Below are 44788 nucleotides of genomic sequence, written 5' to 3'. Positions count from 1 at the left end.
TGGCCCCGGCCCCGGCCCCCGCGAGGAGCCGCCGCAGCCGCGCACCCGCCGCCGGCGCCGGCGGCTGCGGTAGTCCGGCTACGCGGTGCCAGTCGGCTACGCGGTGCCAGGGAGCGGCGGCAGCTTGCCGGTCTTCTCGTAGTCCGCGATCATCGTCAGCCGCCTGATGTGCCGCGGCTCCTGGCTGAACGGGGTCTCGACGAAGATCTTGGCCCAGCCGACCGCGTCGGCGGTGCTGTACATCCGCGCGCCGAGGCTGAGCACGTTGGCGTCGTTGTGCAGCCTGGCCAGCTGGGCGGTCTCGTCGCTCCAGGCCACCGCCGCCCGGATCCCGGGGATCTTGTTCGACGCGATCTGCTCGCCGTTGCCGGAGCCGCCGACCACGATGCCCAGGCTGCCCGGGTCGTCGATGACGCTTCGCGCCGCGCGCATCACGTACACGGGATAGTCGTCGTCCGGCACGTAGGAGGCCGGACCGCAGTCCACGGGCTCGTGCCCGGCTTCGTTCAGCCAGGCGACCAGGGCCGCCTTGAGCTCGAAGCCCGCGTGGTCAGATCCGAGATATACGCGCACGCGTGTCATCGTATCGGGGGCACAGGAGGTATGGGTGGGGCGGGTAGCGGCGACCCGGCGGCTGGCCGCCGGCCGGCTCTCCGATGGGGTGATGGGGGTGCCGACGGAGCCCGGTAATAACAGAAGATGACGGAACGGGCACTCGGTGTAATATGTTGTGAAACTCGCTAGGCGGACGAGGCGCAGATCATGCCGTCAGTCGAAGATCGGGTCGCGGGTTCTGGACCGCTTCAACTCGAAGAAGCCGTCCGTGCCCGCGAGCAGCAGTACGCCGTCCCACAGCCGGGCCGCCGCCTCGCCGCGCGGGATCGGCGACACCACGGGACCGAAGACCGACAGCCCGTTCACCGAGATGACCGGCGTGCCCACGTCGTAGCCGACCCGCTCGATTCCCTCCTTGTGCGACGCGCGCACGGCCTCGTCGTATTCGGCCGAGTCAGCCGCGTCGGCCAGGTCCGCGGGCAGTCCGGCCTCGGCGAGGGCCGCCTCGTAGGTCGCGCGCTCCCGCGGCGCCTTCTCGAGGTGGAACTTGGTGCCCAGGGCGGTGTAGAGCCGGTCGAGCACCTGCGGCCCGTACTCCTGCTCGGCCGCGATGCAGATCCGCACGGGACCCCAGCCGGTCCGGATGAACTCCCGGTAGCGCTCGGAAACGTCGTCCCGGCCCTCGTTCAGCACGGACAGGCTCATCACGTGCCAGTTCGTCGTGACCGGACGCACCTTTTCCACTTCGTGCATCCAGCGGGACGCGATCCACGCCCACGGACAGACCGGGTCGAACCAGAAGTCGACCACGGTAGGCTCCTGCTCGGTCATGCGCTCTCCTGTTACTCGGCGTCAACGGTGTTCCAACGACCGACAACTCGGCGCGGCACGGCGGCATTCCGGTCCCCCTCCCCCGGGTCAACGGAGCACGTGCAAAGATCACAAGAACATGACGCACACGAAGGGATCGCGTGGTGGCAGACAACCTCACTCGTGACGAAGCACGGCTGCGCGCAGAGCTCATCACTGTCGGCTCCTACCGGGTTGAGCTGGACTTGACCGGGGGAGATGCCACGTTCCGTTCGGTGTCGAGAATTGATTTTGACTGCGCGCGGCCGGGAGCGGGCACCTTCCTCGACCTCGCGGCGCCCCGGGTTCGCCAGATCACGCTCAACGGCGCCCCGGTCGGCCCTGACGCGTTCGACGGCGAGCGGATCACGCTCGACGGGCTGGCCGCGCGGAACGAACTGGTCGTCGAGGCCGAGTGCGCCTATTCGCGCAGCGGCGAGGGGCTGCACCGCTTCACCGATCCGGCCGACGGCAACGTCTACCTGTACTCCGACCTGGAGACGTTCGACGCGCACCGCATCTACGCCTGCTTCGACCAGCCCGACCTCAAGGCGCACTACGAGCTCACCGTGCTCGCCCCGGAAGGCTGGCTGGTCGTGTCCAACATGGCGGCGGACATCGCGGGCGGCGTCCCGGCACCCGGCGGCGCGCGGCGGTGGCATTTCCCGCCCACGCCGGTGCTGGCGACGTACATCACCCACGTGTCAGCCGGCCCCTACCACGTGGTCCGCGACGAGCACGACGGAATCCCGCTCGGCATTTTCTGCCGCCAGTCACTGGCGCGCTACCTCGATGCTGACGAACTGTTCGAGGTCACCAGGCAGGGCTTCGACTTTTACCACGCGGCGTTCGGCATCAAGTACCCGTTCGGCAAGTACGACCAGCTGTTCGTGCCCGAATTCAAGGAAGGCGCGATGGAGAACGCCGGCGCGGTCACGTTCCTCGAGGACTACATATTCCGGTCGCGGGTCACCGATTTCTCCCGTGAGGCGCGCGGGGAGACGATCCTGCACGAGATGGCGCACATGTGGTTCGGCGACCTGGTGACCATGCGGTGGTGGGACGACCTGTGGCTGAACGAGTCGTTCGCCACCTGGGCGGGGACGCTCGCGCAGGCCGAGGCAACCCGGTGGCGGCATTCGTGGACCACGTTCGCCCAGGCCTACAAGGCGTGGGCGTACCGGCAGGACCAGCTGCCCTCCAGCCACCCGATCGCCGCCGACATCCCGGACATCCACGCGGTCGAGGTGAACTTCGACGGCATCACCTACGCCAAGGGCGCCTCGGTCCTGAAGCAGCTCGTCGCGTATGTCGGGCGCGAGGGTTTCCTGGCGGGCGTGCGGGAGTATTTCGCGGAGCACTCGTGGGGAAACGCGGCTTTGGGCGACCTGCTGTCGGCGCTTCAGGAGGTTTCCGGGCGGGACCTGGCGGCCTGGTCGCGGGAATGGCTCGAGACGGCCGGAGTGAACACCCTGCGCCCGTCGTTCGCCGTCGATTCCGAAGGCCGGTTCACCTCGTTCTCGGTCCTGCAGGAGGCGCCGGACTCGCACCCGGTGCTGCGCTCGCACCGCATCGGGATCGGGCTGTACGACCTGTCCGCGAATGGCCTGACCCGCCGGTCCAGCGTCGAGACCGACGTGCGGGGCGCCAGTACGCCCGTGCCCGCCCTGGTGGGGCGGGCGCAGCCCGACCTGGTGCTGATCAACGACGACGACCTGACCTACGCCAAGATCCGGCTCGACGACCACTCGCTGCGGACGCTGATCGCCTCGATCGGGTCATTCACCGACTCGCTGCCCGCCGCGCTGTGCTGGGCGGCCGCGTGGGACATGTGCCGGGACGGAGAGATGGCGGCGCGGGACTACCTCCGGCTCGTCCTCGGCGGCGTGTCGTCGGTCCGGGACATCAGCGTCGTGCAGACGCTGCTGCGCCAGGCCGCGCAGGCGGCGCGGCGGTTCACCGACCCGGCCTGGCGGGACGCCGGGCTTGAGCTGATGGCTTCGGCCCTGCGGTCGCTGCTGCTCGCGGCTCCGGCGGGGTCCGATCACCAGCTCGCGTACGCGCGCGCGTTCGCGGGGGTGGCCACGTCCGCCACTGACCTGGAGCTGCTGTCGGGGCTGCTGTCCGGCTCGACGGAGGTTGCGGGCCTCGCCGTGGACACCGAACTGCGGTGGGCCCTGCTGCGCCGGCTCGTCAGCCGCGGCGCCGCCGACGAGGCCGAAATCGACGCGGAGCTTTCGTCGGACGCCACCGACGCCGGCGAGCGGCACGCCGCCACCTGCCGGGCCGCTATCCCGTCCGTCGAGGTCAAGCAGGAGACGTGGGAGACACTCGTTGGCGGCAAGCTGACGATCGCGATGTTCCGCGCCACGCTGGGCGGCTTCATCGACCCGGACCAGCCGGAGCTCGTCGAGCCGTACCGGCCGTCGTACTTCGCGGCCATCGGGGACGTGTGGCGGGAGTGGAGCTCGGCGCTGGCGATGGACTTCGTGGCGGGCGGCTACCAGCTGTGTGCCGTGGACGCCTCGACGGTGGCGGCGACCGACGAGTACCTGGCGGCGCTCGAGCCGCCGGCCGCGCTGCGCCGGCTGCTCATCGAGGGCCGGGACGAGGTCATACGGTCGCTGCGCTGCCAGGAGCGCGACCGGGCGGCCGGGTAGGTTTCCCGCACCCGGCGCAGGCCGGGTATGCCAGGATGGACCGCGTGCCTCCCGTCCCGCAAGACCGGCCAGGCGTGGCGACCCGCCTGGCCGCCGAAGGCGCGCTGCCCGCGGATTCGCCCAGCGTCAACGACTATGACAGCTTCGCCGGGGCGTACACGGCCGGAAGCGACGCAGGCATCCAGAACGCCTACTACGAGCGGCCCGCGATCCTGGCCCTCGCCGGGGACGTGACCGGCCGGCGGATCCTCGACGCTGGCTGCGGTTCCGGCCCGCTGTTCGCGGCGCTGCGCGACCGGGGCGCGATCGTGACCGGCTTCGACACCAGCACAGGGATGCTCGAGCTGGCCAGGCAGCGGCTCGGTGACGGCGCCGACCTGCGGGTGGCCGACCTGGGCAGCCCGCTGCCGTTCCCCGACGGTGCGTTCGACGACGTCATCGCGTCCCTGGTGCTGCACTACCTGGAAGACTGGGGGCCGGCGCTAGCCGAGCTGCGGCGCGTGCTGACGCCCGGCGGCCGGCTCATCGTGGCCGTCGACCATCCCTTTGCCATCCAGGCCATCCACGTCCTGGCCGGGCGCAGGACCAGCTATTTCGCGACCTACAGCTGGACCGAGGAGTGGACGATGGGCGGGCAGACCGCCCTGATGAGCTTCTGGCACCGGCCGCTGCACGCGATGACCGACGCCTTCACCGCGGCCGGCTTCCTGATCTCCGTGATCAGCGAACCGCAGCCCGTGCCGGACGCGCGCGAGCGGGACCCCGATGGCTTCCGCATGCTCTCGACCAACCCGAGCTTCCTGTTCTTCGTCCTGCACGCCGGCTAACTGCCGCGGCGACTTGGGCAGCGCCTGACCCGCCGGGCGGTCTCAGGTAGCGTCTGAGGTAGTGGGACGGTATCGGGCACTCAGCATACGGACCGCACGGGTTCCTGCCCGTTTTGCCGCGGTTATGGAGGCAAAATGTATCCGGTCGCGCTCGCGCCTGCCTGGCGCTGCGCGGTCACCTCGGCCACGGTGCGGATGACCGCGAAACGTCCCGCGAGCGCGTACTCGGTCCGCTCGATGACCGCGCTGGCGGGCAGCGTCCGGGGATCGGCCAGCAGCTCGTCGACCGTCTGATCGGCGGGGGCGTCCCGGTGCGCGATCGGATTCGTCGCGGTCGCGTCGGTGACGAACGTGACCTCATAGCCGAGGTCGGCAGCGAGCCGCGCGGTGGTCTCGCAGCACTGCTCGGTCCGGATCCCGGCGATCAGCAGCTCCCCGATGCCGCGGGTGGTCAGGATCTGCTGCAGGCTCGTCGTGGTGAAGGCGTTGTGCGAGGTCTTGGTCAGCACCGGCTCGCCCGCGGCCGGCGCCAGCGGCTCGATGAACCGCACGAAACCGCGCGCCGGGTCGAACTCCGATCCTGTCTCCGGCTCGGCGTGCAAGACCCACACGACAAGGTCGCCGACGGACCGCGCGTAGTCGACAAGCGAGCCGACCGCGCCGGCGATTGCCGGGTTGGAGATGGTCCGCCAGCTACTGCGCTGGCGGAAGGATTCCTGGACGTCGATAACAACAAGCGCTCGTGCCATGACCCGATCATGCACCATTCGCCCGGTAACGGGCATGCTGGGATGGCAGGCGATCGCGGGTCAGGGTCAGGGAGCATGAAGATGGCGTCAGCGGCGGCTTACGACGAGATCGCGGACTGGTACGAGCAGGAATTCCTGGCCAGGGACACGGCGGGCGCTGACCCGCTCGGCATCGATGCCGCGCTCGACGGCCTGCTTGGCCGCGGCAGCGGCGCCTGCCTGGAGATCGGGTGCGGCACCGGCGTGCGGGCTGCCCGGGTCCGCGAGCTTGGCTGGCTGCCCTGGGGCGTCGACATCTCCGCCGCGATGCTGCGATACGCCCGCGGCCGCCTGCCCGCCGTACAGGCCGAGGCCGCGCGGCTGCCCGTCCGTGACGGCAGCCTGCCCGCGGTCATCACGGTGCTGGCGCACACCGACATGCCCGGCTACCCGGCGGTGGTCGCCGAGGCCGCCAGGGTCCTGCGGCCAGGCGGGATATTCGTGCACATCGGCGTCCACCCGTGCTTTTGCGGGGGGTTCGCCGACCGCGCCGACCCCGCCGCCGTGGTGATCCGCCCCGGCTACCTCGACAGTCACTGGACCAAGGAGTCGTGGACCAGCCAGGGCGTCCGTGACAAGGTAGGCGCCACGCACCTGCCGCTGCCCGCCCTGATGCACGCGTTCCTTGACGCCGGCCTGGCCCCCGAGCGGCTCGCCGAAGGTGGCCAGCCCACGCCGGCCATGCTCGCCGTCAGGGCGCGCAAGCACGGGGTAAGTCAGCACGGGTAAGCAAGCACGGGTAAGCGACGGGTAAGCAGGCACCTGCCGTACCCGAGCCCCCGGCTCAGGGGATAGTCACCCCGCCGAGCTTGAGCGGCACCTCCGCGTACGGGTCGAGCGCGTAGGCCAGGGAGAGCCGGTGGTAGCCGTCCGCGATGTCCGCCTCCGCGACCAGAATCGGGGACAGCTTCGCCCCGCCCAGCACCTTCTGCAGGTCTTTCAGCACACCCGGGTCGGACAGCGGCAGCGGCATGCGCCCGGTGGCGCGCATGATGTCGTTAGCGCGGCGCGTGATCACCGGCAGCTTGACCAGTTCCTTGACCACCTCCTGCGCCCGGCGCTCCCCGAAGCGGATGCTCAGATAGAGCGAGGCGGCGGCATAGTCGTGCTGGTCCACGTCCTTCTTCCACCGCAGGTACGTGGCGGGTTCGGCGGTGCTCATGTGTTCTTGCCCTCCTTCTGGCCGCGTGCCCCCGTCAGGACTGGCCCGAGATGGCGTGCGCGACCGTCTTGCGGACCCGCTCGGGGACGTCGTCCAGCGGGACGGCGACCGTCTCGCCGGTGGCGCGGTCGGTGAGTTCGGCGGTGCCGGCCGCGAGGCCGCGCTTGCCGATCGTGACACGGAACGGGATGCCGACGAGTTCGGCGTCGCTGAACTTGACGCCCGCCCTGACCGGGCGGTCGTCGATGATCGTGTCCACGCCCGCGTCGAGCAGCCGGCGGTACACCTGCTCGCCCGCCTCGGCGACGCCCGCGTCGTCCTGCTGGGCGACCACCACGACCGCCTCGAACGGCGCGACCGCGGCGGGCCAGACGATGCCGCGGTCGTCGTGGTGCACCTCGATGATCGCGGCCATCGCGCGTTCCACGCCGATGCCGTAGGAGCCCATGATCGGCTTGACCGGCTTGCCGTCAGGTCCGGACACCGACAGGTCCATCGCGTCGGCGAATTTGTAGCCGAGCTTGAAGATGTGCCCGACCTCGATGCCCTTGACGACCTCGAGCGGCTGGCCGCACCGGATGCACGGCTCCCCGGCTTCCGCGGTGCGCAGGTCCGCCCACTGCCCGACGGTGATGTCCCGCGCCACGTCGACTCCGCGCACGTGGACGTCGTCGGTGTTGGCGCCGGTCACCATCCCTGACCTGCCGCGCACGGCCGGGTCGGCGATCACGGGCAGGGCCGTCACGCCGACCGCGCCGAGCGATCCGGGCGCGGCGCCGAGCGCCGCGACGATCTCATCGGCGGCGGCGGGGCGCACCGTGGCCGCGCCGGTCGCGTCGATGAGCTTCTGCTCTTGCAGGGCATGGTCGCCGCGCACGAGCACCAGCGTGAGCTGGCCGTCAAGCACGTAGACAAGCGTCTTGAGCTGGCGGTCCGCGGGCGCGTCGTGACCGGACGCGAGGTCGTCGATCGTCCGCACGCCTGGCGTGTCGAACCGCTGCGGCGCCGGCCGGGCAGCGGCCGCGTCGAGGGCGGGGTCCACCGGCGTGAGCGCGGACGTCGCCTTCTCCCTGTTGGCGGCGTACCCGCAGTCCGGGCAGCGGATGATGTCGTCCTCGCCGGTCTCCGACGGGCAGACGAACTCGGTGGAGTCCGACCCGCCCATCGTGCCGTTGGACGCCTCCACCGGGATCGCGGGGATGCCGAGCCGCTCGAACGAGCGCGTGTAGGCCTTGTGGTGCAGGTCGAACGACGTGTCGAGCCCGGCCGCGTCCAGGTCGAAGCTGTAGGAGTCCTTCATGGTGAACTCGCGGGTGCGCATCAGGCCGGCCTTCGGCCGCGCCTCGTCGCGCAGCTTGGTCTGGAACTGGTACCACATCTGCGGCAGCTCGCGGTAGGAGGTGAGCTCGGTGGCCAGCGTCGCGACGATCTCCTCGTGGGTCATGCCCAGCGCCAGGTCGGCCCCCTTGCGGTCGCGGAGCCGGAACATCGCCTCGCCCATCAGCTCCCAGCGCCCGCTGCGCAGCCACGGGTCGGCGGGGTGCATGACCGGCATCAGGATCTCCTGGGCGCCGATCGCGTTCATCTCCTCGCGGATGATGCCGATCACCTTCAGCCGCACCCGGACCGCGAGCGGCAGCAGGGAGTAGTGGCCCGCCATCAGCTGGCGGATGTACCCGGCGCGCAGCAGCAGCCGGTGGCTGGGCGCGCCCGCCTCCGCGGGGTCCTCGCGCAGCGTCGGGATGTGCATGGTTGACCAGCGCACGCTTCCCCTCCAGTTCTTGTCCTGCGCGCAGTGTAGTGGTGAGGCCCGCCGGCTGCTTACTCGCTGGCGCGCCGGCGCGGCAGCAGCGCCCGGGCCAGCCACGCCCCGGCGAGCACCTGCAGCGCGGCGAGCAGCAGCGTCACCGCGACGGTGACCGCCGCGTGCGGCGGCAGGCCCGCCAGGCCCGCGATGACTCGCGCGGTCGCGCCCGCGGGCAGCCCGCGCAGCGCCAGCACCCACAGCGGCACCGCCCAGCCGACGACGCAGGCAAGGACCGCGAACGGCACCGACGGGAACCCCAGCCGCGAGGCGGCGGCGCCGACGGCCAGCCCGGCGAGGAACGGCACGAACCACGCTCCCGCGTACGCGCCCGCCGCGACGACCGCCGCGACCGCGATCAGCCACGCCAGCCGCCTAGCCATCGAGCCGCCATCCGACCGGGCCGGCCACCGCGCCCGGGACGGGGACCGGCAGGTACTGGCCGTCCCACCACAGCGGCACGAGGTTGTCGTACCACGGCGACGCCGGGTTCTCCGACTGCCCGCCCGGGTACACGCCCTCGGCGGACACCGCGCCGGACGTGAGCGACACGACCATCCGCCAGCTCGGGCCGGTCGAGGCGTCCAGGCCGCCGTCGGCGGCGTCCTCGGTGAACGGGTCGCCGCCCGCCGGGCGCGGCCCGTAGCCGAGCCCGGCGGCCCCGGTGACCGAGGGGAACGACCGTGAGTGCAGCCGGCCCCACGTCCACGACGAGGGCGCTCCGCCGAGCTGCGCGGACAGGTGCGAGACCGCGCGGGAGAACGCCGCCACCATCGCCGCGGGGGCGGTCGCCGGGCCGTGCCCGGACGGCCCGGCGAACGCGGCGTTGCCCGGGTCGCCGAGCGTCCACGCCTCCAGGTCCTCATCGAGCGAGGCGAGCCCGGGGCCCACCGCGAGGTCCGGCGGGTCCTTCCCCACCGGCACCCTGGCCGCCTTCCACCACGGCTCGAACACGCCGGACAGGTAGTCGCCCCAGAACGTCCACCACAGGCTCGCCGCGGCCGAGTTCGCGTCCATCACGTCATTCCACGACCCGAGCAGGGCCGCCGCGGACCGCTGCGTGGCGGTCAGCGAGGCGGACCGCAGGGCGGCCAGCACGGACGGCAGCACGCGCTCGGCCAGGCTGTCGGTCAGGTCGTTCTGCAGCGCCGCGATCGACGCCGTCGACAGGGGCTCGCCCGCCCGCAGCTCGCCGTAGGCGTGCGCGGCGCGGTAGCCGGGGTCGTAGAAGTCGGCGGTCGTGCCGATGTAATAGGGATAGGCGGCGGTGACCGGCCGCTGGTTGGCGGTCACGATCAGGTGCGAGGGCGGGTCGTAGACCTGTGGCACCGCGTCGAATGCGATCACGCCGGTGATGTCGCAGGCGCCGGTGCCCGGCATCGGCAGCCAGGGCTGGCAGCCGGGCGCCACCTGCGGGTAGTACCCGGCCGATATCGCGCCGATGTTCCCCGCGGCGTCGGCGTAGACGAAGTTCTGCGTGGGCGCGCGCCATCCCGCCAGCGCCGCCCGGAACTGCGCGAACGACGACGCCTTGTTGATGGCCAGCAGCGCCGCCAGATCGCCGGACGGCACGTTGCCCATCCAGTCCACGGCCATCGTCTGCCCGACCTGGGTCATGATCGGGCCGTGCACGGTGATGTCCACCGTCAGGTGCACGGTCGCGGCGCCGCGGACCGGGATCGTGTAGCGCACCACGGTCATCGGGCGCCACGCGCCGCGCCAGTAGTAAAAGTCGCCGCGGACGCGTTCGGCGTAGTAGAAGGTCGCCGAGTTCTGCGTGTCGGTCAGCGACCAGGCGATGTGCGCGTTGTGCCCGAGCAGCACCCCGGGCAGGCCGGGCACGCTCACCCCGGCGACCTCGTACCCGGGAGCCGACAGCGCCACCTCGTACCAGACCGATGGCAGCGTCTGCGGCAGGTGCGGGTCCCCGCCGAGCAGCGCTCCCCCGCCGGCGACGGCCGGCCCGTTCGCGGCCCACGCGTTGCTGTCGGGGTAGCTGTGGAGCTGGCCGGCGGGGAGCTGGCTGAGCTGGGCGAGCAGGTTCGCCGCGGCAGCCGCCACCGACGCCGATTCGCCCGAACGAGCCGGGGCGACTCCCGGCGTCCCCTGCTTGGCGGTGAGCACGGCCGACCCCGCGGGCGCGCTGCTCGCCGCGTCCGGCGCTATCGGGGTCAGGGGCGCCTTGACATAGGGGCCGGTGTCGTAGGGGGTCTGCGCGTTCTTCGCCAGGATCGGGAACCAGTCCATCGTGCGCGCCGCGCCCAGCGTCCGCTCGAGTACGGCGTAGTCGAGCGCGCCGGTCGTGTAGTCCAGCTCCTGGGTGAGCACGCCCTGGATGACCAGGCTGTCCACCGGCGTCCACGGTGCGGGGTACGCCCCGGTGAGGGTGAACACGGCCGGCCAGTCGCCGTCCGCGCGGACCTGGGCGATGTCGTCGTTCACCCCCTGGGCGTAGGCGAGGAGCGCCATGCGGGCCAGGCCGCTGGTCTGCGCCCACTCGGCCTGCGCGGTGCGCAGCAGGCCGAGGCGCAGCTCGAGCTCATCGCTGGCCAGGTCGCCCGGCCCGCCGAGCTGCGCCAGGCGGCCCTCGCCGAGGCGGCGCTCCAGGTCCATCTCGGACAGCCGGAACTTCGCCTCCACGTACCCGAGCGCGAGGAACAGGTCGTGGTCGCCGCGCGCGCTGATCGAGGCGAGGCCCTGCTTGGTGAACGACACCGTGACGGGCGCGGCGAGCCCTGGCACGCGCAGCTCCCGCGAGCTGACCGGCTCCCCGCCCGACGCCGACGTCCACGCGCCCCGCGCAGGGTCGAGCGCCGGCCCGAGCGCCGGGATCGTCCCGAAGCCGAAGCCGAGCACGCCGAGCAGCGCGGCCGAGAAGACGACCGCGGCGACGGCGTTGACCACACGGCGCACCCGCCGGGTTCTCGTCACTGGCCTCTCACGCGTCGACATTATGTCCGTTTTATCACGCCTGCCCGATCGCAGCTGCCTGTTACCTACGGAATTGGTGCCCATTGTCCCCTTTAAATGCGGCACAATCCGGGGACAATTTGATTACTGAGCGCTGCATCCCGCCGCGCTGAAATCGGTACGCTGAGGTGGTGAGATGGATGGCTTGGCCCCGGATCAAGAACCCCAGGTCATCAGCGCCGCCCGGGACACACGAGCACGGTGGCGTGACCGTTACCGTGATGCCGGCGCCTGAGGCAGACGCCGCTCCCAGGACCGGGCAGAACACGGGCATCAGCGGTACCCGGCACGCGGTGGTCGACGGCCCATCGACCAGTGCACGGAACACGTATACGCAGTACGCGGACAGCGGCGCCGACGGCTACGCGCCGACCGCCGAATTCGGCGCTGTCAGCGATCCGGCCTCCGACGAGCCCCCCGATAGCGGGATCGCGATCCTCGAGGGTGTCGTGACGACGGATATCCCTGTCGAGGAGCCGCCGGGTCCGCAGCCGCAGCTGAACGAGCCGATCACGCTGCCGCCCGTCCCGGTGGGGTGGGTCCCGGACAGCAAGCAGGGATCGCTGCGCGCGGTGAACGGGGGAAGCGGCGCGGCAGCGGGCAACGGCGGCGCGCCGGTGGCCTCGGGCGGCGCGCCCGTGGGCTCGACCGGCCTGCCCGCGACCGCCGGCGGGCCGAGCGGGGGCGGCAGGGCGATAGGCGGCAACGGTCCCCCGCCGCAGCGGATCCGCGACCTTGCCCTGGACCAGCGGATGCGGCTCTGGCGGTGGCGCGCGCTGATCATGGTGATCGCCGGCGTGGTGTTCTGGATCATCAGCAGAAACTGGGCGATCGGCCTGTCGCTCGCCGTCCTGGCCGGCATCATCGACACGATCTACCGGTCGCGCACGGTCGCCGACATCCCCACCGGCGGCAGCCCGGACCGCGCGCAGCGCCGGACCAGGCGCCAGCTGCGCAGGATGCGCCGCGCCGGGTACCTCACGCTGCACGCGCGGCCGATCCCTGACAGCCTTGAGGTCATCGACCACCTGGTCGTCGGCCCCACCGGGGTCTACGCGATCGACTCGGAGAAGTGGCACCGCGCGCTGCCCATCCGCACCCGCAACGGCAAGCAGCTGTGGCACGGGCCGGACAGCAAGAAGGAGCGCCTCGAGCATGCCCGGTGGGAGGCGCAGCAGGCCAGCGAGCGGCTGTCCGCGGCGCTCGGCACCGAGATACCGGTGCGCCCGGCGATGGCGGTGTACGGACCGCGGGTGCCGTGGGACATCGCCACGATCAGGGACGTCGACGTGTTCAGCGGTCCCCGGCTGCACGTGTACCTGCGCCGCCGCGCGCGGAGCAAGACGGTGCCACGGCTGACACGGGAGCAGGTGCAGACGATCTATGCGGCGGCAAGCACGGTCCTGCCGGGTGTGGCCCCGGCGAGGACGGCCACACCGGTAGGCTGAGCTTCCTGGCTACTGAGGGGAGTTCGGCATGCCTCCGTTGAGGTCCCGCACGGTTACGCACGGCAGGAACATGGCCGGCGCGCGCGCGCTGCTGCGCGCGACCGGGGTAGCAGGGAAGGACATCGGCAAGCCGATCATCGCGGTCGCCAACAGCTTCACCGAATTCGTCCCCGGCCACGTGCACCTGCGGGAGGTCGGCGTCGTCATCGCCGACGCGATCCGCACGGCCGGCGCGGTGCCGCGCGAGTTCAACACGATCGCGATCGACGACGGCATCGCGATGGGGCATGGCGGCATGCTGTACTCGCTGCCCAGCAGGGAGCTGATCGCGGATTCTGTCGAGTACATGGTCAACGCGCACTGCGCGGACGCGATGATCTGCGTCTCCAACTGCGACAAGATCACGCCGGGCATGCTGATCGCCGCGATGCGGCTGAACATCCCGACGGTGTTCGTCTCCGGCGGGCCGATGGAAGCTGGCAAGGTGACGGCCGGGGAGCTGGCCGACGGCGCCAGGAAGCTGGACCTGATCGACTCGATGGTGGCGGCTGCCGACCCGTCGGTGTCCGACGCCGAGCTGCTCGCGCTCGAGGAAGCCGCCTGCCCGACCTGCGGGTCGTGCTCGGGGATGTTCACCGCGAACTCGATGAACTGCCTGACCGAGGCGATCGGGCTCGCGCTGCCGGGCAACGGGACCACGCTGGCCACGCACGTGGCGCGGCGGTCCCTGTTCGAGCGGGCAGGCGCGCTGATCGTGGAGATCACCAAGCGGTACTACGAGGACGAGGACGAGACCGTGCTGCCCCGTTCGGTGGCGAGCAGGGACGCGTTCGAGAACGCGATGGCGCTCGACGTGGCGATGGGCGGGTCGACCAACACCGTGCTGCACCTGCTGGCGGCCGCGCACGAGGCGGGCGCGGACTTCGGGCTCAAGGAGATCGACGAGCTGTCCCGGCGGGTTCCGTGCCTGTGCAAGGTCGCGCCGAGCAGCGCCTACCACGTCGAGGACGTGCACAGGGCCGGCGGCATCCACACGATCCTCGGCGAACTCGACCGGGCCGGCCTGCTCAACCGCACCGTGCACACGGTGCACGGACTGCCGCTCGCGGACTGGGACCTGCGGTCCGGGTCGACGTCGGATGAGGCGGTCGAGCTGTACCACGCCGCGCCCGGCGGGGTGCGGACCACCAGGGCGTACTCGCAGGACGCCCGCTGGTCCTCGCTCGACCTGGACACGGTGGCCGGGTGCATCAGGGACGTGGCGCACGCCTACAGCCCCGACGGCGGGCTCGCCGTGCTCAACGGCAACCTGGCCCCGGACGGGGCGATCGTGAAGACGGCCGGGGTGCCGGAGGAGCTGTTCACGTTCACCGGGCCGGCCCGGGTCTTCGAATCGCAGGAGGATGCCGTCGAGGGCATCCTCGGCGGCCGCGTCGTCCCCGGCGACGTGGTGGTCATCCGGTACGAGGGCCCGCGCGGCGGGCCCGGGATGCAGGAGATGCTGTACCCGACAAGCTTCCTCAAGGGGAAGGGGCTCGGCCGGGCGTGCGCGCTGATCACCGACGGCCGGTTCTCCGGCGGCACCACGGGGCTGTCCGTCTGCCACGTCGCCCCCGAGGCGGCCGGCGGCGGCGCGCTCGCGCTCGTGGCGGACGGGGACACGATCGTGATCGACATCCCGCGCCGTGACCTGCGGCTGGACCTGCCGGACTCCGTACTGGCGGCGCGGCGCGCCGCCTTGCTCGCCGCGCTCGGCTCCTTCCGCCCGGCCGGCAGGCAGCGGCCGGTCAGCGCCGCGCTGCAGGTGTACGCGGCGATGGCGACCTCGGCGGCGACGGGCGCGGCCCGGGATATCTCGGCGATCACGGGCACCAACGGGCAGTGACCGCGGGGTTCGTGCGGGCGGCGCGCGCCGCGGACGCGGCCGGTCTCGCGCGCGTCCAGGTGGCGAGCTGGCGCGCCTCGCTCGCCTGGCTGGTGCCTGACCCGGTCATCAGCGAGCTGACCAGCGCGGACGCGGAACTGCAGTGGGCTGAGCGCTGGCTGGAAGCGATCACGAAGCCGCCGACGAGCAGGCACCGGGTGCACGTCGCGGTCGCGCCCGACGGGGGCGGCTGCGCCGGGTTCGCGTCGGCCGGGCCGGCCACCGACCCGGACCTGTGGCCGGGGACCGACGGCGAGCTGTACGAGCTGCACGTGCTGCCGGAACAGGCCGGGCTCGGGCACGACGAGCGGCTGCTGCACGCGGTCGCCGACACCCTTGCCGAGGACGGCTTCCGCACCGCGTGCACCTGGGCGCTGGCGGACGACAACGCCCGGCTTTCGTTTCTGCAGGCCGCGGGGTGGGCACCGGATGGCAGCCAGGCCAACCTGGACATGGGCGTGAAAGTGCCCGTGGTCCGCCTGCACACCGCGCTCTGCTAGCCCCGTGGCCCGGTAACTTAGGACCCGGGCCGCATATTTTTTGTCCGTTTTATGCCGATTTTCGGCTGCCGTTCGGGTCCTATCTATGAGCCTGCCCGGCAATAGCCCGCCAGGTCGGGTCCGGGGACCGCTCCAGGCTGGCACGGTCCCGGCGGATATTGGCGGGGTCCCCGCCGCCAATAGGCTTGGCGCTGGGGGCCACGCCGCCAGCACGCGCGGCGACGTCAAGCGGGACTAACTGTCTCAATCTGGGCAGATCATCCGGATGGGTGCCACCAGCGGCACGCCAGAGACGGCCGGCCGGCTCGCCCGGTATGGGGTGGTTTGTCCGTCGGCAGGCCTTCCTGGACCCCTGGGGGGCGGGGCTTGGGCTGGTGAGTCAGCACTGTTCGTTCGGGATAACTGTTTTAAAATCTGCCGGTGGCAACAGCGCGTGACTGGCTGGCAGGTACCCGCCCCAGGACCCTGCCGGCCGCCGTCGTCCCTGTCCTGATCGGCTCGGGTGTCGCGGCGGGATACGGGAAGTTCTCGCCGTGGCGGGCCGCACTGGCACTGGTCGTCGCGCTCGCGCTGCAGGTCGGGGTGAACTTCGCCAACGACTACAGCGATGGCGTCCGCGGCTCGGATTCGGCGGAGCGCCGGGTCGGGCCGGTGCGCCTGGTCGGCTCCCGGCTGGCGGAGCCCCGGCAGGTCAAGCTGGCGGCGTTCGGCTGCTTTTGCCTGGCGTGCTGCGCGGGGGTCGTGCTTGCCGCGGTGACCTCGTGGTGGCTGGTGCTCGGCGGTTCGCTCGCGGTGCTCGCGGCGTGGTTCTACACCGGCGGCTCGCGGCCGTACGGCTACCGCGGGCTCGGCGAGGTGGCCGTGTTCGTGTTCTTCGGCGTGGCGGCGGTGGCTGGCACGGCGTTTGTGCAGATGGGGAACCTCAGCTGGCTTGGCCTGGCGGCGTCGGTGCCGGCGGGGCTGCTGTCGTGCGCGCTGCTCATGATCAACAACTTGCGGGACATCCGGTCCGATTCGGAGTCGGGGAAGCGGACGCTCGCGGTGCGCATCGGGGACGCGCGGTCGCGGGTGGCGTACCTGGCGTTCGTGCTCGTGCCGTTCGCCCTCGGCGCGGCGATCGCCTTCGAGCGGCCGTTCGCGCTGCTCATGCTGCTGGCGCTGCCGCTGACGCTCGCTCCGGTGCGGGCGGTGCGCGGTGGCGCGTCCGGGCCCGCGCTGATCGCGACGCTGGGCCAGACGGGGCGGCTGCAGCTGGCCTTCGGCCTGGCGTTCACGGTGGGCCTGGCGATCCACGGGTGAGCCGCACGCGGCGGCGCGCGGATCAGAGCTTGACCCGGCCGGCCGCGCCGGTCCACTCGATGCGCGTGCCGAGCGGCGCGCAGGACTCGGCCAGCCGCTCGATGATGTCCCGTCCGCGCTCGGCGTCGGCGCGGCGCGGAATGCCGCTGGCCGTGAGCCCGCGGCCGCGGCCGAGTTCGACCGGGTGCAGCGTGAGCTCGGCCAGCCCGTCGCGGTCGTAGCGGCACTCCGCCACGACCGACTCGAAAACCCACGCATGGTCGAAGCTCGCGGCGTTGAGCAGCCGCGAGAGGTCGGCATCGGTCACCTCGCCCGGGGGCTGGTTTGAGCCGGCCACCAGGTCCCGGTGCACCCGGTACAGCTCGCCGGGCAGCGGCTGCTGGATGTCGCTCCAGAAGAAGTTCCCCAGGCCGTGGAAGATCGGCCGGCCGCGGTAGACCTCAATCGGCCCGAGACGGTGTATCCCGGTCGTGACGAAGGCGTCGGCGCCGGCGTCGATCGCGCGGCGGGCGAGTTCTCCGACGATGTGCGCCGGCTCGTTCGGCGCCGCCTGGCTGGCCGGCTCGTGGGAGTGCAGGGTGGCGACCAGGTAGTCCGAGTGCTGCCTGCCCAGGCGGATCGCCTGGAGCTGTGCCAGCAGGTGATCGTCTGACGGCTGGTAACGGTAGCGGGGCGGGCCGGTCCCGCCGTCGGCGGCCCGCTCGACGCGCTGGCCGAACAGCTCGCAGGAGCCGGCTTCTGGCGGCGCGCCGAGCTCGGCGGCCACGTCCGCCAGCGCGTCGAAGAGGCGACCGGGAAGCACCGCGGTCCTGGTCAGGGCGACCGCGCTGACGCCCGGGCGGCCCGGCGCCTCGCCGTGCGGCGCGAGCGCGTCGCTGAACGGCCGGAACGTCGTCGCGAACGAGGCGAGGCCGATCCGGCCCGCAGGCGTTTCCAGGTAGCGGGCGGCGCGCGCCGACGCCTGCGCGCCGCCCGCGCCCGCGTGCACGACGCCGGCCAGGTCCAGCAGGTCCGAGGTGGCGCGCATGCCCGCCACTCCCCAGTCGAGGGCGTGGTTGTTGGCGCGCGACACGAGCCGGATGTTCATCGCGGCGAGGTCAGCCGCCACGGCGGGTTCGGCGGCGAGGGTCCAGTCGCCGTCCCAGGGGTAGGGATGGCCGTGGAAGTCCCTGGCGTCGAAGATCACCGTCTCCAGGTTCGCGCAGGCGACGTCGGCGCGGGCGAGCACGCCGAGCACGGCGGCGAACGCCGGGTCGCGGCCGGCCAGCTGCGAGACCGGTCGCGACAGCACGCAGTCCCCGAGGAAGGCCATGGTAAGGCCGGCGGGCGGTCCGGTCATAGCGCTTGGCTGGCGGCGCCGGCTGGCTGGGTTTCTGTGTCCAGCTCCGGCGCGGTGTCCGGCTGTGGTGTTGTGTGCGGCTGTGGTGCGGTGTGCGGCGCGGCGATGGCCGGCGTGGCTCTGCCCGGCGGCTCCCGGCCGGCCGGCGGCTCCTGGCCGGCCGCCGGGTCGCAGGGAAGGACCCGGAGCGCGTCGGGCGGGAGGCACGCCAGGACCGGGGTCCCGGCCGACCACGAAGCCGACTCGCTCGTGTTCGCTACCAGCGCCTGGATCGTGACGCCAGCGGCCAGGTGCACGATCACCTGCGTCGCCGAGCCGAGGAAGACGGTTCGCTCGACAATCCCGGGGAGCTGGTTAGCGGCGGCATCCTGGTAGCCGCGCAGGCCGACCTGCTCGGGGCGGATCGCGAGGCGAACCCGGCCGGCGGACTCGACCGCACCGCCGTTGGCAGTCAGCTCGAAGCCGCCCACCGCGACCCGGCACGACCGGGCGCCGTTGCCCGGAGCGCGCACGACGGCGTCCATCAGGTTGGACACCCCGAGGAAGTCCGCGACGTAGGCGTCCGCCGGCTCGTCATAGACGGCCTGCGGGCTGCCCATCTGCACGATGCGGCCGTTCGCCATGACCGCGATGCGGTCCGACATCGTGAGCGCTTCCTCCTGGTCGTGGGTGACGTAGATGAACGTGATCCCGACCCGTTCCTGCAGCGCCTTCAGCTCGACCTGAAGCGTGCGCCGCATCCTGGCGTCGAGCGCGCCAAGCGGCTCGTCGAGCAGGAGCACCGAGGGCCGCAGCACCAGGGCGCGCGCGAGGGCGACCCGCTGCTGCTGCCCGCCGGACAGCTGCGCGGGCCGGCGGCGCTGGTAGGGGCCGAGTTCGACGAGGTCGAGCGCCTCGCCGACCCGCTGGCTCACCTCCTTCTTCGAACAGCGCTGGTAGCGCAGCCCGAAGGCGACGTTGGCGCGCACGTCGAGGAACGGGAAGAGGGCGTAGTGCTGGAAGACCGTGTTGACCGGGCGCTTGTTGGGCGGCAGGTGGGTGACGTCCGCCCCGTCGAGCACGATCCGGCCCCTGGTCGGGTCCTCGAAGCCGGCGAGCATGCGCAGCGTGGTGGTCTTGCCGCAGCCGGAAGGCCCGAGCAGGGAGAAGAACTCCCCGGCCGTTATCTCGGCGCAGATGCCATCGACGGCGTACTGGTCGTCGAAACGCTTGGTCAGGTCGATGAGGGTGACGGCGCCTCCGGCCATTGGTCTCTCCCTTGCGTAGTCGTCTGGTGGGGCAAGCCGTGTCGGCACGGCAGCGGGGTCAGGCGCCGGTCAGCGGGCCGAGCGGGAGGCCCCCGGCACGGCGCTGCTCGCCGCGCGTCAGCCGCCGGTAGATGGCCCACCCGATGGCGACCGTGACGATCGACATGACGAACATGACCGTCGCGAGCGCGTTGAGCGCGGGCGCGGCCGCCGATCCTCCGTGCGCGCCGAGGGTGTAGATGATCACGGACATCGGCTGCGACTGGGCGTTCGACGACAGCAGGTCGACGATGACGAAATCGTCGATGACCCCCGCGAAAACGAGCACGGTGCTGGCGAAGATGGCGGGGAACAGCATGGGCAGCAGCACCCGGCGGATGGCGCCGATCGACGACGCCCCGAGGTCCATGGCCGCCTCCTCGTAGTCGCCGCCTATCGACTGGAGCCTGGCCCGCACGATGATGGCGGGCCAGGAGATGTTCCACGCCACGAGGGCGAGGAACTGCGCGGTGGTGCCGAGCCGCACGAAGGTGAGCAGGTTGGTCAGCAGCAGGAAGATGCCGACGCCGAAGATGAGCTCGGGCATGACGAAGGCGAGCAGCATCAGGAACGTCCAGGCCGATGCCTGCCTGGAGCGCCAGCGGTGCACGCCGATCGCGAACAGGACGCCGATCGGGATGGCGACCACAGTGGTGAGCACCGCCAGCCGCAGGGTCTGCACGACGGCTTCGTGCAGCGCGGGGTCGTGGAGCACCGAGTAGTACGGGTCGCCGACGTACCAGCGCAGCGAGAAGCCCTGCCATTCGCTGACCGACGATCCGCTGTTGAACGAGAACAGGATCGCCAGCACGACGGGCAGCAGGGACCAGGCCAGGTAGAGCCACACGTATCCGCGCAGGACCGGCAGCCGGCGCACCCGACGCCCGCTTCGCACCCTTTGCACCTTCCGCGCCCTTTGCACTTTTTGCACCCGCCGCAGCTGTGCAAGCGGCCAGGTGAGCGCGGCCGGGCCGGCCTGCCTGTCGGCCGCGGCGGGCGCGACCTCGGGCGCGGTGGAGGTGGAGGTCGCGGTTCTGATCCCGGTCATAGGACGTCACCTTCCGCGGCGGTGCGCGAGCTGTTGCGGACGTACCAGATCATCGGAGCCAGCATCACGATCAGCAGGAACAGGACAAGGACGGCGCCCTCGCCGCCCTCGCCGGGCGTCGAGAAGCTGTCGCTGATGATGTTGCCGATCATGGTGGTGGTGGGGACGCCGGAGAGCATGGTGTTCGTGTAGAAGTCTCCCGCCATCGGCAGGGCCGTGATCAGCGCGCCGGCATAGATGACCTGCCTGGACAACGGCAGCGTCACGTGCAGGAACGTTCGCGTGCGCCCAAGCCCCAGGTCCCTGGCCGCTTCAAGCAGCGACGTGTCGATCCGGTCGAGCCCGGCGTACAGCACGATGATCAGGTAAGGGACGTAGCCGTACACCAGCCCGAGGACCACGGTGACCGGCATGCCGGAGAGCCAGTTGACCGGCTGGGTGATGAGGTGGGCCAGCATCAGGGCGTGGTTGACCAGGCCGCCTACCTGCAGCAGGTTCTGCCAGGCGAGCATCCGCATCATGTAGCTGACCCAGAAGGGTGCCACCAGCGCGACGAGGTACAGGCCCTTGCGCCGGCCGGCCTGGCGGGCGACGTAGTATGCGACCGGGTAGGCGATCAGCAGGCAGATGGCCGACGCGATGGCGACGTACACCAGGGTCCGCAGGACGGTCGCGCCCAGGTAAGCGTGGGGGCCGAACAAGTCGGCCAGGACCTGCCTGACATAGCCGGACTGCCAGTCCAACGGGTTCCAGACCGGCACCGCGGTGAGGAACAGCGGGTTGAGGGTCCCTCCCGCGATGGCCAGCGCCACGTAGAACGGCAGCAGGAACAGCATGGTGAGCCACAGCGCGCCGGGGATGGTCAGTGTGGGCCAGAGCCATCTCGGGCGCCGCGTGCCCTGCCTGGCTCGGTTCGGGTGAGCCTCGGTGGCGTTCATCGGGTCTAGGCCCCGGCGCTGAACTCTTGCCAGGCGCTGTTCCACGCCAGGTCGGCGCTCGGGCTCAGCTCGAGTTCGCGGTAGCCCACGCCGAAGTAGCTCGGCAGCACGGTGCAGGAGGCGAGGTTCGGCGGGATGAACCCCTCCTTCACAAGGCTCGTGGCCGTGATCTGCCGCTGCGGCGGCTGGTAGCCGAGCCATGCGAAGTTCTCCATGGCGTTGCCGTACTCGAGCATGTAGTTCAGGAAGAGGTGGGCGAGCACCGGATTGTCACCGGAGGACAGGACCGCCATCGTGTCGTTGTTCACCGGACCGCGGCCGCTCGGCGGGAACCAGTAGCCGATGACGCTCGGGCTCTGCCCCTTCGGCATCTCCGAGGGGGTCGATACGATCGCGCCCGACCAGGCTTGCTGGACCCACACCTGGTCGTCAGGGATCGCCGTGTAGCTGTCGTTTATCTGGATCTTGTCCATGTCGATCAGCTCGATCAGGCTGTTCTTGGCCAGGGTGAGCTGCGCCTGCGAGGTCGTGTTCAGGTCGGTGATCCCGTTCTTCAGCAGGCCCAGGCTGAGTCCCTCGCGGTAGTCGTCGAGGATGGACTCATACCCCCGGTAGGCCGGGTTCCAGAGCATGCTCCAGCCGTTGGACATCGTGTAAGGATCTTGGGTGACGTGGTCCTTGCGGTAGGCGATGCCGGTGGTATAGACGGTGTAAGGCACCGTGAAGTGCCAGTCCTGGTCGTAGAACGGGTTCTGGAACTGCGGCCACACCTGATCGATGTTGGCGATGTAACTGTGATTCAGCGGCCGCAGGAGCTTGCCGGTCACCAGCTGGCCGATGATGTCGACCGTCGGCCAGAACACATCGAAATTCACCTGGCCGGTGTTGAGCTTCGCCAGCGCCTCGTTCATCGTGCCGAACGTCGTGATCTCCACCTGGCAGTCGTACTTGGCGGCGAAGGCATCGACGACCTTGGTGTAGATGTACTCCTCCCAGTTATACAGCTGGAGCGTGGCGTTCTTCTCCGGCTCCAGCCCGCTGGCGATGACATCGCTGCCGGTGACCGGCCAGCTGACCGGCTGGCTGGGACGGGCGAGCGGGTAAGGAGTCCCCGACCCCGAGGATGCCCCCTGACTGCTGCTCGCACAGGCGTCGAGCAGCAGTCCGGCGGCCGAGATGGCCAGGGCGGCGCCGCCGGAGCGGGCCAGGAAGTCACGCCTGCTCATCGCGGGCGTGGCCAGGCGCCTATTCCTCGGGTGCCGGATCATCTCAGCCCACCCCACGTGGCGCAGAACTTGCTGGTCAGCTGCTGGTAGTTGGTCACGAGCTTCCTCCCTCGGGTGGCAATAATATAAGATTATTGTCCGTAGGTTGGGGGTACCGTAACGCTTACTGTCCCGGAAGTCAATAGCTGCGAGAGGCCAGGTGGCAGGGTGCGGATGCCGACTGAAGCCGAGACGGCGGAGCTGCGCGACGAGGCCGTCAGGCTCGCCAGCGACCTCATCAAGATCGACAGTGCCAACCCGCCAGGAAACGAGACGGCGGTCGCCTCGGTCCTGATGCGGTACCTCCAGGCGCGCGGGGTCGGCTGCGAGCTGGTGGCCAGGGAACGCGACCGGGCGAACCTCATCGCCCGGCTGCCCGGTTCTGGCAACGGCCCGTCACTGGCGTTGCTCGGCCATTCCGACGTCGTGCCGGCGGACGCCCGCGGCTGGCAGCACCCGCCGTTCAGCGGCCTGGTCGACGGGGACGGTTACCTGTGGGGCCGCGGCGCGGTCGACATGAAGAACGAGATCGCCACCCGGGCGGTGGCGCTCGGGGTGCTGGCCAGTGCCGGCTTCACGCCGCGTGGTGACCTCGTGCTGATCGTGGCGGCCGACGAGGAGGTCGGGACGGCCGACGTCGGCCTGTCCTGGCTGGTCCGGCAGCGCCCGGACATCGGCACGGACTTCGCGCTCAACGAGGGGTCGGCGGAACGGCTGACGCTGGCCAGCGGAGCGACGATCGCGACGGTGGCGGTAGGCGAGAAGGCGGCCGGCTGCGTGCGGATGACCGCCGTGGGCGAGGCGGCGGCCACGATCTGGCCCGGACTCGGCGCGAATGCCGTGCCCAGGCTGGCGACGCTGATTGACCGTCTCGGACCGGGCATCCTGGCCCGCCGGGTCCTGCCGAGTACACGCCCGCTGCTTGACAGGCTGCTGGCTGAGGCGGGCGCCTTTGCCGCGGCCGGCGAGGCGCTGCCGGCGGCCCTGGCCGCTGCCGGTTCACTGCACCCGGCGCTCGAGAGCCTGCTCGGCTCGATGTTCGCCGACACGGTCGCGCTGACCCGGCTGGGCGGATCCGGCTCGCTCAACGTGATGCCCGCGCGCGCCTGGGCCGAGGGCGACTGCCGGGCCCTGCCAGGGACGACCGAGGAGGACGTGGTGGCCAGCCTGACCAGGCTGCTCGGCGACGACCTGCCGTACGAGCTCGAGTTCGCGCAGCCGCTGGCAGGCGGCAGCGTCTCAGCCGTCGACACCCCGCTGTTCGAGGTCTGCAGGCGCTTCGTCGCCCGGCATGACCCTGGCACCACGCTCGTCCCCACGCTCTGCCCGAGCTTCACCGACTCCCACTACCTGCGCGAGGCGTTCGGGACCGTGGCCTACGGATTCTGGCCCGTGCGGTCAACGCCGTACGAGGTCATGTACGCCGGCCTGCACGGGCAAGACGAGCGGGTTCACGTGGATGATCTGGGTTACGCCACGTTGTTCCATATTGAAACGTGCCTGGCTATTGGGTCGATGGACCGTTAGGGCAGGCACGGTGAGCCAGAGGAGGACGGGGATGCTCGACGGAGCGGACCGCAGGACGCTGATTCTCGACGCCGCCCGCGACGTCATCAGCGAGCGGGGGGTCGACGCGGCCCGCATGGCGGACATCGCCGAGCGCGCCGGCGTGAGTCTCGGGCTGGTCCAGCACTACTTCCGCCACAGGGACAGGCTGCTCGCCGAGGTGTTCAGCCTGGAGTCGGAGCGCATCACGGTGCGGTGGCGCAACCTGGTCGACCCGGGCGCCGACCCGCTGACCCGGCTCGTCGAGTACCTCAGGCTGTGTGCCAGGGAAGGCACCGACCCAAGCGTGCGGTCCTTCCGCCTGACCTGGTCGCTCTGGCTGGAGTTCTGGTCCAAGGCGAACAGGGACGCCGCCCTGCGCGAGGAGGTCGCCGCGATCTACCGTGAGTTCAGCGCCCCGTTCAGCGACGCCATCGTCGAGGGAATCGAACGCGGCATCTTCGCCCCGAGGGGCGCCGTGCCGGACATCGTGGACCGGGTGGTCTCGCTCATCGACGGCCTCGCGATCCGCACGCTCCTGGATGGGATGGACCAGCACCGAATGCTCTCGCTGCTGGTGGACTGCCTGTGCATCGAACTGGGCGTGGCCGATGAGGAGGCGAAGCTGCTGCGCCAGCGGCTGTAGCCGGTCAGCCCGCACCGAGGTCGCCCGTGCCGGGCGTGGTTGGTCCCACATCGTAAGTGGGCATCATTCGACCGGGGCCGAACCGAGCGGGGGTGGCGGGATTGGAGGACCGGAGTCTGGGCCGCGGCCGGGTCAGCGTGCCGGTGGTCGGGCTGGGCACCTGGCGGCGGCTGGAGGCAGCCGCCGCGGCCGGCCGGCAGGACGAGCTCATCGAGGCCGCCATCGCGGCTGGCATCCGGGTCATCGACACCTCACCCATGTACGGCACCGCCGAGCGCCTGCTTTCCGACGCGCTGGACGGCCACCGCGGGCAGGTGTTCATCGCGGACAAGGTCTGGACTCCGTCGGCGCAGGAGGGCGCGGCACAACTGTCCCGCGCGGTGGACTGGTACGGCGGCCTGGTCGACTTGATGCAGATCCACAACCTGGTGGCCTGGCAGGCCCACCTGCCCATGCTCGAGGCCGCCCGGGACCGCGGGCTGGTGGGCCTGATCGGGGCCACCCACTACTCGCCAGCGGCTTTCGGCGAGCTCGCCGAGATCATGCGCACTGGCCGCATCGACACCGTCCAGGTGCCCTACAACCCGGACCACCGGGAGGTCGAGCGCACGATCTTGCCGCTGGCTGACGACCTCGGCCTCGGCGTCCTGCTGATGCGCCCGCTCGGCGAGGGCCAGCTCATGCGCCGGCCGCCCAGCCCGGCGCAGCTCGCGCCGCTGCGTCCCTTCGGCATCACCACCTGGGCCCAGGCCCTGCTCAAGTGGGGCCTGAGCGACCCGCGGGTCCACGTCTCGCTGACCGCCACCGCCCAGCCCGGCCGGCTCGCGGAGAACGCCGCCGGAGGATCGCCGCCGTGGTTCGGAGCGGACGAACGGGCCTACGTGCTGCGCCTGGCCACAGCCGGCTAACCCAGCCATCCCGTCCCCAGCCCGAGGCCAGCACCGGGGGTTTAAGTAAGGGATCTGGAGGGATTCTGTCCAGTTGATCCGGGCGCGGACGGTGTCGAGGTAGCCTTCGCGGACCCAGGTTGCCTGGGGCTCGATGCCCTGGCTGGCCAGCGCCTGGCAGTCATGCAGGACGAGGCGCTGCTGCCACGCGACGCGGCCGGTGATCTCGGCCGGCACGGGGATGCCGTAGGCGTCGCACAAGGTCTCGATCCGTCGGCGCCGGCCGGGCGGCTGGGGGTAGCGCAGCCAGCGCAGGCATTCGGAGTCCACGCGGAACGGCGCGGCGTACTCCAGCGCGTAGGCGATGTCGAAGATCGGCGGTGCCGGCCGGGCGTGGTCGAAGTCGATGAGGCCGACCGGGTGCCCGGCGCGCCAGACCCCGTTCCAGGGGCCGAAGTCGCCGTGGCAGACGACCTCGCCAAGTGCGCAGGTGCCCGGGCCGCTGGACCGTCGGGCGCCGGGCGGCGGGTGGTAGCCTGCGACGGCGTCGTGGTAGCGGCGCAGGAACGCTGCCCAGCGCCGGAGCCCGCTTTCTGGGACGATCTCGGCCCACCCGGCGGGACCGGACTCGCCGTCGATCCAGGTGAGCAGCTCCAGGTCCGCCTCGGTGCCGAGCGGGCGCCGGGGCGGGGAAGCCTGCGGCCCGCAGGTGGCGGAGCAGGCCGTGGACGGCCGGGGTCCAGAAGTTCGCGGGGCGGCGGACGACGGCTCCTGTCCGCCGGATTCGGCTGGTCATCGTGGCGTAAGGCTAACCTGGGATTGCGCCCGGGCGCTCGCGCCTGGCGGCGATCAGGCGACCTGGCGACATCCTGCCGCACACGGGAGGATCATGGTGGACCAGCAGCCGCAGCCGGGCCCGCTCGGGCCTGACGTGGCGGTCACGCACATCCTGGTGGTCACCGACCCGGTGCGGTCGCGGGATTTCTGGGTCGACGTGCTGGGTGCCGAGCTATACCGCGAGTACGGCGGGACCAGCGTGGTACTGCGATTCGCCGGCACCTGGCTGTTGCTGGTCAGCGGGGGCGGCCCGACCGCCGACAAGCCCACCGTGGTCTTCGCCGCGCCCGCCGACGCCGACCTGGTCAGTCACGCGATGACGCTGCGCGTGGCTGACTGCCGGGCAGCCTATGAGGCGCTGCGGTCCAGGGGCGCCGCGTTCCTCACCCCGCCGCATGACTGGGGCTCGGAGATCCGCTGCTTCCTGCGCGACCCAGACGGCCACCTGGTAGAGATCAGCCAGTCAAAAGCCAGCTGATAGCGCAGGACCGGAGGTTGCAGGCCCGTGTTTGTGCTGACTGTCACCACAGCCGACGACAGAATCGGCGGCGGTCCGGATCGCTGCTCCATCCGCGGCTGCTACGAGGGGACGCAGCTGGCTGGGGTCGCCGGCTCGCCGCGGCTTCGCACTGGCAAAGGCCTACATTCAATTGGGCTGGCCGCAGTGCGGGTCGTTGTCTGTGAGATTCCCGAGGTGGCCGAGGGGACGCCAGGCGGATCAGCGAGCGGGAAGCCCGGCGCAGGGAATTCGCGGTATCTGGCCGTAGGGTCGTTCGCCGGCCAGAACGCCGGGCACAATCACCGGGTGAGCGTGCAACTGAACCACACGATCGTCTCCTGCCGTGACCAGCAGCGGTCGGCGGCGTTCCTGACCGGGATCCTTGGCCTGCCGGCGGCGACCCGGTTCGCGCGTTTTCTCGTCGTCGAAGCCGATAATGGCGTCTCGCTGGACTTCGCTGAGACCGCCGGGACGATCACGCCCCAGCACTATGCCTTCCTCGTCGGCGATCAGGAATTCGACGCGGCCTTTGGCCGCATCCGGGACCGGGACCTGCCGTACTGGGCAGATCCCGGCCAGAGCCGCCCGGGGGTGATCAACCACAGGGACGGCGGCCGCGGCCTGTATTTCGAAGACCCCGACGGCCACCTGATGGAGATCATTACCCGGCCCTACGGTGGCGGCAGCTGATCCTCCCGCCTGCTGACGCCGAGTCCACTGGCAGTATCTGCACCAACAGCAGGCCGGCCGGCCTGCGGCATGCGGGGACGGAGCTGCCAGCGCCGTAGCGATCCGCGTCGCCGCCCTGTCTGCCGCACAAGCGGACGTTCCCGGTCGCGCAGCCAGCGCGTAAACATCCAGACAGGTCGGCAGTTCGGCCGACCGCGGGGGTCTCGCCTGCTGGCGGAGGGAGGTATCTGGGCGGAACACCCCGGGTTTCCCTGAGGGGTATGACCTGCGCCGTCGGCGGGCGTAATCCCCGCTGGCGCCGACGTCCGGCGCGGAGCCCTGGTAGCCGGGAGCGATCGCTGCTGGCCATCGCGGGGGTGATCGCGATCCTGGGAGTGTCGCGGTCCGCCTTCTGGATGGCCTCGGTGGTGTGGGGGCTGCCCGGTGGCGCGGAGGGTCCGGCGTAACGCCCTGCGGCGGCTGAGCGCTCACCTGGCCGGGTTGTCAGCGGCGCGGGCCACCGGAGGTGGCGACGGGTGGCTCCGTAACCGTGGAAGTAGACGACGTCCCGCATGGCCGTGGCCGCCGTGCCGGGCGGCAGCGCCTGGCTGATGGCTCGCCAGCTGGTTGCGGCAATGGCCGGCCCCGCCGGGTTGCCCTCGGCGCTCATGATGCCGAACCGGACAAGCTGTGCGTGCGGCAGGCTGCGGGATGCGCAGCAGGCACAGCTGCCGATTCGTGCGTGATCGGCGCATGTCCTCGGCTGGCGCGTGAGTAGCCGCCGTTCAGCGAGGTCAAGGTGGTCGCTGCTGGTCTCGGTCGGGCGCGCCAGGACGCGTGCTGGGCGTTCGATGCCATCGCGGACGCCAGGCACGGCCCTCCGGCTGCGGACGGCCGCGCGGCGTCGGTCAGCCTGGCCGCCGCTGGGGCGGGACTGGCTGCTTCGGACCTTCCTGAAGTCCCGGGCCCGCGGCCATGGACGGTAAGCCGCGCCATCGCGCTCGGGGCGGGCGTTCCCCTACGCTTAGCGCTGCAGGGAGGGAGTGAGCGGTCGTGGCGGAAACGATGAGTACGGCGCGGGCGATGTGGACGATGTTCGAGCCGGTCCACGATGTGGCGTACTTCGCGCCCGAAGCGCTGGCCGCGCTCACCGAGGCCGGGCTGCGCGGCTACTGGCGCGGTTACTTCGCCGGGCGGGCTGCGCCGCTGGGCGGCGCGGGGGCGGCCGTGGTTACCGCGTCGTTCTACAACTTCGCTCCGGCCTTCGTGGCCCGTGCCATCCCCGGCGTGTGGGACCTGATCACGCCGCCGGAGGCCATCGCGGTGCGCGAGGCGGGCGCGGCGGCCTCGCTGCGGCGGCTGCTGGCCGGCCGGGAGGCCGAGGCGGCGAAGGCAGCATGCCTGCTGTGGCGCGCAGCGCAGGACCTGGACTTCGCCGGACGCGTGCTGTCTGCGGCCAACTCCGAGCTGCCGGTCTCCGCCGACCCCCTGACCCGGCTGTGGCAGGCTACGACGCTGCTGCGCGAGCACCGCGGCGATGGTCACTTCGCCGCGCTGGCTGCCGCCGACATCGACGGGTGCGAGGCAGTCGTGCTGCGGTGCGCGAAAGACATCTCCCGCGATCTGATGCAGCCCGTCCGTGGCTGGACCGATGAGCAGTGGGGCGCCGCGACCGCCCGGCTGACCGAGCGCGGCTGGATCGGCGAGGATGCGGCGCTGACCGCAGCCGGCCGCGCCGCGCACAACGCGGTGGAGGCTGCTACCGATCAGGCCGCTGCCCGGCCCTGGAACCGGATGGGCGCCGCCGGCCTGGCCGAGGTCGCCGACGTTCTCTTGCCGCTCGCCCAGGCCTGTGCCGCCGCGCTTCCTGAGGTAATACCTGTTGGCCGCCTGCAGCCCACCCGGCCCTGACCGCATCGGCGCACAGCACCAGGTCAGCTGCATGACTTACAAGGGAACCGGGGCACTGACTGATGACCGAGCGAGCGCATCCGCCATGGGACGCCAGCTACACGGCCGGCACGCCTGCCCCGTGGGACATCGGCCGGCCGCAGCCGGCCTTCGTCCGGCTAGCTGAGCAGGGCCGCCTGACCGGGCGGCTTGTCGACGCTGGCTGCGGGACCGGCGAGAACGCGCTGCTCGCAGCCAGCTGCGGCGCCGATGTCACCGGCATCGACATTGCACCGACCGCGATCGCGCGGGCGCGCGCGAAAGCGGCCGAGCGCGGGCTGACCGCGCGGTTCGAAGTCGCAGACGCACTCGACCCCGGCCGCCTCGGACTCACCGCCGACACCGTGATCGATAGCGGGGTGTTCCACATATTCGGCGACGACGTCCGGGCCCGGTACGTCGCCAGCCTCGCGGCGGTGCTGAGGCCAGCCGGCATTTGCTACCTCGTGTGCTTCAGCGACCGGCAACCAGGGACCTGGGGCCCGCGCCGCGTCCGCGCAGATGAGCTGCGCGCGGCGTTCAGCGACGGTTGGGCCGTTGAGTCGATTACCGCCGACGCCTTCGAGACCAACCCGGTGAACGGCACGACGCAGGTCCAGGCCTGGCTGGCCACGATCAGGCGTAACTAGCCAGCCGCACCTCACTTCGCCGATGTCGGTGACAGCCGATCATTGGCCCATTGCCCAGCCCTGACGCTCCCGCGTCGCACGCAGTGACAGCCGCCACCCGGGCGCCGATCCGGCGCCCGGAACTTCAAGTCGCGGACTTCCCCACCTGTGCACTACCCGGGCCCACGCAGGCGCGAGGCTCATGCGCCATGTGGGCACTATCCCAGCAGGAAGTTACCGATGCGTCCATGAGGGATCTTCGGCCAGCTTCTCGGCAATGCGGTCGTGGAAGCTCTTGCGAGCCAGCACGCCTGTGATGTCCTCGGCGACGCGGGTCATCGGGTAGGGGATCTCCGCCTCGATCTCGGCGATCGATGCCTCGGTGGCGCGCCACTCGGCGGCGAGCCTGACGACGATTTGCTCCGATTTGGGGGTGAGTGTCACGTTCTTGCTGCGCGCGTCGGGTCCCTGGGTGGTCTTCACCCAGCCGGCGGCGCGCATGGCCGCCACCTTCTGGCTCATCGCCGAGTGCGTCCGGCCCACCGACCGGGCGAGCTCCGCGATCGTCATCGGCCCGCGTGCGTGCAGCCGGATGATCTCCATCACCCAGCTCGTCTTGAGGCCCTTGATGCCGTTCTCGGCGTATATGCGGGCGATCTCGTCGTCCATGCCGGACAGCAGCCGGAACACCTGGCGCCACCGGCTGTGCTCGGTTGGGTCCCGCGAGACGGCCGGGTCCTGCATCACGTCCGCGCTCACGGCATCCATTATAGACGTGATAGCACTTATATAAGCGCTGTTATAGTGATGTCGTGAAGTTGCTCACAGACGTCACCCCCCTGCGCGAGATCCCCGCGTTCCGGCGTCTGTGGCTCGGCAGCATGTTGTCGAGCACCGGCGGCGCGGTGACGACTTTCGCCATGACCCTGCAGGTATGGGAAATCACGCGGTCCACGGCGGCGGTCGGCGGGCTCGGCGTCGCCGCCCTGGTCCCGATGCTGGTCATCGCGCTGCCCGGCGGAACGCTGGCCGACAGGCTCGACCGGCGCAAGCTCGTGCTGGCCATGACCGCGTGCTCGACGGCGGTGTCGGCCCTGCTGTTCGCTCAGGCGCTGACCGGCCTGCGCTGGCTGTGGCTGCTGTACGCGCTCGAGGCGGCTATCAGCGCGATCGGCGCGATCGGCGCGCCCGCGCGCCGCACGTTTATCCCCGCGCTCGTGCCGACCGGTCAGCGGGCGGCGGCCATGGCGCTGAACCGGATCGTCATGCAGACGATGCTGATCGCCGGCCCCGCCCTGGCCGGCGTGGTCGCGGCCGGGTTTGGCGTAAAGGGCTGCTACCTCATTGACACTGTGAGCTTCGCCGGGTCGTTCTACGGCGTCGCCGGGCTCCCGGCCATGACCGCTTCCAAGACCCATGATACGCAGCGGTCCGGGCTGGCTCTCACGCTCGAAGGCCTCTCGTTCATCAAGCGCAGCCAGGCCCTGGCCGGCGCGTTCCTCACCGACCTGAACGCCACGTTCTTCGCCCTGCCGCTATCGCTGTTCCCGGCGATCAACTCCGAGCGGTTCGGAGGCGACCCGCGGACCCTGGGGCTGTTCACGGCGGCGATCGGCGTCGGTGGCATGGTAACTGCGGTGCTGTCCGGGCCGCTGAAGCACATCCCCTGTCACGGATTCGGGATGCTGGTGTGCTCCGCCGTGTGGGGCGGGGCGTTCGCGGTGTTCGCGGTCGCGCCGTCGCTGTGGCTGACGCTGCTCGCGCTGGGCGCGGCGGGCGCGGCGGACACGTTCACCGTGGTGTTCCGCGGGGTGATCGTGCAGGCCGTCACGCCGGAGGAGTTCCGTGGCCGGGTGAACGCGGCGGACTACGTGGTCGGCGCGGGCGGCGGGCAGCTGGGGTCGCTGGAGTCGGGCCTGCTCGGGTCGCTAGTGACGCCGCAGATCAGCGCGCTGACAGGCGGCGTGGCGACCATCCTCGGTGCGGTCGTGATCGGGGCCGCTCTGCCGGGCTTCCGCCGCTACCGGGAAGTCCCCGCCAAGGCAGGACCCGCCCCCGCGAAGGCCCTCAAGGAACCTGCGGTCTAACGCAGCCGTCCTGGGGGAACTGCGCGGTCGCCGCGATGACCCCCGTGTCGGCCGCCGGGACCCGGCCCTTGGAGCCGCTCAGCGTCACGAAGCATGCCTTGTCCAGCGTTGGCAGCACCTCGAGTCGGATCCCGTACGCGCTCCCGCCGGATGAGCCGAGGTGGCGGGACGTTGGCACGCCGGGCACGCCGCATCCACGAGGCCAAGTCAGTGGAGCGTCTCAACACGAGCGTGGTGTCCTACGCAGATGGACCCTGCCCCTACCTGTGATAGCCAGGGCGGCCTCCTCACGGCGGCCCAGTGGGCAGATTTGATGGCCTCATGCGCCCGGTGCGGCCCCCCTGGGTGTGGTGGCTTCAAGCGCGCCGCCTACTGGACCGGGCACAATCGGCTGGTGATCTAGCGCGGGGTGTGGTCTTGGAGGAACCGGCCGACCGCTTCGGTGGCGGCGGGCAGGTGCTCGGGGTCCTTCCACGGCTCGAGCAGCTCGCCGGCCGGCGCGAGTGCGGCGATCTCACGGCCGGTCTCGGCCGGGTGGTACTCATCGACTCCGGGGAGGACGAGGATCGGCGTGCGGAAGGACCGCACCTGGTCCCGGGTCACGCTGACGGCGAAGTCGGGAGCCCACATCGTGGTCGCGAACGCCTCGATCTCCTCGCTGCTGAGATCGTCACGCTTGCCCATGAGCTGCTCGCGCCACTGCTTCCACAGGTTGTCAAAGAGCTCCCGGTTGCTGTCGATGATCCCGACCGGCTGCTCGAGGACGGCCGCGACGACTCGTTCCGGCGCGAGTGCGAGCAGCTTGAGGATGAACGGGCCGCCGATGCAGCAGCCGAACACCAGGAACCGGTCGATGCCAAGATGATCCATGACCGCGAGCTGGTCAGCCGCGTATGCGCCCCACGGGTCGCCGGTCTCAAGCGGGCCGGCGGACTGGCCGGCGTTGCGCTGATCCATCGCGATCATCTGGTACTGCCCGGCGTACGCGGCCAGCGGGTTGATCGCCGCCATCTCCCACAGCGGCACGCTCGAGCGCATCCCCCCTGGCGCCAGCGTCAGCATGGGAAACCCTGTCCCCTGCACGATGTACCAGATCTTCGCCTCGCCAGCCTCGACGTACGGCACACGGGTCTCCTCTCGCGACTCCGATTCCGGGAACCAGCCTATGGCCGGGCCGCCCGTTACGACTGGAATCGGCGTCGTGCCCGGCCGCACAGAACTGCTGTGAGGCACAGCGCGGGGCTGGCCGGCCGTGGTCGCGCCGGGCGAGTGGCCGCTGGCCACGCCGCCCAGGTCCCCGTGGGCGTGGCGGAGCCGTGGCACCGGAGCGGGAACCAGCTGGCCGTTCGGATTAATCCCCGATGTAGAGGGCTCTGGCTCACAGCAGCCGATCGCGGTCATAATCCTCGAAGGCGTGGCGAGCCAGCCGGCGGTGCGGGCGGTGACGAAGATGGCCTCCGCGGCACCGTCGATCATGCCGGCCATCCGGGTGAGGACCGCGACGGCAAGATCGGTATCAGGCGCCGGCAGGCACCGCCGCCCCATGACTGCAAGCATCTCGCCGGCGATCGCCAGCAGCCTGTGTTCCGAACGGATTTCCCAGAGCCGGCCGAGCAGGTAGTTGCCGAGGCGGTCGACCTGGTAGACCGTGTGCCCGAACCCGGGGATCCGCTCGCCGCGGCGGAGCCGGTCGCCAATCACGCGGCCGCGTCAGCGGGCGACCCGATGTCGTCCAGCAGCCGCGTGCCGCCCAGCCGACCCAACACGCCGGCGATCGCGAAGTCCTTTGGCGCCTCGCGCTTGACCAGTCCGCACAGCGAGTCGGCGGTCTCGGCGATGACCCGTCCCCCGCCGTGACCTCCGCCACCGGCCGGCGGGTCGAAGAACATCGTTACCGGTCTCGCCCGATCCGGGTCGCGATCTCAGTTGCCGTATTTCGCCTGGTAGGCGGTGATCGCGGCGTCAAAGCAGGCCAGCGGGGCCCGCAAGATTCCCGCGCCGACCTGGCCGCCGTTGCGGCCGGCCAGGCCGCCGTCAATCACCGGGGTGATGCCGGTGCCGACGACGCGGAAGATGTCGATGCCGACCGGTGTGCCGCGGAACCCGAAGTAGGGGATCAGGAAGTCGGGATGCTCGGCGACCGTGATCTGGTACATGCCAGAGTTCATCCGGATCATCTCCTCCGCCGAGCCGCCCTGGTAGGCCTGAAGGCCGAACGCCGCTGCCTGGGCGAACCCGCCGAGACCGACGGTCTCGGTGATGTGGCTCTCGCCGCCGATCCACTGCACGTCCTCGGCAGTGAACCCATCGAACAGCCTGCAGGAGACCTCGGGCAGCGGGCCGCTGAACCATTCGTCGCCGAGCCCGCTCACCCGGATCGCGAAGTTGCGGCAGCTGATCGTCATGGCGGTGACCACGCTGGCGGCGGGGACGTCACAGGCTGCGTCGGCCATGGCCTTGGCCGCGGCCATGGACAGGCGCAGGAACGAGTAGTCGCTGGCGGCGAAGAACCGCAGCGCGGTCAGCGCCCGCTCACGTGATATCCCGACTGCGTACTCGATGAACTGCGGCATCAGTTCCCGGGTGAACAGGGTGGTGGCGGCGGTGTTGCGGCTGTGCAGCTCATCGCCCATGCGCAGCGCGCGGCTGATGATGGGCTTGAGCGCGATCCCGCCGCTCCCGCGGACGACCGCCTGCAGGACCGGTGCCAGTTCGTCGCGCAGGAAATCCAGCCCGCGGCGGACCTCGTCGTTGTACGAGCCGTAGTTCAGCCGGTGCCGCGACTCCCCCTCGTAGAAATTGCAGTAGGCGCGGTTGCCGCCGACCGCGTTCTCGACGACGAAGACCGGCATGGAGGCGGTGTAGATGCCAGCCACGGACCCGACGCAGCCGTGGTCGTGGGTCGCGCCGAGCACGATGCGGCCGTCGCGGAGCTTGGCGTCAGCGTCCTCGGCGCTAGCGGCCAGGCCTTCATAAAGCGCGCCGTAGATCACCGCGTTGCGCTGGCCGCCGTCGTACATATCCCAGTCCATCGGCGGCCCGGAGGTGAGGATGACGTTCGGCCTGATCCCCGGGATCGCCTGGCCGGCCGGCAGCACATCGACAAGCACCGGCTGAGCCCCGGTCATCCGCCTGACCGCCTCGGCATTGGCCGCAGCACGCTCTGGTTCGCCCACCATCCTCACCTCAGTCCTCACCACAGCCGCAGGTACTTTGCCACTTCCCATTCACTGACCACCGTGTTGTACTGCTCCCACTCCTCGCGCTTGAGCCGGACGTAGTGGGCGTGTACTTCGGAGCCGAGTACTTTCTGCAGGAACTCGCTTTCCTCCAACGCGGTGACGGCGTCGCCGAGAGTCCGCGGCAGCCGCTGCACGCCCAGCGCTGCCAGTTCGTCCTCGGTCATCTTGTAGGTGTCGCTATTGACCGGCTCGGGTGGCTTGAGTTCGCGCCTGATGCCGTCCAGGCCCGCGGCGAGGACGAGGGCGGCAGCGAGGTAGAAGTTGACCGCGCTGTCGGCGCTGCGGACCTCTAGGCAGCGCCGGTTGATCGGCAGCCGGCACATCAAGGTCCGGTTGTTGTGGCCCCAGGCCTGGAAGACCGGCGCCCAGGAGATCTCCTGCATCAGGCCGCGGGGCATCAGGCGCTTATAGGAGTTGACGGTCGGCGATAGCACCGCCATCAGCGCCGCCCCGTGCGCCAGCACTCCGGCGGTGAACTGGGACGCCACTGCGCTGTAGGCGCCATCCCTCGGGGCAGAAACCAGGTCGCTGGCGCCGGGTCCGGGACGGCCGCCATGCCCGCCGTCGAAGGCGTTCTTGCCGGTCTGCAGTTCGGCGAGGCTGACGTTGAGGTGAGCCCCGGAGCCAAACCCGTCCTGGAATGGCTTGGGCATGAACGAGGCGAAGCAGCCCAGTGTCCGCGCCACGTGCTTGGCCATCAGCCGGAAGATCAGCATGCGGTCGGCCATGCGCACCACGTCGGTGTAGCCGAAGTCGAACTCGTACTGCCCGTCGCCGCCTTCGTGGTCGAAGGAGTACACATCCCACCCGAGCTCATTCATGTAACCGACCATCGGGCTCAGGAACCCGTCGGCCAGCACGGTGGTTTCCAGGTCGTAGCCTCTGGTGGGAGCGTTGACCAAATCCTCGGGGATCCACGGGACCGGACCGCTGCCAGTCTCGCGCAGCACGTAAAGCTCCGGCTCGACGCCCATGTTCATCCGGTAGCCGAGGGTGGCAGCCTCGGCCACCTGGTTCTGCAGCAGGCGGCGGAAATCGAATGGGTACGGCGCGCCGTGGAAGTACAGGTTAGCGGGCGCGACCGCGTACCGCCTGTCCCAGGGCAGGACGGTGATCTCATCAAGGTCGGGCACGCCGGAGCACTCGTCTTCGTTGGGGCCGAGTTCGCCCATGCCGTCGAGGGCGCCGACCGTGTACAGCTCGGATCCGGCCGCCGCGTCCGCGAGGTGCTCGACGGGCACGCACTTGGACTTGGGTACGCCGTGTACGTCGGTGTAGGCGCCGAAAACGTACCGGACGCCTTGTGCCGTGAGTTCTTGCTGCAACTGCCCGATGTCAGCCACTGCGCTCCTTGCCCGTCGTTGTTCTCCTGTGCCTGCCATGCCCGCCAGGTCACCCGCTCACGGCCTGGTAACGGAGCAGCTTGCCGTTTCCGATGGTGAGCAGCACCCCGCGCAGGATGCCCTCGCCGTACTCCGAGCCGACGTTGATGGCTGTGGTGCGGCCGATCGTGACTGAGCCGCCTGACTCGTGGATGTGGCCGTGCAACGTCAGCAGCGGCTGGATGTTCTCGATAGCCTCGCGGACCGCGACCGAGCCCACCGGCGCGGTCATCTGCGCGCCCGCGGCCGTCTTCACCTTCAGGTCCTGGCCTAGCAGCGGCGCGGTATCCAGCCTGGAGTTGTACGGCGGGACGTGGATATTGAAGATCGCGGTTTCCGGCTGCTCGAGGCGGTCGGTCATCCGTTTCAGATGTTCACGGATCTCGTCCTCGGTGTACTCGCGGTGGGTGTCCCACGGCGTGATGTTGGTGTAGCCGGTGCTGAGCATCTGCATGCCGGGGGCCAGCTCGACGATCTCTCCCTCGACGAACCGCAGCCGGCCGTCGCCGTGGGCGCGGAGCACATCGTCGATGGCAAGTGGGTCGTCGTTGCCGGGAGCGGCGTATATGCTCACCGGGCTCCCGTCGAGCTTGGTCTTGGCGTACTCGACCCAGCGCTGCACGGTCTTGCGCATAACCCGGTCGAATAGTGCCTCAACCTGATCTGGATGATCGGCATAGTGCTGGTATTCGTCGGGATCCATCCGCTCGGTGTACATGCCGCTGTTCGCCGCCCGCTGCTCGAAGTCCTCGACCGTGCGGTCGTCCAGCTTCTCCTCATGGCCGTGGAACTGGGCCACGTACCGGCCGGGGCGGACAGTAACGATCGGGACCACGACCTTCGCGCTGATGTCGCCGCCGAGCAGCAGCGTGTCGGCGCCGTAGAACTTGGCGGCAGCGACGAACTTCTTGAAGCACACCTCGGAACCGTGCAGGTCTGATGCGAAGAAAATGGTGCGTTCGGCTTCGCTGAACGGGATTTCCGGTTTCTTGCGCAGCAGCCTCATCAGTAGGTGGCCTCCCGGTCATCGACGTCCTGCCACCATTGCTTACGCTCGCCGATCTTCTCTCGCATCCGCCAGCCCAGTGTCTTGTCCTGGGCATCGATCATGCCCATCAGCTGCTCAATGCCGCGCCGCACGCGGGCGCACCCGCCCTCAGTGAGGCTGGCCAGCTCCGCCGAGGTCAGGTACTCCGCGATGCGTCCCAGATTGCGGGTGGCGGTGTGATGGAAGCCCCAGTCCCGGGCCAGCAGCCTGGCTATGTGCGCCGCGTCGATCCCCTCAGCGCCGTCCTCGCCTACCTTGTGGGTTGCCAGCAGCACACTGGCATCGATCAGGTCGGTGGTGGTCATCTGCACGATCTGGATCTTCTGCAGCAGCAGTTCCTCGATCGGGATGGTGACCGGATGGGCTGTCAGGCGACCGGTCAGCTCGATCCGGTGGCAGAAGTCCAGCCGTTCCACGAACACGTCGATCTCGATACCGCTTCCGGCGTGGGCGAAGCTGTACCGGGTGCCCTCCATCGCGACGAGCAGGTCCCGGTCGACCACGTAGCCGCGACCCTCCAGCAGCCGGCGCATGCCCTTCCTGTGCTGCTGCGGGACGATGAAGTCGATGTCTTTGGCAGGCCGCCCGAGCCGGTCCATCAGCGGGCCCGGCTGCTGGCAGTGCAGCCGGATGCCCGCCGAGCCTACGACCCGGAGCGTGACGTCCTGGTTTGCTGCCGCCCGGACGATCGCGACGGCCTCGGCCTGAAGTTGCTCCCAGTTACCGGCCATGGTCCCGGTACTCATCGCGGCGTGCTCTCGGTCCGGCAGTCATTCGATGGGGATCTGCTGGAACGCGAGGCTGATGTCGATGCCCCGCCGTTTCCTGTACCACTTGATGCCGACGTACCAGCCGGTGCCAACGACCAGGGCACCGAGGGTGATCCACGCTTCGACGGGCATCCTGGACGGGTGAATGAGCGGGCCCGCGGCGTTCGGGTCATTCCATAGCAGCCAGAACATGACGGCAAAGAAGACAGCGGAGATCGCACCGGCGGCCGGCATGATCGGGATGCGGGCGACCTTGAAGTTCCGGGCAGGCGAGGCCTCGTACAACCGCTTGCGGGTGAACGGGAACAAGACGGCGGCGATCATGACGGCGCCCCAGATCACGAGCAGGACTTCGATGAACGTCAGGAACGCCACGGCCTTGAACGCGATGAACCACATGAACACAACGGCACCGGCCGTCGATGTCCCGATGGCAACTACCGGGGTGTGCACATTCTCGCTCACATAACCGAGCCGGTTCGGCGCCACCCGGTCGAACGACCAGGCGATCATCGACCGCGTCGTGTAGGCGAGTTCTGCTGGAATCCAGAACCAGATCCATGCGGCGAAGGTGGCCAGGATGACCACCGACAAGACGACGTTGTGCCCGAGCACGCCGGCCAGCACCGCGAACCACGGTGCCGTGGCGGTAGTGCCGCCGGACACTCCGGTCAGCGCGTTGTAGGCAATCGCGCCCTGGAAGGTGTACCCGAAGTCCTTGTTTGCCAGCAGCGCGAACAGCGCGATCACTACTCCGGTGGCCACCACGGCGCCGAGCATCCCGAGCAACTGCGAGCGGCTCACCTTCTTGATCTCACCGCCAATGCCGATCGACTGGACCGCTCCGAGCAGCGGCAGCAAAGGCCACACGATGAACTTCCAGCTCTCCCCGAAGCTGCTGGCCGCCGACACGAATCCGTGCTTGCCCGCGGTGGTGATGACCTGCTGGTAGTGCAGCCCGGTATAGGTGCTGAGGCTCGAGGCAAATCCGGCGCGACTGCCGGCGAGCATGACGATCGCGATCACGATCAGGCCGAGGACGGCTATTACGAAGAGCACCCGCTGAACGGTGAAGTAGCGCCGGGTGCCGGAGATCAGCAAAGCGCCTGCTACGACGATGATCAGCGTTCCTATCCAGAAAACGCCGGCGGGCGTGGCCACGCTCGTGCCCCAGCTCACCAGTGTCGAGTTGCGTGCGACCGTGCCGACCGCGCCGAAAAATGACGACAGCCCCACCTGGACGATCAAGCCTGCTGCCAGCGCCGCGTAGTAAAGCAGGATGATCGTCTCGATCAGCGACATGACGAAGGCGACGCCCGGGTTGATCGTCCGGGAGAGAAAGACATACACCCCGCCGGACCTGGGGAACACCACCGACCAGCAGTAGAAGGCGGCCGCCACGAACAGCATCCCAGCGGCGGCCAGCAGCGTCGATACCCACGGCTGTGCGCCCGGATACAGGCTCGGGCCGTAGTACTGGTTGTAGGCGATGGCGATGCCTACCGACACCAGGCCGACGTTGAAGATGAAGACGTCGAGCGTGGTCCCCACCCGGATGAGGCCTGACGCCTTACGCGAGAAAACGCCAGGGGCAACCGAGGAGTCCGATGCCACGGCTTCAGCCATCGTCCCCACCTCCCGGAGCGATATCGGTGGTGCAAGGGCAGTGGCTGGAGCGTACGGTCGGATGGATCGGAAGTCAATAATTTTCCGCTTCTAATGTTCGAATATCGGTTATATTAGACAAGAAAGAAACGAGATCCGAACAGGATGGCGACGATGACCGAACCGCATGACGCGCAGCCATGGCCGTACCAGCAGTCGGCGCACGGCGGGGAAGGCCTCCTTGATGAGGTCGACCGGCGGATCATCAAGATCCTCCAGGCCGACGGCCGCCGGCCGAACACCGAGATCGCCAGGGAACTGCACCTGTCCGAGACAACGATCCGCAAGCGCGTGGCGCAGCTTGTCTCCCGCGGCCTCATCAACATCGTCGCCGTGCCGACGCCGCGCGCGGTCGGCATGAACCTGTCAGCCATCATCGGCATCTCAGTAACGCTGCCGCGGATAAGGCACGTCAGCGAGGACCTCAAACGCCAGCGCGAGGTCCGCTACGTCGGCGTGTCAACCGGGCGCTACGACATCATCGTCGAGGCTTTCTTCTTCAACCAGCAGCACTTCCTGGACTTCATCTCCAACCGTCTCGGCAAGATGGACGGCATCACCGGCCTGGAGACCTCCGTCATCTTGGACGTGGTCAAGTTCTCCTATGAGTGGGAGATCGCCTGATCGCCCCGAACGACCGTGGCCTAGCCGGCCGGGCGGCGGGCGGGACACGTTGCAGCATCGCTCATCACCAGGACCTGCGCCGGCCCGGCCGCCAGGTTCCGGCTATCCCCGCAGGAGGGCGCGGCGGTCGTGCGGCCTGCCGACCGGTGTCAGTACGCGGCCAGCCGTGCCCGCTCCTGCGCCGCGAACGCCACCCGGCTTGCGGGCACCGGCGTCCCACAGCACGGTGACAACCCGCGCCTGCGCCGCGGTCACGCCCGCCGGCGTCAGGATCGTCTCCCGCGTCGTCGGGCTGGCGGTGCCCACCCGCTCCACCTCGATCCGCACCCTCAGCTGCCGGCCGGAGTAGCGGACCCCGGCGCGCATGCCGGTCTCCACCCGGGCCACCACGTAGTGCGGATCGCGCCCCAGCGCCTGCACGTAGAAGGCGTCCCGGCCCTCCTCCAGGCAGGTCAGGAACACCGCGTGGTTGACCACAGTTTAGCCCTATCCGCCATGCGCATCATTGTCTCCATTGGGCGGCGCTCGAGTCCCGGTCTAGGAAAGCCTTTGGGTGCGGCGCCTGATCCCGGTCTGGCGTGCGTCACCATCGCCGGCCGAGCGACGGCCGGCGGCTTCAGTCCAACCGGTTGTTCCCTGGCCGCGGGAGCCGTCTGGGGAGCCGCGACGATGCCGGTCGGCTCAGGGACCTCCTATGGATGCACGGCGTACGCCACCTTCTGGAGTGCTCTTATGCACGCCGGTTCGAGGCTGACCTGGTAAGGAGGTGGTTCATCGAGGTCTGGAGTGAATGGCGCGAGGGCAGGACGCCGACGTTGGCCGAGGCGGTCGGCGCCTTTATCTGGTACGCGGAGCACGACACGTACCAGCGCACCGATCCGGATGCCGGGGACGGCCGGGTGCGGGTGTGGCCGTAGGATCTGCTTACTGCGCTGTGGCCTGGTACTACGACCAACGGCAGATCGATGGATGGGACTACGGCATCGGTGCTCAACGAGCGCGGCCGCCACGGCAGCCAACGAGGCGGTCCCGCTGGAACCGATCACCGCCTGGGGACTTCAGCCCGCCGGCGTCGCCCGCCCATGGAACACGGCCGGCCGGTGGTGCGGGGTCCGGGTCGCTGGCGGCCCGGCCGCGATCGGCACGGTCAGGGGGAAGCGGCATGAGCGGTGAGGTCATCACGGCGGTCTACGAGATCAGCTCGGAGGATCCGGCCGGGCGCGCGGCACAGGTCGCGGTCGAGCAGAGTCACGAGCTGCCGACCGAACTCGCCCCCGGCAACGCGGTCCGCGATTCGCTGGCCCGCGTGCGCTCGGTTCTGCGGCGGCCGGGGCTGGCCGCGCTGGCGACCGTCGACTACCCGGCCGATCTGGCCGGGGCCGAACTCGGGCAGCTGCTGGTGCTGCTGCTTGGCAACGTGTCGCTGCAGGACGGCGTACGCCTGGTCGACGTGACGCTGCCGGCCCGCCTGGCCGCCGCGCTGCCCGGGCCGCGGCTGGGCATCGCCGGGGTCCGCGCGCTTGTCGGCGAACCCGGCCGCGCCCTGCTCGCGACCGCGCTCAAACCCGTCGGGATGACCCCGCAGCAGCTCGCCGGCCTGGCCTATGAGATCGCGGCCGGCGGACTGCACATCCTCAAAGAGGACCAGGGCCTTGCCAACCAGCCCTGGGCGCCGTTCGCCGAACGGGTGCCGCGGGTGGCCGAGGCGGTGCGCCGGGCCAACCAGGACACCGGCGGCCGCAGCATCTACCTGCCGTGCGTCAACGGCCCGGCCGCCGGCTTCCCCGGCCAGGTCCGTCTCGCCCGGCAGGCGGGGGCGCACGGCGTCATGGTGCTGCCCGGTATCGCGGGTTTCGGCGCCCTCGCCCGTGCGGCCGAGGTCTTCCCCGGCGGCATGGTGCTCGCGCACCCCTCGTTCCTGGGCGGCTTCACCGCCTCGCCTGGCCACGGCATCGCGCCGGACGTGCTGTTCGGCACGCTGCTGCGGCTGGCCGGCGCGGACGCGACCATCTTCCCGGGCTTCGGCGGCCGGTTCAGCCTCTCGCGCGAGCAGTGCCTGGCCATTGCGGAGGCGGCCCGGCGCCCGCTGCACGACATCGCGCCGGCGTTGCCGGCCCCCGGCGGAGGCATGTCGATCGACCGGGCACCCGAACTGCTGGACGCCTACGGTCCCGACACCATCTTCCTCATCGGGGCGGACCTGCAGCGCGGCGGCAATCCCCGCCGTGCGGCCGAGCGGCTCCTCGCCGCCACCCGGTGACTCAGACCCGGATGAACGCCGCGACCCGCGGGTCACGGCGCAGCGCCGCCAGGTCTTCCCCGCCCGGCAGCACCGGGCGGTCACGGTCGGCCCTGACCGCGCAAAGGAAACCGAGCAGCTCATCGTCCGCGGCCCGGAACTGGTGCCAACCCCAGCCCGGGACGAAGACCACATCGTGCAGCGCGAGCCGCACGATCCGGTCCACGACCAGCGCGCTGCCCCGGCCCCGGATCGGAATGACCACGTGGGTATGCTCGTGGCGCTCCAGCGTCGTGTACCCACCGGGGCCAACCTCGAAGTAGCGCAGGCAGGTGCCCTGCCCGTGTTCGGCTCCGGTGAGGACCTGCCGGGTCACCGAGCGGAAGGTACCGTCCGCCTCCTTGTAGGCAAGCACGGCACCGCCCTCCCAGACAAAGGGCCTGCTCTGGCGGCGATGGGTGACCGGGCCCGCGGACGTCGAGGTCATGCACGCAATCCTAGGCCCGGCCGCCGCCAAGTGCCCACACCGCGCGGATCGGCGTCCGCCGACACCGGCACGAGTGGCTGCCGCACTTTCGGGAGTTCATGCCCGGCGAGGAAGGTGGCGTGAAATCCGCCAGCCGATGACGCGGGCTAACGGGAAAGCCCGTCACGGGGAGCAACCTGAGCCTTTGCGCACCCACGCAAATACCCGCCTATGATCGGCACTCTGCTGCCGAGATGGCCATCCGCTGCCAGGCCGGAATCGACTGTATGCGCGGCCGGTCGTGTGGCGTATCCAGTCGTCGGTAGTTGCGGTTGTGTTGACCTTCTGCTGGTCGGGCTGCTGTTCCGGATCCTCGCCGAGCGGGAGGAACGAGCCGCCATGGCAATCGGGACAGCGAATCTGCATATCCATATTGTGACTGCCAGGCTGGTGACCAGTGCTGAGGGCCGCTGCTTGGCCGGCGTGCGGGTGATACGGACCTGATGATGCTGCCTGGACCAAGCTGGCGTCTACGGGGCGGACTCTGCCGTGCTGGCAGAACTAACTACACGATTCCTGCACCGCGCCTCGGCCCGCTAGAGTGGACGGGCATCTTGCCCCTCTAGATGAGTGATTCCTTATGGGTTCAGTTGTCGAAGGCGATCAGCGATCGTTTGACGGGTTCGCCGGTGGTCCAGTTGTGCCAGATGCAGGCGGCCATGGCCAGCAGCCGCTGGGTGACCCGGGCATACAGGCCCTCGGTGGTGCGGCCGCCGTGCCGTTCGAGGTCGAGCTGGCCCTTGAGGGTGTCGTTGACCGATTCGATCCACTGCCGGATCCAGCCGGCCGACCCGTGCCGGGGCGCCTCGTCGCGCCGGTCCGGGCGGACCAGCCGCAGCTGGTATGCGCTGGTGACCAGGTCCTCGAAGTCCCGCCCGGCGAAGCCCTTGTCGCCGACCAGG

42 protein-coding genes and 2 pseudogenes are annotated in these 44788 nt (G+C 70.2%); 19 read left to right on the top strand and 25 right to left on the bottom strand.

Translation table 11 applies throughout. The annotated features are described in order from the left end of the window. Positions 1–96 precede the first annotated feature (96 nt). Complete coding sequence (locus tag Q1N79_RS23125; protein ID WP_300612346.1) at positions 97–573, bottom strand: ribose-5-phosphate isomerase; 477 nt, start codon at positions 571–573, stop codon at positions 97–99. A gap of 195 nt (positions 574–768) precedes the next feature. Continuing rightward, positions 769–1386: a DsbA family protein gene (locus Q1N79_RS23120; protein ID WP_300612344.1), complete on the bottom strand. Its 618-nt coding sequence runs from the start codon at positions 1384–1386 to the stop codon at positions 769–771. Positions 1387–1529: 143 nt separating this feature from the next. On the opposite strand from Q1N79_RS23120, the gene pepN reads away from it, so the two are divergent. After that, positions 1530–4064, top strand: coding sequence for an aminopeptidase N (gene pepN, locus Q1N79_RS23115; RefSeq protein WP_300612342.1), 2535 nt, complete (start codon positions 1530–1532; stop codon positions 4062–4064). 74 nt (positions 4065–4138) lie between these two features. Then, positions 4139–4891, top strand: coding sequence for a class I SAM-dependent methyltransferase (locus Q1N79_RS23110; protein ID WP_300612348.1), 753 nt, complete (start codon positions 4139–4141; stop codon positions 4889–4891). A 122-nt stretch (positions 4892–5013) separates the two neighbouring features. Here Q1N79_RS23110 and Q1N79_RS23105 read toward each other — a convergent pair whose 3' ends face one another. After that, complete coding sequence (locus Q1N79_RS23105; protein WP_300612340.1) at positions 5014–5640, bottom strand: isochorismatase family protein; 627 nt, start codon at positions 5638–5640, stop codon at positions 5014–5016. An 81-nt stretch (positions 5641–5721) separates the two neighbouring features. On the opposite strand from Q1N79_RS23105, the gene Q1N79_RS23100 reads away from it, so the two are divergent. Beyond that, positions 5722–6408 (top strand): class I SAM-dependent methyltransferase, encoded by a 687-nt coding sequence (locus Q1N79_RS23100; protein ID WP_300612338.1) that lies wholly within the window; start codon positions 5722–5724, stop codon positions 6406–6408. 55 nt (positions 6409–6463) lie between these two features. On the opposite strand, the gene Q1N79_RS23095 is transcribed toward Q1N79_RS23100, so the two are convergent. Genes Q1N79_RS23095 through Q1N79_RS23080 form a run of 4 tightly spaced genes read right to left on the bottom strand, consistent with a single transcriptional unit; the run spans position 6464 to position 11597 of the window. Beyond that, positions 6464–6841 carry a hypothetical protein gene (locus Q1N79_RS23095; protein ID WP_300612336.1) on the bottom strand — a complete coding sequence of 126 codons (378 nt, stop codon included), beginning with the start codon at positions 6839–6841 and terminating at the stop codon, positions 6464–6466. A gap of 34 nt (positions 6842–6875) precedes the next feature. Next, positions 6876–8606, bottom strand: a complete 1731-nt coding sequence (locus tag Q1N79_RS23090; RefSeq protein WP_300612334.1) for a proline--tRNA ligase — start codon at positions 8604–8606, stop codon at positions 6876–6878. 56 nt (positions 8607–8662) lie between these two features. Continuing rightward, on the bottom strand, positions 8663–9028 hold the full coding sequence (locus Q1N79_RS23085) for a hypothetical protein (protein ID WP_300612332.1): 366 nt from the start codon (positions 9026–9028) through the stop codon (positions 8663–8665). Beyond that, the gene (locus tag Q1N79_RS23080) at positions 9021–11597 is read right to left on the bottom strand and encodes a penicillin acylase family protein (protein ID WP_300612330.1); all 2577 of its coding nucleotides are present in this window, start codon (positions 11595–11597) and stop codon (positions 9021–9023) included. The genes Q1N79_RS23085 and Q1N79_RS23080 overlap by 8 nt, the downstream gene beginning before the upstream one ends. Positions 11598–11821: 224 nt before the next feature. On the opposite strand from Q1N79_RS23080, the gene Q1N79_RS23075 reads away from it, so the two are divergent. From Q1N79_RS23075 to Q1N79_RS23060, 4 genes are all read left to right on the top strand, one after another. Then, positions 11822–13063, top strand: a complete 1242-nt coding sequence (locus Q1N79_RS23075) for a nuclease-related domain-containing protein (RefSeq protein ID WP_300612328.1) — start codon at positions 11822–11824, stop codon at positions 13061–13063. Between the two features lie 28 nt (positions 13064–13091). After that, positions 13092–14948, top strand: a complete 1857-nt coding sequence (gene ilvD, locus Q1N79_RS23070; protein WP_300612326.1) for a dihydroxy-acid dehydratase — start codon at positions 13092–13094, stop codon at positions 14946–14948. Beyond that, positions 14945–15487: a GNAT family N-acetyltransferase gene (locus tag Q1N79_RS23065; protein ID WP_300612324.1), complete on the top strand. Its 543-nt coding sequence runs from the start codon at positions 14945–14947 to the stop codon at positions 15485–15487. The genes ilvD and Q1N79_RS23065 overlap by 4 nt, the downstream gene beginning before the upstream one ends. Before the next feature lie 420 nt (positions 15488–15907). Further along, positions 15908–16786, top strand: coding sequence for a 1,4-dihydroxy-2-naphthoate polyprenyltransferase (locus Q1N79_RS23060; RefSeq protein WP_300612322.1), 879 nt, complete (start codon positions 15908–15910; stop codon positions 16784–16786). Between the two features lie 22 nt (positions 16787–16808). Here Q1N79_RS23060 and Q1N79_RS23055 read toward each other — a convergent pair whose 3' ends face one another. The 5 genes from Q1N79_RS23055 to Q1N79_RS23035 are packed head-to-tail and all read right to left on the bottom strand — an operon-like array spanning position 16809 to position 22623. Continuing rightward, positions 16809–18125 (bottom strand): CapA family protein, encoded by a 1317-nt coding sequence (locus Q1N79_RS23055; RefSeq protein WP_300612320.1) that lies wholly within the window; start codon positions 18123–18125, stop codon positions 16809–16811. Next, positions 18122–19372: a polyamine ABC transporter ATP-binding protein gene (gene potA / locus Q1N79_RS23050; RefSeq protein WP_300612318.1), complete on the bottom strand. Its 1251-nt coding sequence runs from the start codon at positions 19370–19372 to the stop codon at positions 18122–18124. Before potA ends, Q1N79_RS23055 begins: the two co-directional genes overlap by 4 nt. Positions 19373–19430: 58 nt before the next feature. Continuing rightward, the gene (locus Q1N79_RS23045) at positions 19431–20459 is read right to left on the bottom strand and encodes an ABC transporter permease (RefSeq protein ID WP_300612316.1); all 1029 of its coding nucleotides are present in this window, start codon (positions 20457–20459) and stop codon (positions 19431–19433) included. Continuing rightward, entirely contained in the window at positions 20456–21397 is a 942-nt protein-coding gene (locus tag Q1N79_RS23040; protein WP_300612314.1) for an ABC transporter permease, read from the bottom strand. The genes Q1N79_RS23045 and Q1N79_RS23040 overlap by 4 nt, the downstream gene beginning before the upstream one ends. A 5-nt stretch (positions 21398–21402) precedes the next feature. Further along, complete coding sequence (locus tag Q1N79_RS23035; RefSeq protein WP_300612312.1) at positions 21403–22623, bottom strand: spermidine/putrescine ABC transporter substrate-binding protein; 1221 nt, start codon at positions 22621–22623, stop codon at positions 21403–21405. A 213-nt stretch (positions 22624–22836) separates the two neighbouring features. Between Q1N79_RS23035 and Q1N79_RS23030 the strand changes: the two genes are divergently transcribed. The 3 genes from Q1N79_RS23030 (at position 22837) to Q1N79_RS23020 (ending at position 25761) form a co-directional block, all read left to right on the top strand. Continuing rightward, positions 22837–24189 carry a M20/M25/M40 family metallo-hydrolase gene (locus Q1N79_RS23030; RefSeq protein WP_300612310.1) on the top strand — a complete coding sequence of 451 codons (1353 nt, stop codon included), beginning with the start codon at positions 22837–22839 and terminating at the stop codon, positions 24187–24189. 10 nt (positions 24190–24199) lie between these two features. Next, a complete protein-coding gene (locus tag Q1N79_RS23025; RefSeq protein WP_300612308.1) occupies positions 24200–24853 on the top strand; it encodes a TetR/AcrR family transcriptional regulator in 654 nt (217 codons plus the stop codon). A 101-nt stretch (positions 24854–24954) separates the two neighbouring features. Further along, the gene (locus Q1N79_RS23020) at positions 24955–25761 is read left to right on the top strand and encodes an aldo/keto reductase (protein WP_300612306.1); all 807 of its coding nucleotides are present in this window, start codon (positions 24955–24957) and stop codon (positions 25759–25761) included. 318 nt (positions 25762–26079) lie between these two features. Here the strand turns inward: Q1N79_RS23020 and Q1N79_RS30830 are convergent. Then, positions 26080–26304: pseudogene (locus Q1N79_RS30830) on the bottom strand (phosphotransferase); the annotation flags it as partial. A gap of 328 nt (positions 26305–26632) precedes the next feature. On the opposite strand from Q1N79_RS30830, the gene Q1N79_RS23015 reads away from it, so the two are divergent. The 4 genes from Q1N79_RS23015 (at position 26633) to Q1N79_RS23000 (ending at position 30324) form a co-directional block, all read left to right on the top strand. Further along, entirely contained in the window at positions 26633–27055 is a 423-nt protein-coding gene (locus tag Q1N79_RS23015; RefSeq protein WP_300612304.1) for a VOC family protein, read from the top strand. A 327-nt stretch (positions 27056–27382) separates the two neighbouring features. Then, positions 27383–27766, top strand: a complete 384-nt coding sequence (locus Q1N79_RS23010; protein ID WP_300612302.1) for a VOC family protein — start codon at positions 27383–27385, stop codon at positions 27764–27766. 1032 nt (positions 27767–28798) lie between these two features. Then, positions 28799–29656: a hypothetical protein gene (locus Q1N79_RS23005; RefSeq protein WP_300612300.1), complete on the top strand. Its 858-nt coding sequence runs from the start codon at positions 28799–28801 to the stop codon at positions 29654–29656. Positions 29657–29718: 62 nt separating this feature from the next. After that, positions 29719–30324, top strand: a complete 606-nt coding sequence (locus Q1N79_RS23000) for a class I SAM-dependent methyltransferase (RefSeq protein ID WP_300612298.1) — start codon at positions 29719–29721, stop codon at positions 30322–30324. A gap of 213 nt (positions 30325–30537) precedes the next feature. Here the strand turns inward: Q1N79_RS23000 and Q1N79_RS22995 are convergent, their stop codons facing one another. Then, positions 30538–31062: a MarR family winged helix-turn-helix transcriptional regulator gene (locus tag Q1N79_RS22995; RefSeq protein WP_300612297.1), complete on the bottom strand. Its 525-nt coding sequence runs from the start codon at positions 31060–31062 to the stop codon at positions 30538–30540. Positions 31063–31115: 53 nt separating this feature from the next. Here Q1N79_RS22995 and Q1N79_RS22990 point away from each other — a divergent pair, with 53 nt between their 5' ends. Next, a complete protein-coding gene (locus Q1N79_RS22990) occupies positions 31116–32390 on the top strand; it encodes an MFS transporter (RefSeq protein WP_300612295.1) in 1275 nt (424 codons plus the stop codon). Here Q1N79_RS22990 and Q1N79_RS22985 read toward each other — a convergent pair. The 8 genes from Q1N79_RS22985 to Q1N79_RS22950 all read right to left on the bottom strand — a co-directional run bounded on the left by Q1N79_RS22985 (position 32371) and on the right by Q1N79_RS22950 (position 40458). Further along, entirely contained in the window at positions 32371–32577 is a 207-nt protein-coding gene (locus tag Q1N79_RS22985) for a hypothetical protein (protein ID WP_300612293.1), read from the bottom strand. The genes Q1N79_RS22990 and Q1N79_RS22985 overlap by 20 nt on opposite strands. 212 nt (positions 32578–32789) lie before the next feature. Then, positions 32790–34091, bottom strand: coding sequence for an alpha/beta fold hydrolase (locus Q1N79_RS22980; RefSeq protein WP_300612291.1), 1302 nt, complete (start codon positions 34089–34091; stop codon positions 32790–32792). Beyond that, complete coding sequence (locus tag Q1N79_RS22975; protein WP_300612289.1) at positions 34088–34279, bottom strand: hypothetical protein; 192 nt, start codon at positions 34277–34279, stop codon at positions 34088–34090. The genes Q1N79_RS22980 and Q1N79_RS22975 overlap by 4 nt, the downstream gene beginning before the upstream one ends. A 33-nt stretch (positions 34280–34312) precedes the next feature. Next, on the bottom strand, positions 34313–35566 hold the full coding sequence (locus Q1N79_RS22970) for a DUF1116 domain-containing protein (RefSeq protein WP_300612287.1): 1254 nt from the start codon (positions 35564–35566) through the stop codon (positions 34313–34315). A 17-nt stretch (positions 35567–35583) separates the two neighbouring features. Beyond that, complete coding sequence (locus Q1N79_RS22965) at positions 35584–36975, bottom strand: hypothetical protein (protein WP_300612285.1); 1392 nt, start codon at positions 36973–36975, stop codon at positions 35584–35586. Positions 36976–37024: 49 nt separating this feature from the next. Then, positions 37025–38020, bottom strand: coding sequence for a hypothetical protein (locus Q1N79_RS22960; protein WP_300612283.1), 996 nt, complete (start codon positions 38018–38020; stop codon positions 37025–37027). Then, entirely contained in the window at positions 38020–38808 is a 789-nt protein-coding gene (locus Q1N79_RS22955) for a hypothetical protein (protein ID WP_300612281.1), read from the bottom strand. Before Q1N79_RS22955 ends, Q1N79_RS22960 begins: the two co-directional genes overlap by 1 nt. Positions 38809–38832: 24 nt before the next feature. Further along, a complete protein-coding gene (locus Q1N79_RS22950) occupies positions 38833–40458 on the bottom strand; it encodes an amino acid permease (RefSeq protein WP_300612279.1) in 1626 nt (541 codons plus the stop codon). Positions 40459–40611: 153 nt separating this feature from the next. On the opposite strand from Q1N79_RS22950, the gene Q1N79_RS22945 reads away from it, so the two are divergent. Beyond that, complete coding sequence (locus tag Q1N79_RS22945; RefSeq protein ID WP_300612277.1) at positions 40612–41121, top strand: Lrp/AsnC family transcriptional regulator; 510 nt, start codon at positions 40612–40614, stop codon at positions 41119–41121. Between the two features lie 102 nt (positions 41122–41223). Here Q1N79_RS22945 and Q1N79_RS22940 read toward each other — a convergent pair whose 3' ends face one another. Next, positions 41224–41598 (bottom strand): hypothetical protein, encoded by a 375-nt coding sequence (locus Q1N79_RS22940; protein ID WP_300612275.1) that lies wholly within the window; start codon positions 41596–41598, stop codon positions 41224–41226. 221 nt (positions 41599–41819) lie between these two features. Here Q1N79_RS22940 and Q1N79_RS22935 point away from each other — a divergent pair, with 221 nt between their 5' ends. Genes Q1N79_RS22935 through Q1N79_RS22925 form a run of 3 tightly spaced genes read left to right on the top strand, consistent with a single transcriptional unit; the run spans position 41820 to position 43381 of the window. Next, positions 41820–42038, top strand: coding sequence for a hypothetical protein (locus Q1N79_RS22935; protein WP_300612273.1), 219 nt, complete (start codon positions 41820–41822; stop codon positions 42036–42038). 52 nt (positions 42039–42090) lie between these two features. Then, on the top strand, positions 42091–42294 hold the full coding sequence (locus tag Q1N79_RS22930) for a hypothetical protein (protein ID WP_300612271.1): 204 nt from the start codon (positions 42091–42093) through the stop codon (positions 42292–42294). Beyond that, complete coding sequence (locus Q1N79_RS22925; RefSeq protein WP_300612269.1) at positions 42284–43381, top strand: RuBisCO large subunit C-terminal-like domain-containing protein; 1098 nt, start codon at positions 42284–42286, stop codon at positions 43379–43381. Before Q1N79_RS22930 ends, Q1N79_RS22925 begins: the two co-directional genes overlap by 11 nt. A 1-nt stretch (position 43382) precedes the next feature. Here the strand turns inward: Q1N79_RS22925 and Q1N79_RS22920 are convergent, their stop codons facing one another. Beyond that, entirely contained in the window at positions 43383–43847 is a 465-nt protein-coding gene (locus Q1N79_RS22920; protein ID WP_300612267.1) for a cupin domain-containing protein, read from the bottom strand. A 625-nt stretch (positions 43848–44472) separates the two neighbouring features. Continuing rightward, positions 44473–44788, bottom strand: a pseudogene (locus Q1N79_RS22915) (IS982 family transposase); the annotation flags it as partial.

This window comes from Trebonia sp. (assembly GCF_030042015.1).
Classification (GTDB): Bacteria; Actinomycetota; Actinomycetes; order Streptosporangiales; family Streptosporangiaceae; genus Trebonia.
The sequence above is the reverse complement of the archived record's forward strand: the minus strand, read 5'-3'. Positions and strand labels throughout refer to the sequence as shown.

Bases quoted from the DNA above. Each gene is read 5' to 3' on its own strand.
- Q1N79_RS22975 (WP_300612289.1), bottom strand. From the start codon at position 34,279: ATGTTCTTCGACCCGCCGGCCGGTGGCGGAGGTCACGGCGGGGGACGG.
- Q1N79_RS23080 (WP_300612330.1), bottom strand. From the start codon at position 11,597: ATGTCGACGCGTGAGAGGCCAGTGACGAGAACCCGGCGGGTGCGCCGT.
- Q1N79_RS22925 (WP_300612269.1), top strand. From the start codon at position 42,284: ATGAGCGGTGAGGTCATCACGGCGGTCTACGAGATCAGCTCGGAGGAT.
- Q1N79_RS23045 (WP_300612316.1), bottom strand. From the start codon at position 20,459: ATGACCGGGATCAGAACCGCGACCTCCACCTCCACCGCGCCCGAGGTC.
- Q1N79_RS22960 (WP_300612283.1), bottom strand. From the start codon at position 38,020: ATGAGGCTGCTGCGCAAGAAACCGGAAATCCCGTTCAGCGAAGCCGAA.
- Q1N79_RS23035 (WP_300612312.1), bottom strand. From the start codon at position 22,623: ATGAGCAGGCGTGACTTCCTGGCCCGCTCCGGCGGCGCCGCCCTGGCC.
- Q1N79_RS23095 (WP_300612336.1), bottom strand. From the start codon at position 6,841: ATGAGCACCGCCGAACCCGCCACGTACCTGCGGTGGAAGAAGGACGTG.
- Q1N79_RS22930 (WP_300612271.1), top strand. From the start codon at position 42,091: ATGGGACTACGGCATCGGTGCTCAACGAGCGCGGCCGCCACGGCAGCC.
- Q1N79_RS22935 (WP_300612273.1), top strand. From the start codon at position 41,820: ATGCACGGCGTACGCCACCTTCTGGAGTGCTCTTATGCACGCCGGTTC.
- Q1N79_RS23105 (WP_300612340.1), bottom strand. From the start codon at position 5,640: ATGGCACGAGCGCTTGTTGTTATCGACGTCCAGGAATCCTTCCGCCAG.
- Q1N79_RS23120 (WP_300612344.1), bottom strand. From the start codon at position 1,386: ATGACCGAGCAGGAGCCTACCGTGGTCGACTTCTGGTTCGACCCGGTC.
- Q1N79_RS23040 (WP_300612314.1), bottom strand. From the start codon at position 21,397: ATGAACGCCACCGAGGCTCACCCGAACCGAGCCAGGCAGGGCACGCGG.
- Q1N79_RS23030 (WP_300612310.1), top strand. From the start codon at position 22,837: ATGCCGACTGAAGCCGAGACGGCGGAGCTGCGCGACGAGGCCGTCAGG.
- potA (WP_300612318.1), bottom strand. From the start codon at position 19,372: ATGGCCGGAGGCGCCGTCACCCTCATCGACCTGACCAAGCGTTTCGAC.
- Q1N79_RS23000 (WP_300612298.1), top strand. From the start codon at position 29,719: ATGACCGAGCGAGCGCATCCGCCATGGGACGCCAGCTACACGGCCGGC.
- Q1N79_RS22950 (WP_300612279.1), bottom strand. From the start codon at position 40,458: ATGGCTGAAGCCGTGGCATCGGACTCCTCGGTTGCCCCTGGCGTTTTC.
- ilvD (WP_300612326.1), top strand. From the start codon at position 13,092: ATGCCTCCGTTGAGGTCCCGCACGGTTACGCACGGCAGGAACATGGCC.
- Q1N79_RS22955 (WP_300612281.1), bottom strand. From the start codon at position 38,808: ATGAGTACCGGGACCATGGCCGGTAACTGGGAGCAACTTCAGGCCGAG.
- Q1N79_RS22920 (WP_300612267.1), bottom strand. From the start codon at position 43,847: ATGACCTCGACGTCCGCGGGCCCGGTCACCCATCGCCGCCAGAGCAGG.
- Q1N79_RS23055 (WP_300612320.1), bottom strand. From the start codon at position 18,125: ATGACCGGACCGCCCGCCGGCCTTACCATGGCCTTCCTCGGGGACTGC.
- Q1N79_RS23085 (WP_300612332.1), bottom strand. From the start codon at position 9,028: ATGGCTAGGCGGCTGGCGTGGCTGATCGCGGTCGCGGCGGTCGTCGCG.
- Q1N79_RS23100 (WP_300612338.1), top strand. From the start codon at position 5,722: ATGGCGTCAGCGGCGGCTTACGACGAGATCGCGGACTGGTACGAGCAG.
- Q1N79_RS22945 (WP_300612277.1), top strand. From the start codon at position 40,612: ATGACCGAACCGCATGACGCGCAGCCATGGCCGTACCAGCAGTCGGCG.